Origin of the sequence: Nitratidesulfovibrio sp. (genome assembly GCF_040373385.1) — a bacterium.
Classification (GTDB): Bacteria; Desulfobacterota; Desulfovibrionia; order Desulfovibrionales; family Desulfovibrionaceae; genus Cupidesulfovibrio.
On the sequence record NZ_JBDXXH010000009.1, the window covers coordinates 115,343 to 173,013 of the forward strand.

General features: G+C 67.4%; 46 protein-coding genes and 1 tRNA gene (2 of these 47 running past the window's edge). 27 read left to right on the plus strand and 20 right to left on the minus strand.

Annotated features, from left to right (window positions below):
• From ABWO17_RS14405 to ABWO17_RS14420, 4 genes are all read left to right on the plus strand, one after another.
• Positions 1 to 1,987: the 3' portion of a PEP/pyruvate-binding domain-containing protein gene (locus tag ABWO17_RS14405; RefSeq protein ID WP_353119712.1), read on the plus strand. It extends 863 nt beyond the left edge of the window; 1,987 of the gene's 2,850 nt are visible here — the last part of the coding sequence; the start codon falls outside the window, past its left edge; the stop codon is at positions 1,985 to 1,987.
• 559 nt (positions 1,988 to 2,546) lie between these two features.
• The gene (locus ABWO17_RS14410) at positions 2,547 to 4,247 is read left to right on the plus strand and encodes a sensor histidine kinase (RefSeq protein WP_353119713.1); all 1,701 of its coding nucleotides are present in this window, start codon (positions 2,547 to 2,549) and stop codon (positions 4,245 to 4,247) included.
• A gap of 336 nt (positions 4,248 to 4,583) precedes the next feature.
• A complete protein-coding gene (locus tag ABWO17_RS14415; RefSeq protein ID WP_353119715.1) occupies positions 4,584 to 4,943 on the plus strand; it encodes a response regulator in 360 nt (119 codons plus the stop codon).
• A gap of 109 nt (positions 4,944 to 5,052) precedes the next feature.
• Complete coding sequence (locus tag ABWO17_RS14420) at positions 5,053 to 7,845, plus strand: PEP/pyruvate-binding domain-containing protein (RefSeq protein WP_353119717.1); 2,793 nt, start codon at positions 5,053 to 5,055, stop codon at positions 7,843 to 7,845.
• 315 nt (positions 7,846 to 8,160) lie between these two features.
• Here ABWO17_RS14420 and ABWO17_RS14425 read toward each other — a convergent pair whose 3' ends face one another.
• From ABWO17_RS14425 to ABWO17_RS14435, 3 genes are all read right to left on the minus strand, one after another.
• On the minus strand, positions 8,161 to 8,877 hold the full coding sequence (locus ABWO17_RS14425) for a superoxide dismutase (protein WP_353119718.1): 717 nt from the start codon (positions 8,875 to 8,877) through the stop codon (positions 8,161 to 8,163).
• 366 nt (positions 8,878 to 9,243) lie between these two features.
• Positions 9,244 to 9,963: a hypothetical protein gene (locus ABWO17_RS14430; RefSeq protein WP_353119720.1), complete on the minus strand. Its 720-nt coding sequence runs from the start codon at positions 9,961 to 9,963 to the stop codon at positions 9,244 to 9,246.
• A 1-nt stretch (position 9,964) separates the two neighbouring features.
• On the minus strand, positions 9,965 to 11,212 hold the full coding sequence (locus ABWO17_RS14435; protein WP_353119722.1) for a sulfite exporter TauE/SafE family protein: 1,248 nt from the start codon (positions 11,210 to 11,212) through the stop codon (positions 9,965 to 9,967).
• Positions 11,213 to 11,853: 641 nt separating this feature from the next.
• Here ABWO17_RS14435 and ABWO17_RS14440 point away from each other — a divergent pair.
• Entirely contained in the window at positions 11,854 to 12,561 is a 708-nt protein-coding gene (locus ABWO17_RS14440) for an HAD family hydrolase (RefSeq protein WP_353119724.1), read from the plus strand.
• A gap of 64 nt (positions 12,562 to 12,625) precedes the next feature.
• Here the strand turns inward: ABWO17_RS14440 and ABWO17_RS14445 are convergent, their stop codons facing one another.
• On the minus strand, positions 12,626 to 15,652 hold the full coding sequence (locus ABWO17_RS14445) for a PAS domain-containing hybrid sensor histidine kinase/response regulator (protein WP_353119726.1): 3,027 nt from the start codon (positions 15,650 to 15,652) through the stop codon (positions 12,626 to 12,628).
• Between the two features lie 414 nt (positions 15,653 to 16,066).
• On the opposite strand from ABWO17_RS14445, the gene ABWO17_RS14450 reads away from it, so the two are divergent.
• On the plus strand, positions 16,067 to 16,657 hold the full coding sequence (locus tag ABWO17_RS14450; protein ID WP_353119728.1) for a ferritin-like domain-containing protein: 591 nt from the start codon (positions 16,067 to 16,069) through the stop codon (positions 16,655 to 16,657).
• Between the two features lie 336 nt (positions 16,658 to 16,993).
• On the opposite strand, the gene ABWO17_RS14455 is transcribed toward ABWO17_RS14450, so the two are convergent.
• A complete protein-coding gene (locus ABWO17_RS14455; RefSeq protein ID WP_353119730.1) occupies positions 16,994 to 18,016 on the minus strand; it encodes a DMT family transporter in 1,023 nt (340 codons plus the stop codon).
• 140 nt (positions 18,017 to 18,156) lie between these two features.
• On the opposite strand from ABWO17_RS14455, the gene ABWO17_RS14460 reads away from it, so the two are divergent.
• Entirely contained in the window at positions 18,157 to 19,587 is a 1,431-nt protein-coding gene (locus ABWO17_RS14460; protein ID WP_353119732.1) for an ATP-binding protein, read from the plus strand.
• A 108-nt stretch (positions 19,588 to 19,695) separates the two neighbouring features.
• Here ABWO17_RS14460 and ABWO17_RS14465 read toward each other — a convergent pair whose 3' ends face one another.
• From ABWO17_RS14465 to ABWO17_RS14510, 10 genes are all read right to left on the minus strand, one after another.
• Positions 19,696 to 20,013 (minus strand): hypothetical protein, encoded by a 318-nt coding sequence (locus tag ABWO17_RS14465; protein ID WP_353119734.1) that lies wholly within the window; start codon positions 20,011 to 20,013, stop codon positions 19,696 to 19,698.
• Between the two features lie 273 nt (positions 20,014 to 20,286).
• Positions 20,287 to 20,541 carry a hypothetical protein gene (locus ABWO17_RS14470; RefSeq protein ID WP_353119736.1) on the minus strand — a complete coding sequence of 85 codons (255 nt, stop codon included), beginning with the start codon at positions 20,539 to 20,541 and terminating at the stop codon, positions 20,287 to 20,289.
• A 330-nt stretch (positions 20,542 to 20,871) separates the two neighbouring features.
• Positions 20,872 to 21,738: an energy transducer TonB gene (locus ABWO17_RS14475; RefSeq protein WP_353119738.1), complete on the minus strand. Its 867-nt coding sequence runs from the start codon at positions 21,736 to 21,738 to the stop codon at positions 20,872 to 20,874.
• Positions 21,735 to 22,160 (minus strand): ExbD/TolR family protein, encoded by a 426-nt coding sequence (locus ABWO17_RS14480; RefSeq protein WP_353119739.1) that lies wholly within the window; start codon positions 22,158 to 22,160, stop codon positions 21,735 to 21,737. Before ABWO17_RS14480 ends, ABWO17_RS14475 begins: the two co-directional genes overlap by 4 nt.
• A complete protein-coding gene (locus tag ABWO17_RS14485; protein WP_353119741.1) occupies positions 22,144 to 22,857 on the minus strand; it encodes a MotA/TolQ/ExbB proton channel family protein in 714 nt (237 codons plus the stop codon). The genes ABWO17_RS14480 and ABWO17_RS14485 overlap by 17 nt, the downstream gene beginning before the upstream one ends.
• A gap of 52 nt (positions 22,858 to 22,909) precedes the next feature.
• Positions 22,910 to 24,103, minus strand: coding sequence for an MFS transporter (locus ABWO17_RS14490; protein WP_353119742.1), 1,194 nt, complete (start codon positions 24,101 to 24,103; stop codon positions 22,910 to 22,912).
• A 12-nt stretch (positions 24,104 to 24,115) separates the two neighbouring features.
• Complete coding sequence (gene fhuB, locus ABWO17_RS14495; protein WP_353119744.1) at positions 24,116 to 26,125, minus strand: Fe(3+)-hydroxamate ABC transporter permease FhuB; 2,010 nt, start codon at positions 26,123 to 26,125, stop codon at positions 24,116 to 24,118.
• Positions 26,122 to 27,210, minus strand: coding sequence for an iron-siderophore ABC transporter substrate-binding protein (locus ABWO17_RS14500; RefSeq protein WP_353119746.1), 1,089 nt, complete (start codon positions 27,208 to 27,210; stop codon positions 26,122 to 26,124). The genes fhuB and ABWO17_RS14500 overlap by 4 nt, the downstream gene beginning before the upstream one ends.
• Positions 27,210 to 27,995 (minus strand): ABC transporter ATP-binding protein, encoded by a 786-nt coding sequence (locus tag ABWO17_RS14505; RefSeq protein WP_353119748.1) that lies wholly within the window; start codon positions 27,993 to 27,995, stop codon positions 27,210 to 27,212. The genes ABWO17_RS14500 and ABWO17_RS14505 overlap by 1 nt, the downstream gene beginning before the upstream one ends.
• 106 nt (positions 27,996 to 28,101) lie before the next feature.
• A complete protein-coding gene (locus tag ABWO17_RS14510) occupies positions 28,102 to 30,189 on the minus strand; it encodes a TonB-dependent siderophore receptor (RefSeq protein WP_353119750.1) in 2,088 nt (695 codons plus the stop codon).
• Between the two features lie 290 nt (positions 30,190 to 30,479).
• Here ABWO17_RS14510 and ABWO17_RS14515 point away from each other — a divergent pair, with 290 nt between their 5' ends.
• Positions 30,480 to 31,250, plus strand: a complete 771-nt coding sequence (locus ABWO17_RS14515; RefSeq protein WP_353119752.1) for an AraC family transcriptional regulator — start codon at positions 30,480 to 30,482, stop codon at positions 31,248 to 31,250.
• 251 nt (positions 31,251 to 31,501) lie between these two features.
• Here ABWO17_RS14515 and ABWO17_RS14520 read toward each other — a convergent pair whose 3' ends face one another.
• The 3 genes from ABWO17_RS14520 to ABWO17_RS14530 all read right to left on the minus strand — a co-directional run bounded on the left by ABWO17_RS14520 (position 31,502) and on the right by ABWO17_RS14530 (position 33,495).
• Positions 31,502 to 32,635 (minus strand): Fic family protein, encoded by a 1,134-nt coding sequence (locus tag ABWO17_RS14520; RefSeq protein ID WP_353119754.1) that lies wholly within the window; start codon positions 32,633 to 32,635, stop codon positions 31,502 to 31,504.
• 65 nt (positions 32,636 to 32,700) lie between these two features.
• A tRNA-Leu gene (locus ABWO17_RS14525) sits at positions 32,701 to 32,787 on the minus strand.
• Between the two features lie 213 nt (positions 32,788 to 33,000).
• Positions 33,001 to 33,495 (minus strand): hypothetical protein, encoded by a 495-nt coding sequence (locus ABWO17_RS14530; RefSeq protein WP_353119756.1) that lies wholly within the window; start codon positions 33,493 to 33,495, stop codon positions 33,001 to 33,003.
• A gap of 300 nt (positions 33,496 to 33,795) precedes the next feature.
• On the opposite strand from ABWO17_RS14530, the gene ABWO17_RS14535 reads away from it, so the two are divergent.
• From ABWO17_RS14535 to ABWO17_RS14615, 17 genes are all read left to right on the plus strand, one after another.
• Positions 33,796 to 33,999 carry a 2-hydroxymuconate tautomerase family protein gene (locus tag ABWO17_RS14535; RefSeq protein WP_333505047.1) on the plus strand — a complete coding sequence of 68 codons (204 nt, stop codon included), beginning with the start codon at positions 33,796 to 33,798 and terminating at the stop codon, positions 33,997 to 33,999.
• 285 nt (positions 34,000 to 34,284) lie between these two features.
• The gene (locus tag ABWO17_RS14540; RefSeq protein WP_353119758.1) at positions 34,285 to 35,997 is read left to right on the plus strand and encodes an alkaline phosphatase family protein; all 1,713 of its coding nucleotides are present in this window, start codon (positions 34,285 to 34,287) and stop codon (positions 35,995 to 35,997) included.
• A 56-nt stretch (positions 35,998 to 36,053) separates the two neighbouring features.
• The gene (locus ABWO17_RS14545; protein ID WP_353119760.1) at positions 36,054 to 38,438 is read left to right on the plus strand and encodes an ATP-dependent helicase; all 2,385 of its coding nucleotides are present in this window, start codon (positions 36,054 to 36,056) and stop codon (positions 38,436 to 38,438) included.
• 146 nt (positions 38,439 to 38,584) lie between these two features.
• Positions 38,585 to 39,694, plus strand: coding sequence for a thiamine-phosphate kinase (locus tag ABWO17_RS14550; protein ID WP_353119762.1), 1,110 nt, complete (start codon positions 38,585 to 38,587; stop codon positions 39,692 to 39,694).
• 244 nt (positions 39,695 to 39,938) lie between these two features.
• Complete coding sequence (tsaA, locus tag ABWO17_RS14555; protein WP_353119764.1) at positions 39,939 to 41,081, plus strand: tRNA (N6-threonylcarbamoyladenosine(37)-N6)-methyltransferase TrmO; 1,143 nt, start codon at positions 39,939 to 39,941, stop codon at positions 41,079 to 41,081.
• Between the two features lie 212 nt (positions 41,082 to 41,293).
• The gene (hisI, locus tag ABWO17_RS14560; protein WP_353119765.1) at positions 41,294 to 41,695 is read left to right on the plus strand and encodes a phosphoribosyl-AMP cyclohydrolase; all 402 of its coding nucleotides are present in this window, start codon (positions 41,294 to 41,296) and stop codon (positions 41,693 to 41,695) included.
• Positions 41,695 to 42,576 (plus strand): ATP phosphoribosyltransferase, encoded by an 882-nt coding sequence (gene hisG / locus ABWO17_RS14565; RefSeq protein WP_353119767.1) that lies wholly within the window; start codon positions 41,695 to 41,697, stop codon positions 42,574 to 42,576. The genes hisI and hisG overlap by 1 nt, the downstream gene beginning before the upstream one ends.
• A 286-nt stretch (positions 42,577 to 42,862) precedes the next feature.
• Positions 42,863 to 43,795, plus strand: coding sequence for a shikimate dehydrogenase (aroE, locus tag ABWO17_RS14570; RefSeq protein WP_353119769.1), 933 nt, complete (start codon positions 42,863 to 42,865; stop codon positions 43,793 to 43,795).
• 168 nt (positions 43,796 to 43,963) lie between these two features.
• Positions 43,964 to 44,845, plus strand: coding sequence for a polysaccharide deacetylase family protein (locus tag ABWO17_RS14575; RefSeq protein WP_353119824.1), 882 nt, complete (start codon positions 43,964 to 43,966; stop codon positions 44,843 to 44,845).
• A 799-nt stretch (positions 44,846 to 45,644) separates the two neighbouring features.
• Complete coding sequence (gene potA, locus ABWO17_RS14580) at positions 45,645 to 46,844, plus strand: spermidine/putrescine ABC transporter ATP-binding protein PotA (RefSeq protein ID WP_353119771.1); 1,200 nt, start codon at positions 45,645 to 45,647, stop codon at positions 46,842 to 46,844.
• Entirely contained in the window at positions 46,831 to 47,790 is a 960-nt protein-coding gene (gene potB, locus ABWO17_RS14585; protein ID WP_353119773.1) for a spermidine/putrescine ABC transporter permease PotB, read from the plus strand. The genes potA and potB overlap by 14 nt, the downstream gene beginning before the upstream one ends.
• Before the next feature lies 1 nt (position 47,791).
• A complete protein-coding gene (gene potC / locus ABWO17_RS14590) occupies positions 47,792 to 48,565 on the plus strand; it encodes a spermidine/putrescine ABC transporter permease PotC (protein WP_353119775.1) in 774 nt (257 codons plus the stop codon).
• A gap of 38 nt (positions 48,566 to 48,603) precedes the next feature.
• Positions 48,604 to 49,641, plus strand: a complete 1,038-nt coding sequence (locus ABWO17_RS14595) for an extracellular solute-binding protein (protein WP_353119826.1) — start codon at positions 48,604 to 48,606, stop codon at positions 49,639 to 49,641.
• A gap of 616 nt (positions 49,642 to 50,257) precedes the next feature.
• A complete protein-coding gene (locus ABWO17_RS14600) occupies positions 50,258 to 51,985 on the plus strand; it encodes an aldehyde ferredoxin oxidoreductase C-terminal domain-containing protein (protein ID WP_353119777.1) in 1,728 nt (575 codons plus the stop codon).
• A gap of 68 nt (positions 51,986 to 52,053) precedes the next feature.
• Positions 52,054 to 52,281 carry a MoaD/ThiS family protein gene (locus tag ABWO17_RS14605; RefSeq protein WP_353119779.1) on the plus strand — a complete coding sequence of 76 codons (228 nt, stop codon included), beginning with the start codon at positions 52,054 to 52,056 and terminating at the stop codon, positions 52,279 to 52,281.
• Between the two features lie 18 nt (positions 52,282 to 52,299).
• Positions 52,300 to 52,665, plus strand: a complete 366-nt coding sequence (locus tag ABWO17_RS14610) for a MoaD/ThiS family protein (protein ID WP_353119781.1) — start codon at positions 52,300 to 52,302, stop codon at positions 52,663 to 52,665.
• 223 nt (positions 52,666 to 52,888) lie between these two features.
• On the plus strand, positions 52,889 to 53,764 hold the full coding sequence (locus ABWO17_RS14615) for a ThiF family adenylyltransferase (RefSeq protein ID WP_353119783.1): 876 nt from the start codon (positions 52,889 to 52,891) through the stop codon (positions 53,762 to 53,764).
• 91 nt (positions 53,765 to 53,855) lie between these two features.
• Here the strand turns inward: ABWO17_RS14615 and ABWO17_RS14620 are convergent, their stop codons facing one another.
• Positions 53,856 to 55,487: a glycosyltransferase gene (locus ABWO17_RS14620; RefSeq protein ID WP_353119785.1), complete on the minus strand. Its 1,632-nt coding sequence runs from the start codon at positions 55,485 to 55,487 to the stop codon at positions 53,856 to 53,858.
• Positions 55,488 to 55,661: 174 nt separating this feature from the next.
• Positions 55,662 to 55,901, minus strand: coding sequence for a hypothetical protein (locus ABWO17_RS14625; protein ID WP_353119787.1), 240 nt, complete (start codon positions 55,899 to 55,901; stop codon positions 55,662 to 55,664).
• 449 nt (positions 55,902 to 56,350) lie between these two features.
• On the opposite strand from ABWO17_RS14625, the gene ABWO17_RS14630 reads away from it, so the two are divergent.
• Together ABWO17_RS14630 and ABWO17_RS14635 are read left to right on the plus strand one after the other, a co-directional pair.
• Complete coding sequence (locus ABWO17_RS14630) at positions 56,351 to 57,271, plus strand: methylated-DNA--[protein]-cysteine S-methyltransferase (protein WP_353119789.1); 921 nt, start codon at positions 56,351 to 56,353, stop codon at positions 57,269 to 57,271.
• Positions 57,272 to 57,607: 336 nt separating this feature from the next.
• A protein-coding gene (locus ABWO17_RS14635; RefSeq protein ID WP_353119791.1) for a DMT family transporter crosses the window boundary here: on the plus strand, positions 57,608 to 57,671 show its 5' portion. It continues 836 nt past the right edge of the window; only the first 64 of its 900 coding nucleotides appear in the window; the start codon lies at positions 57,608 to 57,610; its stop codon lies off the right edge, out of view.

Here is a 57,671-nt window from a genome sequence, read left to right on the forward strand (position 1 = left end):
GGGGCCGTCCATTCCCCTGTTCGCAGAAGGTTCCGGCCCCGGTGCGCAGTCCGGCGCGCAGCCCGGTACGAAAGACGCCCCCGACGCCACTCCTGACGCCGCTCCTGACGCTACCCCTGACGCCGCCCACGATGCTGCCCCTGACGCCGCCGACCGGCAGCGGGTGCTGGCCGCCCTGCGCGCCACCCTGGCCCTGAAGTATTCGCCCCAGGCCATCGCCTACCGCCGCAACCGGGGCCTGCGCGACGCGGGCACCTGCGTGTGCGTGGGCTGCTTTGCCGTGGAGGCCCCCGTGGCTGGGGGCATCGCCTACACCGGCAACCCCCTGCATGCCCGCGACACCTCGGTGCACGTCTACGCCGCGCGCGGCCTGTCCGAGGCCGTGGAGGACGGCGCGCACGACGTGGATGCCTACCACGTCTGTCGCGCGGGCGGTTCGGTGCGGCTGCGCAGCATTGCGCACGGCGCTTCCGCCCCGGTACTGGATGACGCGGCGGCCCGCGCCGTGGCCGAACTGGCCCTGGCCGTGGAGGAACGCTGCGGCCTGCCCCAGGAAATAGACTGGCTGTTGGAGCCGGACGGTTCCGTCTCGCTGCTGCATGCCCGACCGCTGCCCGCGCCCCGCGCGCACCTGCCGGAAAGCTACGCCGAGTCGGAAGCCGAGGACGCCGCCCAGACCGAATGCCCGCCCCCGGCCCTGCTGGATGGCGGGGTGACCGCCGGGCCGGGTGTGGTGGCCGGGCCGGTGCACATCGTGCGCGAGCGCGACGACGTGCGCACCTTTCCCGACGACGCGGTGCTGGTGGTGGAGCGAGACCTGGCCGACTGGGGCATGCTGCTGGACCGTGCCGCCGCCGTGGTGGCCGAGCGGGGGCGCATTTCCAGCCAGTTGGCCGCCGTGGCGCGCGAATTCGGCAAGCCCGCCGTGTTCGGCCCGTTCCGGCAGGGCAGCCCGCTGGACCTTCTGACGCAGGGGGCCATGGTCACCGTGCACGGCGACGTGGGGGTGGTCTATCCGGGCCGCATCGAGGGCTTCATCGAAACGGCCCCGAGGGAATGCAACTTCATGCCCGGCAGCCCGGTGTTGCAGGCGCTGGACGCCGCCGCCCACCACATGCTGCCCCTGACTCTGGACCCGGATTCGCCCGATTTCAAGTCGGCCAACTGTCGTACCTTCCACGACCTGGGCCGGTTCTGCCACGAAAAGGCCGTGGCCGAAATGTTCCGCTTCGGCTCGCAGCAGCGCCACGCGCCGCAGCGGGTCAAGCAGTTGCAGTGCGACGTGCCCAAGCAGTTCTGGGTGGTCAACCTGGACGATGGCTTCGACGGCGAGGTCAGCGGCCCGCTGGTGCCCGTGGCGCGCATCTCCTCGGTGCCCATGCGCACCCTGTGGCGCGGCATGAATGCCGTGCCGTGGCAGGGGCCGCCGCCGGTGGATGCCAAGGGCTTCCTGTCGGTGATGTTCGAGGCCACGGCCAATCCGCACCTGGACCCGGCGGCGCAGTCCGCGTTCTTCACCGAGCGCAACTACTTCATGGTCTCGCGCAATTATTGCAGCCTGCATTCGCGCTTCGGGTTCCACTTCGTGGCCGTGGAATCGCTGGTGGGTGACCGCACGCCCGAAAACTACGTGGTCTTCCAGTTGCGCGGCGGGGCCGCCAACATCGAGCGCCGGGTGCGACGGGTGGAGTTCGTGGCCGGGCTGCTGGAGGAATTCGGCTTCACCTGCACGGTGCGGCGCGACGCGCTGTCGGCCCGCATAGAGAACCTGCCCCAGGCAGAGGCCCTGCGCATGCTGCTGGTGGCCGGGTACATGACCATTCATACCCGCCAGTTGGACATGATCATGAACGACGGCCCGCAATTGGCCGAACGGCGTACGACCATGCTGGCCGACTGCCGCCGTCTGCTGGAAGAGGCCGATCAGGCCGAGGCTGTCGATGGTGCCCGCCCGCGCCGGGCCGTGGACCCCGCAGCCCCGGTCTAATCCCTTGCGCGGGCGCGGTGTTGATGGCGGGGGGAAACCGGCGCGCCGCGAAACGGATGTTTCCCCGTTTCGCCTGTTCCGCCCGTTTCGTCGGTCAGGGGGCTTCCGGAGATTGTAAAATACTGGATGATCGGGTAATTGTAACACATGGGGTGGTCCTGCTCCGCCCGTGTTTCATGGGTGCGTCGCAAAGGGGAACAGGGTTGCCGCTCCGGCGTTCCGGTGTGCCTTTGCTGAAACGGGCGTGCCGCTGTTGCGACGGTTTTCTGCCGTGGCCGACAGGTCGCCCGTGTCCGTGGTCCGGTGCTGGATGGCACGCCCACCGCCGCGCCCGCGCCCCGATCGTGCCTGCGGTCTTGTCCGCGATGTTGCCTGCGATCCGGCCCGCGATCCGGCCCGCGATCCAGCCCGCGATCCAGCCCGCGATCCAGTTAGACACGCGCACGGCCCGTACGCGAAGACCCCTCAAGCCCCTTTCCGGATGATCTTTCTCCGGTGGTCCTTTCCGGGTGGTCTTTTCAGGGTGCCCCCCGCGGGGGTGCCCGCCCACGGAGGCTGGATGGACATTGGCGGATATACCAGGCTGCGGCGCAGGCTCACCCTCGTCATGCTCGCCTTTTCGCTCGTGCCGCTCTTTGCGCTGGGCTTCTTCATCCATTTGCAGTTTTCCAAGACCTACCACGAGCGCATGGTTTCGGGCATCGAGGCGGTGACCGAAAGCAAGCGCCGCGCGCTGGACACCTTTCTGGCCGAGCGCGTCTCGCAGATCAAGAGCCTGGCCTGGACCCACTCGTTCCGCGAACTGTCCGACTCCGCCCAGTTGGGCACCATCTTCGGGGTCATCCAGTCCAACGCCCGTTCCTACGTGGACCTTGGCGTCATCGACGACCAGGGCCAGCACGTGGCCTACGTGGGTCCGTATTCGCTGGAGGCGGCCAACTACCGCGACGAGCCGTGGTTCCACGAGGTGATGCTGAAGGGCCAGTACGTCAGCGACGTGTTCACCGGGTTCCGCCGCTTTCCGCACTTCATCATCGCGGTGATGCGCCGCGAGAACGGCCGGGCCTGGATACTGCGGGCCACCATCGATTCCGCCGCCGTCAGCGCCATGCTGCACCGCGCCTATTCCGGCACCAACAGCGATGCCTTCCTGCTGGGCACCGACGGGTCCCTGCAATCCGATTCACGCAACAACGGCGCCATCATGACCAAGCCCGCCCTGCACATGACCATGCCCGACAGGGCCAAGCGCGGGGTGGTGGTGGACACCATCGCCAACACCGATGGCCGCCCCATGGTCACCGGCATGACCTGGCTCGAGAACATGCCCTGGCTGCTGGTGGTCATGGACGACCCGCGCGAGCCGCTGTCTCCCCTGGTGCACACCCAGCTTATCGTGGTGCTGTTCCTGCTGGGCGGGGCCGTGGTCATCTGCCTGGGCACCTTTTTCACCACCCGCGTCATCGTGGGCAAGGTCATCGAGGCCGACCGCAGGCAGGCCATGCTCGATGCCTCGCTCATGCAGTCCAGCAAGATGGCCGCCCTCGGCAAGCTGGCCGCCGGGGTGGCGCACGAGGTGAACAACCCGCTCATGCTCATCCGCGAGAATGCCGGGTGGATCCGCGACCTGCTGTCCGAAGAGGACGCCGTGCGCATGGCCCACCACGCCGAGATCGAGGAAGCCGCCGCCAAGATCGAACAGCATGTGGACCGGGCCAAGGGCATCACCCACCGCATGCTGGGCTTTGGCCGTCGCATGGAACCCATGCAGGAAGACGTGCCCCTCAACGTGCTGACCGAGCAGACCGTGAAGTTTCTGGAAAGCGAGGCCCTGCACCGCTCCATCACCATCCGCAAGGATTTCGACGCCGAACTGCCCGCCATCACCACCGACACCGCCCAGGTGCAGCAGGTGATCCTGAACGTGCTGGACAACGCCATCGACGCCGTGGGCCAGGGCGGCACCATCACCGTGCGCACCGGCGCCACCGAAGGCGGGCAGGAAGTGTTCGTGGCTGTCACCGATACCGGCAGCGGCATCACCCCCGACGTGCTCGAACACATCTTCGATCCGTTCTACACCACCAAGAAGGCAGGCGAAGGCACCGGCCTCGGCCTCGCCATCTGCTACTCGATCATGGAAAAACTCGGCGGCCGCATCGTGGCGGAAAGCACCCCCGGCAACGGGGCCACCTTTACCGTGTATCTGCCCACCGCGCCGCCCGCCTTCACGCAGGATACCCTGCTCAACTTGCGGTAGCGGTTGCTGCTTTTTGTACGCCTCCGGCGGTGCAAGATTTTTCAGGCAACTGACCGGGGAGGGGACCTTTTGAAAAAGGTCTCCCTCCCCGGACCCCTCCCCCCAAAACTTTTTGTTTGGCGCTTCGTGACGCGATGGGGAGATGTTTAAGCCAAACCCCATTATGAAAAGTTTGGGGGGATGGGGGTTCGGGGGAAGGAGACCCTTTCAACGCCTTGCGGTCGCCATCCGTAACACTCGCGCCGTGCGCTCGTGTAACGGCTGCCGCAAAGGGTCCCTTCCCCCGAGGCTCATGCTCATAAGTTTTCAAGCATTCTCTAGCGAAAGGGCCACGACATGAAGATTCTCATCGTGGATGACGAGACGGAATTCCTGGACCTCATGCACAAGCGGCTGGAACGGCGCGGCATGGAGGTGGACACGGTGGACAACGGCACGGACGCGGTGGCGCGCGTGGAGCAGGGCGCCTACGACGCGGTGGTGCTGGACGTGAAGATGCCGGGCATGGACGGGCTGGAGACGCTGCGGCGCATCAAGGCCCTGCGGCCGGAGGTGCCGGTGGTGCTGCTGACCGGGCATGCCAGCCTGGGCGCGGCCCTGACCGGCATGGAACTGGGCGCGTTCGACTACATGCTCAAACCCGTGGCCATCAACGAACTGATCTTCAAGCTGGGCGAGGCCGTGCGCCACGCCTGAGCGGCGGCGCGCGGGCAGGTGGCGACAGGGTAGAGGCGCGACCGGTGACATCATCGGCGGCATGACCGGCTGACGGGGACTTCACGGCGCAGACCACGGCGGACGCGATATGAGCGGTTTTTTCCACACATTGGGTACGTTGTTCCGGCGTCAGGATGCACCTGCGCAGGGCGACGGCGTGCCCGACGCCGAAACCGAACGGCTGCGCGCGCTGTACCGCGAACGCTGCTCGCGGTTCCGGCTGCTGCTGTCCGCCAACAAGAGCGCCCTCGAGATCATGGCCGACATGGAAGAGGCCCTGCGCGGGGTGCGCCCCTTCGGCATGACCTACGTGCGCGGCGCCTGCACCCGCGCGTGCGCCAGCGTGTTCCAGATCGTGCGCCACCTCAACGCGCTGTCCGACGACCGCTGGCCCGACCTGGAAACGAAATTCGACGAAATCCGCGCGGGCATAGAGGCCGTGGTGGCCCCCCATGTGCGGGCGGGTGGCGGGCCGCTGGTGTTGCCCATTGCCGAAACCGGTGTGGACCTGGCCGACCAGACCGGCGGCAAGATGGCCAACCTGGGCGAAATCCGCCGCCGTCTCGGCATTGCCGTGCCCGACGGCTTCGTGGTCACGGCCACCGGCTACCAGCGTTTCATGGAGGCGGGCGGGCTACAGGAAGAGATCGACCGGCGGGTACAGGCGGCGGACGCCACCCGCCTGGACGAGGTGTTTGCCCTGTCCGCGTCCATCCAGCAGCTCATTCTGGCCGCGCCCGTGCCCGACGACCTGTCCGCCGCCATCACCGCGCAGGTGGAGCGTCTGGCCGGGCCGCTGCATTTCCCGCATCCGGGTACCGGAGCCTGCACGGGCGCCGAGGTCCGTTTTGCCGTGCGTTCCAGCGCGGTGGGCGAGGATTCGCTGGATGCCTCCTTTGCCGGGCAGTACCGCTCGGAACTCAACGTGCCGCCCGAAGACGTGCTGGATACCTTCAAGGACATCGTGGCCAGCAAGTACGGCGTCACCGCCATGACCTACCGCCTGGCGCGCGGCATTCCCGACGAGGACGTGCCCATGTGCGTGGGCTGCCTGGTCATGGTGGACGCGGTGGCGGGCGGCGTGGCCTACAGCCGCAACCCGCTGGACCTGCGCGACAACACCGTGGTCATCAACGCCGTGCCGGGCCTGCCCAAGGCCGTGGTGGACGGCAGCTTCAGCCCTGACGTGTTCGTGGTCTCGCGCGAGGTGCCCATGGCGGTGGCGCAGCGCCAGATAGCGGCCAAGCCCCAGCGCTTCGTGCGCGACCCCATCGAGGGCGTGCGGCTGGAGGACATGCCGCCGGACCTTGTGGACGCCCCGTGCATCGACGATGCGCGCGCGCTGGAAATCGCCGCGCTGGCCGCCGGGTTCGAGGTGTTCTACGGAGAGCCGCAGGACATCGAGTGGGCCGTGTGCCCCGAAGGCGTGCTGACCATCCTGCAAAGCCGCCCCCTGCGCGAGGCGCGCCACGACGACCTGCCCGAGGGCGAATGCGCGCCCGTGGCCGGAGGTGACGGAACGGACGTAGCTGGGACGAATGCCGCTTTCGCTGCTGACGGCACGGACGTGGCAGGGGCGGATACCTCCGCCATCAATCCCACCGAACCCGGTCCCCTGCCGGGCGGCTACAATTGCGGCGAATCCGGGCCGCCCGTGCTCCTGCTGGGGGGCACCCCGGTCAGCCCCGGCGCGGGCGCGGGCCTGGCCCACGTGGTGCGCAAGGACATGGACCTGCTGTCCTTCCCCGACGGCGGCGTGCTGGTCATCGAACGGGCCCTGCCGCGTTGGGCACCGCTGTTGTCCCGCGCTGCCGCCGTGGTGGCCGAGGCGGGCGGTGCCGCCGGGCATCTGGCCAGCGTGGCCCGCGAGTACGGCGTGCCCGCCCTGTTCGGGCTGCCCCGTGCGGCAGAGCTTCTGGAGCATGCGGGCATCGTCACCGTGGACGCGGACAACCGCCGCGTGCATCCCGGCCGCATCGACGACCTTCTGGGCCACGCCCGGCGCCGCAACCTGATGGAGGGTAGCCCCGTGCACACCGCGCTGGCCGAGGCCGCGCGGCTGGTGCTGCCCCTGAACCTGCTGGACCCGGAATCACCCCGGTTCGCCCCCGCCCACTGCCGCACCCTGCACGACATCACCCGCTTCTGCCACGAGAAGTCCGTGGAGGTACTGTTCGGCGCGTCCGATACCACGGTTCCCGGTGCCCAGCGTCTGGGCAAGCAACTGCGGGTCAACGGCACCAAGCTGCAATACTGGCTGCTGGACATCGACGGTGGCTTCCGCAAGCCCGTGCCCGGTCCCGTGGTGGATCTTGCCGACATCGCCTCCGCGCCCATGCTGGCCCTGTGGGACGGCATGACCGCCGTGCCCTGGGCCGGGCCGCCCGCCACCGACGCGCGCGGGTTCCTGTCCGTCATGCTGGAGTCCACCGTGAACCCGGACCTGGAACCCACCGCCGCCACCACTCTGGCCAACCGAAACTTTCTCATGATCTCGCGCGACTACTGCAATCTTCAGGCGCGCTTCGGCTACCATTTCTGCACCGTGGAAGCCATGGCCGCCGACAACCCGCACGAGAACTACGTGACCTTCCAGTTCAAGGGCGGGGCCGCCAGCGCCGACCGCCGCGCCCTGCGCGCCCGCTTCGTGGGCGAGGTGCTGGAAGCACGCGGCTTCCGCGCCGACGTCAAGGATGACGCCCTGTTCGCCTCGCTCGAAGGACTGCCCAAAGACCGCATCCTTACCCTGGTGCGCGGCGTGGGCTACCTGCTCATCCATACCCGCCAGATCGACATGGTGGCCCACAACGAACGCGTGTTCGGCCCCATCCGCGACCGCATCGCCGCCGACCTCGCCAGGATCGCCCCTGTAGCCGGGTAGTCCCACCTGCTCAAGAATTTGAAGAACTAACCGGAGGAAGAAACCTTTTGCGGCAGCCGTTAGGTAAGCGCGAAGCGCGAACCTTACGGATGGCGTCCGCAACGTGTGAAAAGGTTTCTTCCTCCGGACCTCCATCTTCCAAAACTTTTCGATTGGGTTTCTGTGAAGGAATGAAAGCGCACCATGGATTGGCATGGCTGTGTTGCCGACGCGTGGTAAAAAAATCCCCCCAATAAAAAGTTTGGGGGGGTGGGGTTCGGGGAGGGAGACCCTTTTCAAAGGGTCCCCTCCCCGATTCTCTTTAAAACTCTTTTCCTACAACCGCTTGGCCACTTCGTCCCAGTTCACCAGCTTGTCGAAGAAGGCCTGGACATAGTCGGGGCGCTTGTTCTGGTAGTCCAGGTAGTAGGCGTGTTCCCACACGTCGATGGTGAGGATGGGGGTGAAGCCTTGGGTCATGGGGTTGTCGGCGTTGCCGGTCTTCAGCACCTTCAGCACGTCCTTGCCGTTTTCGCGGCCCTTGACCAGCCAGGCCCAACCGCTGGCGAACTGGGTTTTGGCGGCGTCGGAAAGCTGGGTGATGCAGGCGTCCACGGAGCCGAAGGCGGCGGACAGGGCGTCGGCCACCTTGGCGGGGGGCGTACCGCCGCCGCCGGGCTTCATGCCTGCCCAGTAGAAGGTGTGGTTCCAGGACTGGGCGGCATTGTTGAACAGCCCGGCCTTGGCCGGGTCGCCCGCCACGGATTTGACCAGGTCCTCAAGTTTCATGGTGGCCATGGGGGTGCCTGCCACGGCCTTGTTCATGTTGCCGTAGTAGGCTGCCGTGTGCTTGCCGTAGTGGAACGAGATGGTGCGCGCGCTGATGGCGGGTTCCAGCCCGTTTTCGGGGTAGGGCAGCGGCGGCATGGGAAAGGCGTCGGGGGCGTCGGCGGCGTGGGCCACTGTGGGGCCCAGCAGGCGGGTGCCAGCGGCCACGACGGCTGCCGAGGCGCACAGGGACATGAAACAGCGGCGGGTGAAACTGGACGGCATGGCGTTCTCCTTGCGGATGAAGGTGGGCCGCGTCGCAATCTCCGCAAGGAATGACTGCCGGAGATGGGCGGCGCAGCGGAACGGGGCGCATGAAGGCCCCGTGGATACCGGATGCCGAAGCCCGCAAGGGTGCGAAGGGAGAGCGGAGAGCCCGGCCAGGACCGGGGATGCGGGCGATTACCGTCACCATAGCACAACTCGTCCAACTCGCAACAGGTGGATGTGGCCCGCTGCAACTGGCTGTGGATGCGCGCAGCAAGTCCGGCCCGGAAAAGGGAACGGCCCCCCGCACAAGAGTGCGGGGGGCCGTGGTCGTCATGAGAACAGGTCACCAGGCCGGGGCATGCGCCGCCGAAGCTGCGCGCGCTAGGCTTCCTGCTTGATCTTGGACTTCTTCATGGTCAGGCCGATGCCGTCGAACAGTTCGAAGATGGCGAAGCCGTACCACATGGTATACAGCACGTAGAAGACCAGCAGGCCGATCATTACGCCCATCTTGTCCATAACCTTGGCGGCCGGGATGCCGTAGAAGTTGTAGCCGGTTTCCACGGCGCGCTTGAGCACCGCGTCAACGACGTTGGCTTCTTCCACCATCTTGTTCTTTTGCAGGGCCTTGATCATGGGGCTCAGCCCTTCCCACCAGGCTTCCATGACCGCCATGTGGTCCGTGCCCGCGTAACGGGCGGACACGGCCTTGCCGTCGTTCTTGTACATGGCGTCGGCATCGGCCACGGCGGCGGCAAGCAGCGTGCCCAGGTCGCCTTGCACCTTCAGGGTGTTGCCTTCAGCGGTGGCGGTCACGCCCGCAGCGGCGAAGACCTTGGCGGCCTCGGCAGCCTTCTTGGAGGCGTAGGCCACTTCAACCATCTTGCCCTGCAGCGGTTCAACGCGCTTCTGGGTTTCGGGGATGAAGTAGGACGAACCCTTGGACAGCTTGTTGAACAGGTCGTCCGAGTATTCCAGGCCGTTCATGGCCTTGCCGCCGTCACCGGGAAAGAGCGGCATGAAGATCAGAAAGAAGACCGCGCAGAAGGAGCCCATGAGCAGCAGGCCCTTCATGAAACTGCTCTTGCTGTGGATAAGCATGTTACGCCTCCGCTCTCAGCTTGCCGATGTTGGCGAAGAACTTGCCGAACACCCAGGCGCCAAAGATGGCAACCACCACCCAGAATACGATGTTGCCCACGAATTCGATGTTGTTCACCAGTTCCTTGGGCATGGATACCATTTCCAGTTCCACCATCTTCTTGGGCAGGGTGGCCACGCGGTTGATGAAGCCCGCGATGATCGACATGGCGTAGAAGCCGCGAATGTGGATGCCCTTGACCACCTTGGTGGTCAGCGCGCCCACCTGGATGCCCAGGAGCGAACCGATCAGCATGCCCATGGCCAGGGTGTAGAACACATAGCCGTAGATGGCGTACTGGGCGATGGCGCCAAGGCCCGCAGTGAAGATGATTTGCAGGATGTCGGTACCCACGGTGGTCATGGACGACACGCCGAAGATGTACACGAACATGGGGAAGGTAACGAAGCCGCCGCCCACGCCCATGATGGCCGCCAGAATGCCCACCACCACGCCGCCCGCGGCAACGATCCAGCCGGAGATGCGGCGGCCGCCGGGCACGAGGTCTTCGTCGAAGGTGATCATGGGGGGCACGTTCATGGCCTGCAACTTGACGGACAGGCCCGTTGTGCCGCCGCTGCCGCCATGGGCGTCACCGCCGCCGCCAGCCCGGCTGGACTTGATGAAGTCGAACAGGGCGTAGAAGCCCAGAAAGCCCAGCAGCACCGCGTAGATGGAGCTGATGAACATTTCCGACAGCAGCGGGTCCTTGTTGTACAGACCCTTGTTGATGGCCCCGCCGATGAAGGTGCCTGCGCCCGACCCCACCAGGAAGGCGATGGCCAGCTTCACCGACACGTTGCCCAGCTTCTTGTGCACCGTGGTGCCCATGATGGCCTTCGCGAAGATGTGGAACAGGTCGGTGCCAACGGCCAGGATGCCCTTGACCCCGGCGGCCATGAGCGCAGGCGTGATGATGAAGCCGCCGCCCGCGCCGATGCAGCCGGTGATCAGGCCGGCGGCCAGACCCACCGCAATGGACACCAGGAAGATCTTGGTGGAGTAGAACGCGGGCGCGTAGGCAGTCTTGCTGCCCAGCATGGAACCCGCCTCGGCGAAGCTGAACATCAGGATCGGCAGCAGCAGGATGCCGAGGATGATCAGCTTCTTCCGGTTCTTGATGATGGACGTGGAGACCTCGATATCCCACTGCGCGTGGGCGATGGAACTCGCCTTCAGGAATTCGAAGACTTGTCTTGGAAAGCTCATGGTTCCTCCGTGAAACACGATGCGTGATGCATACCCTCTACCCAGCCTCCGCCCCTCCGTGCACCCCTTGCGGCACAGTGGGACACCCCGGGACTAGCAACGGTTGTGCCAAAAGGAACACGGGCGCCGGAAATAGTATAAAGCCATGAAAATACATGCATATATCGGGGCTGCGCCCTGCGCGGCTGGCCCGGTTGCGGTGCTCGGCCAACCTGGGGCTGCCGCTGTCCGGAATCTTTGCACCGCCCCGCAAAGCGGCCACTGGCGTCGTCCGGTACCGTGGAGGCGCCTGCCGCCCGCATGGGCCGACACCGCAATGCGCAAGCCTCCTTTCGCGAACATGCTCCAGTTTTTGAAATAAAATCATGCAATTCCAGTTGAATATGAAAATTGTGGGTGCGCTGGACAGGTTGCGGTTCGTCCCCGCCGCCCAGAGACTGGGTAGGGTGTCAGCTTTTTTTACACGGCAGCAAGGAATCCGCCGTTCAGGCGGTTTCGGGCGGGGCGGCTGCGCATCGGCGCAGGCCCCTGGCTCCGCCCCCTTGCCCGTCTGGCCCGTCTGGCCCGTCTGGCCAGCCTGGCTCGTCCCCTTCGACCCGTCCGCCCTGTACAGTCCGGGCCGGACGCGCTAGGTGAGCCCCATGCCCATACACGCCATCATCTTTGATCTGGACGGCACCCTGCTGGACACGCTGGAAGACCTGGCCGACGCGGCCAATACCTGCCTGCTGGCCCAGGGATTTTCCGCACACCCCGTGGACGCCTACCGCCAGTTCGTGGGCGACGGGGTGGAAATCCTGTTCCGTCGGGCGCTGCCGCCCGGCACGCCGCCCGGCGCCGCCACCGAACGGGCCGTGGCCGCCCTGGTGGCCCGCATGCGCGACGAATACGGCGCGCGCTGGTCGGCCAAAAGCGCACCCTATCCCGGCATCCGCGAACTGCTGGCCGCGCTGGCTCCCGCCGGGCTCCCGCTGGGGGTGCTGTCCAACAAGCCGCACGCCTTCACCCGGCTGATGGTGGGCAGTTTCTTTGACGGCGCGGCGGCTGCACCGGGCGGTGCACCAGACGGCGACGGTCCGCTGGGCCCGTTCGCCGTGGTGGCCGGGGCGCGCCCCGGCGTGCCGCGCAAGCCCGACCCCGCTGCGGCCATCGCCACGGCCCGCGCGCTGGGGGTGGACCCGGCGCACGCGGCCTTCGTGGGCGACAGCAACGTGGACATGCGCACCGCGCACGGCGCGGGCATGCTGGCCGTGGGCTGTCTGTGGGGCTTCCGGGGCGAGGCGGAACTGCGCGAAAGCGGGGCATCCATACTGCTGGCGCACCCGCTGGAGTTGCTGGACCATCTCTAGCCGGGCGGGGTCTGACAGCCGCCGCAGGCCAGGCGCCACGCGCGGTCTCCCGCTGCGCCGGTATCTACTGCAAGCCCTCGGGCTCGCGTTCCCGCAGGCCCTGTTCGCGGAGGACCCGCACGATGGCGCTGGCCAGCGTGGCGGCTTCCACGGGCTTGGTCAGGTAGCCGTCCATGCCCGCCGCCAGAAATTGTTCGCGGTCGCCGCGCATGGCGTGGGCGGTCAGGGCGATGATGGGCGTTGCCGAGCGCGCCCGCAGGATGCGCGCATCGATGCGGGGGGCATGCGGGGCGTCGGGCTCTGCATCGTTTTCAGCATCATGGATGGCGTCGGGCGTGGCGTCGGGTGCCGCGTCGGATTCGGCAGCCTGCGCATGCGGGGCGTCGTGTCCTGACGGGGTGTCACCCGCCCTGTCGGTGCCCGGTGCCCGCACCGCTTCGTGCCCCCCCTCTCCCGTTCCCTCCTTCGCAAGGGCCCGCAAGCGGCGGGTGGCCTCCACCCCGTCCATGACCGGCATCTGGATGTCCATGAGCACGCAGTCGAAGTCGCTGGTCAGCAGGGCCTGCACGGCCCGTTCGCCATTGTCGGCCGTGGTTACCCGCGCCCCCATGTTCTCCAGCAGGCGCGTTACCGCCAGGCGGTTCACCGCGTCGTCCTCGGCCAGCAGGATGACCTTTCCGCGCAGGGACAAGGCGTCGGCGGCGGGCGGATCGACCACGGCCTCCTCCACCTTGTTCACGAAGCGGAAGGGCAGGCTGACGTTGAACGTGGTGCCTGCGTCCGGGGCGCTGTCCACGGTGACGGTGCCGCGCATCAGCCGCACCAGTCGCCGCACGATGGGCAGCCCCAGCCCCGCGCCCTGATAGCGCCGGGTGCTGGCCGCCTCTGCCTGCACGAACGGCTCGAAGATGTCCTTCAGCCGCTCTTCGGCAATGCCGATGCCGGTGTCGCGCACGGTGAACAGCACCCTGCACCCGCGCGAACGCGATGCCTGCACCCGCCATGCCTCCACCACCACCTCGCCGTGATCGGTGAACTTCACCGCGTTGCCCACCAGATTGAACAGCACCTGGCGCAGGCGCATGGCGTCGCCGCGCAGGTGGCGGGGAATGCGTTCGTCCACGTTTACCCGCAGGGCCAGCCCCCGTTCGGCGGCGGGGCCTTCGAACAGGCCGCGCACCTCGTCCAGCACGGCCCGCGCCTCGAAGGGTTCGTCGTGCAGTTCCAGCTTGCCCGCCTCGATGCGCGAAAGGTCCAGGATGTCGCCCAGCAGCAGCCCCAGGCGGCGGCAGGACTGGGTGGCCGCGCCCACGTACACCTTGCGCATGGCCTTGGCCGGGTCTGCCTGCAACAGTTGCAGCATGCCCATGATGCCGTTGAGCGGCGTGCGGATTTCGTGGCTCATGTTGGCCAGGAATTCGCTTTTGGTGCGGCTGGCCGTCTCGGCGACTTCCTTGGCGCAGCGCAGTTCGGTTTCCGCCTGCGTGCGTGCGGAACTGTCGCGCACGATGGCCAGCAGCAGCGGTTCGCCGTCCGCCTCCTCCATCAGGGCCATGCGCACTTCCACCGGCAGCGGCGTGCCGCCGCGCGTGCGGTGCGTGGTTTCGAAGGTGGCCTTGCGGGTGGATTCCAGTTCCGCGCGCAGCCGGGCAAAGGCGCGCTGGTCGAGTTGCTTGTCAATGTCGAACAGGGTCATGCGCAGCAGTTGTTCGCGGGTATGGCCGGTCTGATGTTCCGCCTCGGGGTTGGCGTCAAGGACATGGCCGGTGCCGTCCACGAGGTAGATGGCGTCGCCCGCGCTTTCCACAAGCATGCGCAGCCGCAGTTCGCTAAGGCGCAGGGCTTCCTCTGCCCGGTGCTGCTCGGTGACGTCGGTGATGATGGAATACAGCAGCGGTTCGCCGTGCAGCACCAGCGATCCGGTGTTCGATTCCACGTCGCGGGTGGTGCCGTTGGCCAGGCGGTGGCGGAAGCGGAAGCGCTGCTTCTCGCCCCGTGCCGCCGCCGATAGTTCGCCGCGCAGCGCCCCGGAGGGCAGGGTGTTGATGTCAGAGATGTGCATGGCGCGCAGCACCTCGCGCGGCCAGCCGTAGAATTCGGCGGCGGCGGGGCTGGCGTCGCGGATGGCCTTGGTGGTGGGGTCGATGAGCAGGGCCACCACGTGGTTGTTTTCGAACAGGCCCCTGTAGCGGGCCTCGCTTTCGCGCAGGGCACGCCCGGCACGCAGCCGTTCCAGTTCCGCCGTGGCGCGCCCGGCCAGAATGCGCATCAGCGCCATGCCTTCGCCCGTGGGCGGGGCCATGGGCAGGTCGTGGAATACGGCCAGCACGCCAAGGGGGGTGCCTTGGGCATCGCGCAGCGCAAGGCCCATGTACGAGCGGATGCCCAGCGAGGCGTGCAGTTCGGCCTCGGGAAAGAGTTCCTGCACGCCATCGGAGTAGACGCACAGGTCCGGCGAATTGAGGGTCCGCGCGCAGGGGGTGCCATGCAACGCATAGTCAAAGGGTTCGCCGGGCGCATCGCCCAGCCAGGCGGCCAGCACGCGCAGGTAGTCGTCGCCCCTGCCGCCCCGTCCATCCTGTCCACCCTGTTCATTCTGTCCGTTCAGTCCGCCCAGCTCGCCCACCAGGGCGTAGCGCGCGCCAAGGCCATGGGCCAGTTGCTGCACCAGCATCCGGAAGAATTCCTGACCCACCAGCGGCGAGGTGACCTGCACGATGCTGCGCAGGGTGTTTTCCGCCCGGCCCAGGGCGCGACGGGTGCGGCGCAGGCGCAGGGTCAGCCATAGCAGCAGCGCGGCTGCCGGCAGGATGAGCGCGGCATCGTCGATAAGGCGCACCCACCATGGGGCCGGGGGCTGCACGCCAGTGGGGGCGGCCTGGGAGGCGAAGCCCGACAGGGCACCGGATGTCGCGGAGACCGGGGGCAGGGTGGGCAGGGGCGCGGCAAGCACCGTGCCCGGCGCACCGGGAATGGGGCCGGACGATACCGCCGTGCGCGGCGTGGCTGCCGTGCACACCGCGAACGCCAGAACGAGGGCGACAAGCCGGATTGCACGGAATGCGAACCCGGAGTGATGCACGCTGGACATGGCGGTTCCCCATGGTCGGATGGTGCGCCGCATGCGGCGCGGAAGGGCCTGTGGAGCTACTATACGCCGAATTGCAAATTGCGCGACAGGAGAATGAGGCATCGTGGGATTTGTTCTGTCGGCGCGGAGGCCCGGTGCATTGACCGATGCGGGCTGGCACGGGTGACCGGATAACGTGACCGGACAAAGTGATCGGGCGAAGTGATCGGCTAAGTGATCGGACAAGGGCGACCGAACAAGGGCGACCGGGCGAAGGTCGCCGGGCGGACAAGGGGGGGGTGTGGAATGCCGTCCGAATGGCGCCGGGCAGACCCGCACCTGCACGAAAATGATGCACTTTCGCCGTGCGTGTGGTATGCAAAAGCCTGGGTGGTTACTCCACCCTCCCCAAATTCAGGCAAAAGGAGCGGACGCATGAACAAAGCGACGAAACCGGCAAAGGCCAAGCCCGCAGCGGCGGCCCCCTCTCCGCGAGAGTCCCGCAAGGCCAAGGTCATCGAAGTGCTGAACCGGGCGCGCGCCATGGAGCTGAACGCCATTACCCAGTACATGAACCAGCACTACGGGCTGGACAACATGGACTACGGTACGCTGGCGGCGGACATGAAGCTGATTGCCATCGACGAGATGCGCCACGCCGAGATGTTCGCCGAGCGCATCAAGGAATTGGGCGGCGAACCGACCACCGAGCGCGAGGGCGACCTGGTCAAGGGGCAGGACGTGCGGACCGTCTTCCCGTACGACGCCGGGCTCGAGGATGACACCATCGACGCCTACAACCAGTTCCTGCAAGTGTGCCGCGACTGTGGCGACAGCATCAGCATGAAGCTGTTCGAGACCATCATCGAGGAGGAGCAGGTGCACTTCAACCACTTCGACAACGTGGGCGAGCACCTGAAGACCCTGGGCGACACCTACCTGTCGAAGATCGCGGGCACCTCGGCCTCCACCGGCCCCTCCACCAAGGGGTTCCTGATCAGCAAGGGCGGGGCGGCGGCGGGGTAACCCCGCGCACCCGCATCATGGAGCGGGCGTGACGTCCCATGCCCGCAAGGGCAGGGCGGTACACCCCGATTTGGCGCCATACGGCGGCACGGCAACGTGCCGCCGTTTTCGTTGGCGGTCGGTGGTGGGGGCTGGCGGTGTGATTGCGGAAGGCTGGCGGGCCTGCCGGTGGGGGAGATGTTGCCGGATGCGGCCAGAGGCCACGCCGGGAGAGAATGGCCGGGAAGGAGCACGGCGCGCGCGGTGCAAGCCCGCCGCAACGGAAGCTTGGCGCCGGTCTGTCGGGCCGTCGGTATCGGAGGGAGAGCGTGGGGATGCGGGCGGGATGCGCGGCGCTCACCCGCGCCGGAAGGCGCGCAGCCCCAGCAGCAGTCCGGCCACCAGCAGGACCACCCCGCCCAGGCTGCCGACATCCGGGGCCTGTCCGCGCCAGCAATAGGCGTAGGCCAGGGCGGCCAGCGTCTCGCAAACCATCAGCTGGCCCGCAAGTCCGGCGGGCAGCAGGCGGCTGGCGCGGTTCCACAGGGTGGTGCCCAGCCACGAGGCCAGCAGCCCCAGGGTGAACATCAGCCCCACGAAGGTCCACGGGCGGGGGCCCAGCGGTGGGGCAAAACCGCCCGCGCCGCCATCCGCAACGGCATACCAGGCACAGGCGCCAGCCATGCCCAGCAGGGCAAGCGGCAGCGTAGCCAGCCCCTGTGCCGTGGCCCACAGGCCGGACCCCAGGTGCGGGCGCAGCGCCAGCCACTGGCTGTTACGCAGGGGGTACCACGTCCAGCAGGCCACGGCTCCCCACGCCAGCGCCACACCGGTCAGGTAGTCGGCCATGGGCCTGTCGAAGCCCAGCCGGCCTATTTCGTGGCGGTTCACCAGCAGCACCCCGGCGGCGATGGCCGCCAGCGGCGGCACCAGCCGTGCCCAGCGCAGCCGCCGGTCGCGCAGGTTGGAGATGATGGCGATGATGATGGGCAGGGTGCCGATGATCACCGTGGGCAGGGGGGCGTCCGCGCGCTGGATGGCTGCGGAAAGGCACAGGTAGTAAAGGATGTTGCCTGTCAGGGCCAGTTCCAGGGCGCGCAGCCAGTCGGCCCGGTCCAGCAGGCGCAGCCGGGCCGTGTCGCGCAGGCCCAGCACCACGGCAATGGCTCCGAAGGCCGTGTACCGCCCGAACGACAGCACGGCGGGTGGGTAGTCGCCCAGCAGCAGCGGCACGATGAACACCAACCCCCACGCCAGTCCGGCACCCAGTGCGCACAGGGCGCCTTCGGCCAGGGTGCGCGGGGGCAGGGCCGCAGGGGGCAGGCCGGTAAGTGGGGCGGCGGCAACGGCGGATGCGGCTGGTGGGGCAGAACGGGGCATGGCCCCAGCTACTACGGGCTGCGCCGGGGGGCAAGGGCATCTGGTGTCCGCAGGGTGTTTTTGAAGGCTAAAGCGACAACCAACAGCGTTTTTAGTAAAACATACTTTACTTATTTGGTGGAGGAAGGTAATTTTGAATCATGAAAATACCCAAGGATGACCTGATCGGGGTGCTTGCCCAGTTCAACCCGTGGTGGCGGGGCGAACCCGTGGCGGATCTGCCCGCGTGGCGCCGGGCGGCATTTCGTGAACTGCACGCCTGGGTTGTCGCGCCGCCTGCCCACCGGGCCGTTCTGGTGTCGGGTGCCCGGCAGGTGGGAAAAACCACGCTGATGCTGCAAAGCATTGCCGATCTGATTGCCGGGGGCGTTCCCCCGGCCAACATCCTGTATGCCACGTTCGACCATCCCTTGCTCAAGCTGGCGGGGATCGATGCCGTCCTGGAGGCCTGGCGTGCCCGCGAACCCGCCGTGCCGGGGCCGGAATTCCTGTTCCTGGACGAGGGGCAGTTCATCCGGGACTGGGGTACCTGGGTCAAGCACCAGGTGGATTTCTTTCGCCACCGGCACATCGCGTTCACGGGGTCGGCACTGCCGCTGCTGGAGTCCGATCAGGAGTCGGGCGTGGGCCGCTGGCACACCATCAAGCTGACCACACTGTCCTTTTACGAGTACTTGCAATTGAAGCGGATTCCCCATTCGGAGATTCCGCCGCTACGCAGCCTGCGCGAAACGTTCGCCTGGTCAGAGGCGGCGTTCTACCGGGTCGCCGAGATGGCCGCGCCACTGGTCGGGCATTTCCACGACTATCTGGTACGCGGGGGTTTTCCGCAGATCGCGCAGGTTGAAAGCGTGACGCAGGCGCAACGCCTGCTGCGCGAGGACGTGATCGACAAGGTGCTCAAGCGGGACATGACGGTGCTGTTCGGAGTCCGCCGCGTGCTGGAACTGGAGCACACCTTCCTCTACCTGTGCATGCATGACGGGGGGCTGCTGGATGTTCCCAACCTGTGCAAAAACCTTGAGGTCAAGCGCCCCACGGCGCTGAAATACATAGACCTTCTCGAGTCCACGCACCTTGTCTACAAGCTGCCGCCGCACGGCTACGGTAAGGATATCCTGCGGGCCAGGTACAAGGTGTACCTTGCGGATGCCGCGCTGGCCCCGGCGGCCCTGTTGAAGGGCAAGGGACTGATCGACGACCCCATGGCGCTGGGCGTTGCCACGGAAACCGCCGTGTTCAAACATCTTTTTGCCAGATACTATGCACGGGACGTACGGTTCACCTACTGGCGCGACAAGAAAAATCGCGAAGTCGACCTGGTGGCGGACATGGGGGGCAAGCTCGTGCCCTTCGAGGTCAAGTACCGCGCTCAACACGCCGGGGCCGCCGAGTTGCAGGGGCTGCTGGAGTTCATGCGCGAACGCAAGGCCGAGCGCGGCTACGCGGTGACCAAGTCGCTGACGGATTTCGGTCCGCTGGCGGGGCACGGCGACGTCATGCGCATTCCCGCGCCATTGCTGTGCTACTGGATGGGACAGGGCGAACTGGACGAACCCGTTGAAGCGTGATGGACGCACGCGCCGCAAGGGCACGACGGCAGGAACGGCGCACTCCGCGAGGGGTGCGCCGTTTCCGTCAGCAGGGCAGGGGGGGGGTAGGGGGTATCCGCGTCGCCGTTACTGGCAGACGGGCTTGGCGCCCGGCTGTTGGGTGGCCAGCCAGTCCACCACGGCGGGCTTTTCGGCCTCGCTGACCTGCGCGCCCTTGCCCATCATGCGGGTGACGGTGGTGTTCCAGGCGGCCTTGTCCTTGGCGCCCAGGTTGGCACAGATGCGCTGGGTGTTGTGGCATTTGGTGCAGGCGGACATGACGGTGCCCGCCGGGTCCTGCGCGGTGGCGGGAACGGCGGACGAGAAGGCGGCAAATGCGGTGAGGGCGGCGGACATGGCCAGGGTGGCCAGCATCCGGCCACGGCAGTTGGGCGTACGGCGCATGGGCAACTCCTTGGTTAAGGGGGATTGCCGTCACTATACACGCGGGCGCGTGCCGGACGCAACGGGATGATGCGGGAAAGGCTTTCACGGAGGAAGGAGGTTGGCCAGGAATTCCACCCAACTGGCGCCCAGCCGTGTGAAGTCCGCTGCCGGGGGGTTCAGTTCCGGCGCAGGGGTGCCTGCGGATGCGGCGCGGAGGGCGTAGTGGGGTGTGTTTTTCGTGCGGCATCCGAAGACTTTTCGAAAAGCATTCGGAAAGTGCCGAATGTGCGCTTACGGGCACAAGGGCTTGTCGCCCGGCTTGCGCGTGGAAAGCCACTCGATGACGACGGTACGCTCCTCGGGGGTGACGCTGGCCCCGCCCGCGATCATCCGGTCCACGGTTTTTTCCCAGCCCGCCCGGTCCAGCTTGCCGATGTCCGCGCAAATGCGGTCCGCGCCGTGGCAGATGCGGCAGGCCCGCATGGTCACCACCTCGCCGGGGGGCGTCTTGTCGCCGCAGCCGGTCAGCAGGGTGCCCAGCGTCACGGCCAGTCCGGCGGCGAGAACCAGCGGGCCGAGCAGGACGCCGAGCCATCTGGCCGGGGCGTTATGGGGTCGGAGGCAGCCGGGGGCGGCACGAGATGCCGCGCCGTACCTGCGAGTGTGTGCGACAGTGTTTCCGGCGGTGCGGGACGCGTGCGGGGGGCGGGACTTTCCGGAGTCATGATGGGCGTCATCTCGTGCTCCGTGGGGTGTGCGGCGGGCATCCGGCATGAGGGTCTCCTAGGCTGGTTTCGCCCACCATACCGGAAAACGCGGGGCAAGCAACGGGGGGCGGCAACCCTTCGCTCCAACGTGCGAGCTTTTGCCCGCCCTTTAACGAACCAGTTTGAACACCACCGGCACCTCCACCTCGCAGGCCACGTCGCGTCCGTCGCGCCCGCAGGGGCGAAAGCGCCAGCGCTCCACGGTGGACAGGGCCGCGTCCGCGAACAGATCCACCGCTTCACCGCCCACCACACTGCGGGAGGCCACCCGACCCTGCGGGTCGATGTGCAGCCGCACCACCACCACGCCTTCCGCCCGCTTGCGGCGGGCCTCTGCCGGGTAGGGGGGCTGCGGCGCGTAGAGAGGCCGCGCCTTGCGGTCGTAGTCGCCGTCCCGCGCCGTGTCGGCGTGCAGCCCCACGCCGCCCGGCCCTGCCGTGCCCGTGCTTCCGCCGCCGGTTCCGCCGCCGGAGCCGAAGGCCATGCCCTTGTCCGTGCCCCCGCTGCCGGGGGGTGCCCCTTCCGGCACGCTGGTGTCCAGCCCGCCGGATGGTGCCGCGTCAGCCGTCATGGCGCGCGCAGGCGCTACGGACGGTTCCGTCGGTGATGTGGGGGCGGCGGGCCGTTCGGGTTGGCGTTCAGCCGGGGTGGGCCGGGGGGCGGCATCCCGCTTGCGCGTGCTCACGGCCTTGGCGTCGGGCTTCACGTCCCGCGCCTGCGGTACGGGTAACGGGGCGGGCGTGGGTGTGCGCGGCGTTGCGGCTGCCGGGCGTTTTCCGCCCGGCCCGCCCAGGGTCAGTTCCACCATCTGGCTGCCGCCGCCCCTGCCGCCCTGATCCAGCCCGCTGACCGTCTTCGGTTGCGGCGCGGCCAGCAGCATCCCGGCCAGCAGCAGGTGCAGGCACAGGGCTCCCACCGTCCAGCGGTCCAGCAGCCGGGCGTCCGTCCGTCCTGCCCGTTCCGCTCGTGCGGTCATGGCCGGGCCTCCGGCGTGTCTTCCTCTTCGGCCATGACGTGCATCTTGTGCACCCCGGCGGCGCGCACCATGCCCATCACCCGCACCACGCGGCCATAGGGCACGTTGGCGTCGGCCCGCAGGAACAGCAGCCGGTCGGGCGTCACCACGCGTTCGCGCATGAAGGCGGCTATGTCACCGTCGCCCAACGTGTCCTCGTCCAGCAGCAGCGTGCCATCGGCCCGGATGGTCAGCACCACGTGGTCGCTGTCCTCGGGCAGCACGTCCACGGTTTCGGTCTGCGGCAGGGATACGTCCAGCCCCGATTGCATCATGGGCGTGGTGATCATGAAGATCACCAGCAGCACCAGCATCACGTCGACAAAAGGCGTGACGTTGATCTCGGAAACCACGCCGCCGTCCTCGTCAGATGCCGCCTGCATCGTCCGCCTCCGTGGTGTGCAGGGCCGTGCCGCCAAGCACCGCGCCCACGTCGTGCATGACGTGGTTCAGGATCACCCCGGCAAGGTTGACCAGCCGCGCCTTGACCTTGTTCAGGGCGGTGGTTTGCAGGTTGTAGCCGATGGCTGCGGGTATGGCCACGCCAAGGCCCACGGCGGTGGCGATGAGCGCCTCGGAGATGCCCGGCGCCACGGCGGCAATGGAGGCGGACTTGGCCCCGGCAAGGTCGTGGAAGGCATCCATGATGCCCCACACGGTGCCGAACAGCCCGATGAACGGCGCGATGTTGGCGGTGGTGGCCAACAGCGGCAGCTGCGCGCCAAGCCTGCCCCCCTCGTCCGACACCGCATGGCGCAACGTGCGCCGCACGTTGTCGGCCAGCAGGGCGGCGGGGGCGTTGCACCGGGTCATGCGGCGGTATTCGTCGTAGCCCGCGCGCAGCAGGTTCCAGGCCATCCTGTCGCCGGAATCCTTGAAGCGCGACATGGCCTGCTCCAGGCTTTCCATGCGGCCAAGCCGCTCCATGCAGGCGTCGATGCGGCCTGCCGCGCCGCGCAGCAGCAGGGCTTTGCGGAAGATGATGCCCCAACTGGCGACGGACATGCAGACAAGGGCGAGCATTACCGCCTTGGCCACGGGGGTGGCGTGGGCGTACAGGCCCAGAATGCCGGTATCCATGAAGAACTCCTTGAATCGTGGGTATTGTGATGTGGGCTGGCGTGTGGCGGCATCAGCCCGCCGCAGCGTCCGTGCCGCCAACTGCGGTGGGAGCGGTGGTCGCGGCGGTGGCGGTCAACTGCGGCCGGATGAACTGCGCGATGACCAGCGAACACAGGCTCATCAGCGCCCCGGCAAAAAAGGTCACCCGGTAGTCGATCATCCACAGGTAGCCGCCGGTCACGGGCAGGACCACGGCGGCGATGTGGTTGATGGTGAACCCTGCCGCCGCGCTGGGTGCCAGGTCCTCGTGGTCCGCGATCTTCTGGAAGTACGTGGTGATGGCCATGCTGAAGTTGAACAGCACGTGGTCCAGCACGTACAGGCAGATGGCCACGGCCCTGGATTCCACCAGGCCGTACGAGACGAAGACGGCGGCCAGCAGCAGGTATTCGGTGGACAGCACCGTCCGCTCGCCCAGCCGGGGAATCAGCCGGGCCACCAGCGGCGCGGAAAAGTAGCACACGATATTGTTGACGATGAACAGCAGCGAGATTTCCCGCACCGAAAACTGGAACTTCTGCACCAGCAGGAACGCGGCAAAGGCGATGAATATCTGCCGCCGCGCCCCGCCCATGAAGGTCAGCGCGTAGAACACCCAGTACCTGCGCCGCAGCACGATGCGCTTTTGCTGCGGTCGCAGGGCACCGCCCGTGGGGTTCCACGCCACCAGACACAGGGCCGCCACCACGATGGCCCCGCCGAACAGCATGTACAGCTGTTCCGTGCTCAGCCATTCCGCGCCGAAGTACACCAGCACCCCCACCACGACGCTGGTGGCCGCACCGGCGCTGACCTGGCGGGCCAGCACGGTGGGGGTTTCGGCAAGGCCGAAGCTTTGCAGCGTCAGCGACTGCCGGGCCGTTTCAAAGTAGTGGTAGCCAAGGCTGGAGACCAGCGTGGTCACCACCAGCCCGGTGAAGCTGGGCCACAGCCCGGTGATGAACACCCCCACGCCCAGACAGACCACCGACAGCACGGCCAGCCTGCATTCGTGCATCACCAGCAGGGCGAACACGGCCAGCAGCGAGAGAAAGCCCGGCACCTCGCGCACCGATTGCAGGATGCCCGCGTGGTAGGCCGTCAGCCCCACGGAATTGACGAGGAAGTTGTCGAACAGGATGACCCACACCTGGAGCCCGGCGGCGCCACAGACGGTAAGGATCATCAGGAACAGGTACATGGAGTTGTTCTTGGTCGCGTGCATGCGGTGGAGACTCTATGGTTGTCCGTGCGGTGAACGCAGCCGCCCGCCGATCATCAGCGCGAGGAAATAACACCCCCCCACGATGGATACGACGATGCCGGCGGCGATTTGGGTCGGGTACAGGGCCGTCTGGCCTATCCAGTCGGCCCACAGCATCAGGGCGGCACCCACGAGGGTGCCGGTGGCAAGCTGCGCCCGCGCCGTGCGCGCCCCCAGCAGCGAGGCGGCGTGCGGGGCCACCAGCCCCACGAAGGTCACCGGCCCCATGGACGAGGTGACCAGCGCGCACAGCAGGGCCACCACGGCCAGCAGCACAAGGCTGGCCCGGCGGGTGTCCAGGCCACGGGCGCGGGCCACGTCGCGCCCGGCGGACAGCAGTGTCAGCCAGCGGAAAAGGCCAAGCCCGGCACCGGACAGCGCGGCGGTGCCCGCCGCCAGCAGCAGGGCCTGGGCCGGGGCCGTGCGGTAGGTGGAGCCGCTCAGCCACAGCAGCACCGCGTAGCTGTCGCCCGTGCCGCGCGCCAGGCAGAACTGCACCAGTGCATCCAGCAGGGCGGTCAGGGCCACGCCCGCGATGATCAGGCTGGACGGCGCGTAGCCGTGCGCCTTACCCAGGCGCAGCAGCACCGCCAGCACGGCCGCGCTGCCCAGCAGGGCAACGGGCCATTGCGCGGCAGACACCGCCTGCCCGAACAGCAGCCCGGCCAGCACCAGGGCAAAGGTGGCCCCGGAGGACACCCCCAGAATGTCCGGGCTGGCCAGCGGGTTGCCCACCAGCCGTTGCAGGATGGTGCCCGCCACGGCCAGCGCCGCGCCCGCGCACAGCGCCGTCGTGAGCCGGGGCCAGCGTACCGACCACTGGTAGGCGGACGGCGCGGCCCAGTGCCATGCGCCGCCGTCGGGTTGGATCAGGATGTGCGCCAGCAGCCCCAGCACGGTGGCGCCCGCCAGCAGGGCCACCATGGCGGGGTGCACCGCAGGGCGGACCCGCGCGCCACCCCGGAAGAAAAAGCCCACCGTGTCCTGCGCCCGCAGCCTGCGGCGCGAAAGCCACAGCAGCGCCGGGGCGCCCATGGCCGCGGCGGCCACGCCGCAGGGCACCACGTCCTGGGTCCACGTTCCGGCCAGCATGGCCAGTGCGTCCGTGGCCAGCAGCAGGGCCGCGCCCAGCAGCAGGCTGGTCCACAGTTCCGCGCCGGGGGTTCTGGCGCCCAGCGAGCGGGCCATGTTGGGGGCCAGCAGGCCGATGAAGCCGATCACCCCCACCGTGGCGATGGATGCCGAGGCCAGCCAGATGGACGCGGCCATCAGCAGCAGGAAGGCCGGGATCACCGGCAGGCCGCGCGCGGAGGCGCCCTGGTGCCCCAGGCGCAGCAGGGTCAGCAGGCGCGGCGCCGCCAGCAGCAGGACCGGGGCCCCAGCCAGACGGGGCAGCAGCCACAGCACCGCCTGCCAGCCGTTCTGGGCCAGGTCTCCGGCGCCCCACAGGAACACGCTGCGCGCGAATTCCTCGTGCAGCAGGACAAGGGCGGTGGTGACGGCCCCCAGCAGGATGTTGACCACCATGCCGGACACCACCAGCGGCAGGCCGTCCATGTTGCGCACCCCGGTGATGAAGACGATCAGCCCGAAGGCCAGAAGGCCGCCCAGCAGGGCCGCCGGGGCACCGCAGGCCGCCACGTGCTGCGGCAGCCAGATGTGCAGCGCCACCAGGGCCAGCCATGCCCCCGACGACGTACCCAGCGTGAGCGGAGAGGCCAGCATGTTGCGGGTCAGCTGCTGCATCAGGCTGCCGGTAAGTCCCAGCGCCCCGCCCACCAGCAGGGCCATGCACGCGCGCGGCAACTGCGCGTGGCAGAAATGCAGTTCCGCGAAGGTTTCCGGCGCACGCCAGCCAAGGACCAGCCGCAGCTGTTCCGTCAGGGTCAGGCCGCCGTCGGCCAGCAGTCCGTCCATGTGCAGGTGGAGCACGGCCAGACCGGCCACGGCGCACGCAAGCCCCGCAAGGCCGCGCAGCGTCACTGCGCCGCCTCCACCCGCAGCAGGCTTTCGGCAAAGGCATCGGCCAGATAGCGCATGGACATGGCCCCGCCGTAGTTCCACACCGGACGCACCGACCGGATGCGCCCCTGCCGCACGAAGGGCATGGACTGCCAGAGCACGGAGGCGCGCATCTTCGCTTCTTCGGGGAAGGGCAGCACGTACAGCACCCAGGCGTCGGCCAGCGCGTGCAGGTCCTTGAAGGGCATCCGGGTGATGCCCCACGCGCGCGGTTGCTGCGGCAGGGCGTCGGTCAGGCCCAGTTGGTCCAGCACGTACCGGGCGGTGGAGTTTTCGCAGTAGGCGAAGACCGACGTGGTGTTGGCGAAGCGCAGGGGCAGCACGCGGGCCGAGGGGCCGAGGGCCGCCGCCAGTTGCGCCTTCAGTTCCGCGAAGCGGCGGTGCATGTCTTCCAGCTTCTGCCGGGCCAACTCCTGCCTGCCGAACAGGGCGGCCAGGGTGGTGAAGTGGGCGATGGCCACTTCGCCCGAGCGGTCCGTTGCCGCGAAATTGGGCAGATGGACCACGGGGGCGATGCGGGCCAGCGCATCCAGCAGGTCCTTCTGCGGTGAAGCGGTCAGGATCACGTCGGGATGCAGCCCGGCGATGCGCTCCAGGTTGGGTTCCGCGCGGGTGCCCACGTCGGTCACGGTGTCGGCGTTGTCCTTGTCGCTCGTGCCCCCTGCATTGTCCTTCATGGCCGGCAGCGGCGGCTGGACCACCCATTCCCGGTATCCGGCCAGTTCGGGCGCGCCCACCGGGGTGATGCCCAGTTCCAGCACCTGCTCCAGCAGGTCCCAGTCCAGCACCACCACCCGCCGGGGAACGGAGGCGAACGCGATGGTTCCCCGGTTGTCCCGGATGCGGATGGGGGCGGGACGGTCGGCCCGCCCTGCGCCTTGCGTGGCATCCAGCCCACCATGCTGTTTGACGCCCTGCGCGGCGTCGGCGGCCCGTGCCGTGCCCGGTGTTGCAAACAGGGCCAGCGCGCAGGCCATGGCCGCCAGCAGGGCGGGGTACCGCCGCAGGCCTGTCCGGACCATCACGTCGCGGTGAGCGTGCGGCATCAGGCGCATACCACGGCCACCTTGCAGGTACGGGTGCCCCGTGGTGGGGCGGGATGGTCGATGAGCCGGATGGACGAACGGTACAGCGCGGACAGGGCGCGTTCTTCCAGCAGCAGGTCCGCCGGCCCCTGAAAGGCCACCTCGCCCTGGCGCAGGGCAATGACGTGGCTGGCGTAGCGCAGGGCCAGGTTGATGTCGTGCAGGATGACCACCACCCCCAGGCCGTGGTCCCGGTTCAGTGCGGCCAGCAGGTCCATGACCTGGTACTGGTGGTGCACGTCCAGGGCCGATGTGGGCTCGTCCAGGATGGCCACGGGCGACTGCTGGGCCAGCAGCATGGAAATCCACGCCCGCTGCCGCTCGCCGCCGGACAGGCTGTCGGCAAGGGTGTCGGCGAAGCGGGTCACGCCGGTGCGCTCCATGGCCTCGTCGATGATGCGTGCGTCCCCGGCGGTCCAGCGGCCAAAGGTGCCCCGCCATGGAAAGCGCCCCAGCCGCACGATTTCACGCACGGTCAGCCCCACCGAAGGCGGCAGCCTTTGCGGCAGGAAGGCCACGGCCCGGGCCAGTTCGCGCGCGCCGAGTCGGTTCAGGCCCCGGCCATGCAGGGTGATGCGGCCTGCGTCCGGTGTCTGCTGTCCGGCCAGCAGGCCGACCAGGGTGGACTTGCCCGAGCCGTTGTGGCCCAGAACGACGCACAACTGGTCCGTGGGCACGGCCAGTTGCGGCAGGGAAAGTATGCGGCGGCCATCGCGGGCCATGCCGACATCGGTAAGCTGGAACATGCGGTCTGCCTGGTGCGGTGAAAGGAACGGAAAACGGAAAGGCCCCCCTCTCCGCTCCGGGCGCGCCGGGTGTACCGGTCGCCAGTGGCGGAAAGGGGGGGCGGGTCTACCAGTGATAGCTGACGCTGAGCAGCGCGGAGCGCGACTGGCCGTAGTAGCAGTAGTAGTCGCAGGCCGAGATGTACTCTTCGTCCAGGATGTTGTTGACGTTCAACTGGACGCTCCAGTTTTCGTCGATCTGGTACGAGGCCATGGCGTCCCACAGGGTGACGTCGGGCACGGTCAGGTCGCTGCTGGCGGGATTGTCCCGGGATTCGCCGATGTAGCGCACGCCGGAGCCGAAGGTCAGCCCCTTCACGAAGAAGCGCGAGGTGTCCAGCTTCAGCCAGGCGTTGGCCTGGTCGCGCGGGATGAGCCCGGCCTGCTTGGTGCCCCGGCCGCCGGTGTCGTCGGTGCGGGCGTCGGTGTAGGTGTAGCTGGCGGTCAGTTGCAGGTCTTCGGTCAGGTGGGCCAGGCCTTCCAGTTCCACGCCCCGGGCGGTGACCTCGCCGGTCTGGGTGGCCACGTAGGTCAGCGGGTTGGTGACCAGTGCATTCTTCTGGGTGATGTCGAAGAGGGCCACGTTGATGTAGCCGTCGAAGAAGCCGGGGGTGTACTTCACGCCCACTTCGTACTGCTCGCCTTCCAGCGGCTTGTAGAGCTGGCCCGTGGCCGGGTCGATGGTGCTCAGCACCTCGAACGACTGCGAGTAGCTGACGTAGGGCGACAGGCCGTAGTCGGACAGGTACATCAGGCCCGTGTTGAACGAGAACTGGCCGTCGTTGCGCGATTCGTCCTGGTCCAGGCTGTCGCTGGTGTTCTCGGTCTGCACCCGGTCGTAGCGGCCACCCAGCACGCCCACCCAATGGCCGTCGTACTTGACCTGGTATTGCAGGTAGGCGCCGGTCTGGAGCTTGGAGATGTCGCGATCATTGTTGTTGGCCGGGTCGAGCGGGGTATAGGACCCGTACACCGGGTGGTACGGGTTGATGGTGCCGAAGGAATAGTTGTCCTGCTCGTCGCCATGGGTCTTGTGGTGCTGCACGTCCACGCCCATCAGCGCGGTGTGTTCCATGTCCGTGGAATCCCATTTGGCCACGGCGCGGTTGTCCACGGTGATGCTGTCCTGCTCGCCGTCGCGGAACACGATGCCCCGGTACAGCGAGGTGGCCGAGGGATCGGAGTTGGGGAAGGCGTACGAACTGCGCAGGTACAGGTCGTTGTAGGCGTAGTTGACGTTCTGGGACAGGGTCCAGCGCTTGTCCACCTCGTGTTCCAGAAGGTAGCCGGCGGACATCTGGGTGCGCTTGTAGCGGTCGTAGTCCGGTTCGCCCAGGTTGGTGGACGGATCGATGGTGCCGTGCGGCGAATCGATCAGCGTGCCTGCGGCGGGAAAGAACGGGTTGGTGGGAACGCCGTCGTCCTTCAGCAGCGTGCCCATCAGGGTAAGGCGCGTCTTGTCGGTAAAGTCTATGGTCAGGCTGGGCGCGATGTAGTGGCGGGTGTTTTCCGTGCCGTCCAGTTCGCCCTCGGCGTCCTTGGCCAAGCCCACGATGCGGAAGCGGATGTTGCCCGAATCGGTGGCCACGTCGGACACGTCGAAGGCCACGGTGCGGGTGTCGCTGGTGCCCACCTGCACCTGTATCTCGCCGCCGGGGGTATCCTTGGGCTTTTTCTGCACGGCGTTGACCACGCCGCCGGGGGGCGATTCGCCGAACAGGATGGACGACGAGCCCTTGACCACTTCCAGCCGTTCGAGGCCGTAGGGTTCCAGCAGCCAGGTGTAGTAGCCGTCGCGGAACAGGCGGTTGCCGTCCAGGTAGGTGGCCGCGTCAAAGCCGCGCACCTTGATCCAGTCGGTGTCGTTGTCGGCCCCGTAGGGCTGCGAGGTAACCCCGGACGTGTAACGCAGGGCCTCGTCCAGCTTTTGCGGGGCGTGCTGTTCCAGGTCTTCCGATTCGACGATGGAGACGGACTTGGGGGTTTCCTGGATGGCGGCGTCCACCTTCAGTGCCGAGGCGCTGACCACCACGGGGTCCAGCGTCACGGTGCTGTTGGTGTTGGCCAGTACCGGCCTGGCGGATGCCACGACCAGGCAGGCCGCCCCCAGGCAAAGGGCATGACCCAGAAGGCGCAACGGGTCTGATGGTTTCATGTATATCTCCTGTGCGGAATGGTGCGAGGCGATTTCCGGTTGATGCAGCCATGCGGCAATGCACGCCGTTTGGCGCGCAATACGGTGCACGCCGCGTCGCGCCACGTCGCAATGGGGGAAGAACAGCCCAGTTCCCCGCCCGCGAGTGGTTTCGCGCGGCTGCGGCATGCAAACACTGCCGAGTGTGTGTGAGGGGGCCCCGTCAGGCAGGATTGACACTAATACTGAAAATCATTATCAGCCAACTTCGTTGAGACAAATCATGCCTCAAATGAGACAAGGAACGCCGCATGGACCCCCAGCCCATGAACATCATGGACACGCCCCGCCCCGTGGTGGCCCTGGCCACGGAATATTCGCCGGGAGAAATACTGGAATTCCACAACCATCCGCGCGCCCAGCTGCTGTACGCCAGCCTGGGGGTGATGACGGTTGAAACGCACAAGGGCATCTGGGTGGTGCCGCCCCACCGGGGTGTGTGGATACCGCCCTACATGGTGCACAAGCTTACGGTTTCGCAGCACATTTCCATGCGCTCGCTGTATTTTCAGCCGGAGCTGTGCGGCAATACCCCGCAGGAGTGCTGTGTGGTTTCCGTGTCGCCCTTGCTCAAGGAGCTGATCCTCGAGGCATCGCAGATGCCCCGGCTGTACCCGCGCAACGGGCCGGAAGAACGGCTGCTGATGGTCGTCATGGACCGCATCCGCCAGATGGACCTGACCCCGCTGATGAACCTGCCCATTCCCAGGGACCACCGGCTGAAGGCCATCTACCAGCACCTGGACGAGAACCCCGGCGACAAGCGCACCCTGGAGGAATGGGGGGACACCATCGGGCTTACCCGGCGGACGCTGACCCGGCTTTTCCTGTCCGAAACCTCCATGACCTTCGGGCAGTGGAAGCAGCACATCCGCATTCTGAAATCCCTGCCTCTGCTGGCCGAAAACGAGCAGGTGACCACCGTGGCCATGGAAATGGGCTACGACAATCCCAGCGCGTTCATATCCGTGTTCAAGAAGGCACTGGGCAAGACGCCCAGCAAGTACTTTGCGGGGGAGTGAGCAGGGGGGGGGGGGGGGGGGGGGGGGGGGGAAGGTTGCGACGGCAGAGGAAGGAAAGGAGAGTCCTCACGGGGGGCGCGAGGGTGGAAGGTGCGGTATCAGGCTTCCGGTCAGCGCGGGGGGGCTGAAGTAAATTTCAACCGGAGTTTTGATTATTGTATCTGTTTTAATTAAAAACAGAGCAAGTTTTTTAATTAGTGAGAAGCGTAAGAAAAAATTCTCACCCTGAATTTAAGACGTATCTGGTGTCGTTAGTCGAGAAATAACCGGTAGTATTCGGTGAAAAGGTATTCCCGGTTGCGCTGCTGGCCGGTCATTTCTTCAAGGATACCGAGCCGGACCATCTCGGCGATGAGAGTGTTGGCCGTGGGTTGGGAAATGTCGAGGTTCTGGGCCACGCGTTTGCCGGTGGTGACAGGGCTCATATATAACGTTTCCAGCAATTTCTGGCCATTAGCGGACCGGGCACCCAGCGAGAGCACTTTTTGCGCGCACAGTTCCTTGAGGGCCATGATGTTCCGGAATGTGGCCACACCGTTGCGAGCCGTGTCGCGTACGGCCACGAGGAAGAATCGGACCCAATGGCCGATGTCATTGGACATGCGAACGCCGGTGAGTGCGTCGTAGTATTGCCCTTTGTGCTTTTCCATGTGCGCGGAAAGGTACAAGCACGGCTTGCTGAGTAAACCGGCGCTGATCAGGTACAGGGTGATAAGCAAGCGCCCGATTCTACCGTTGCCGTCCAGAAAGGGGTGGATGGTTTCAAATTGATAATGGCTTATGGCCACCCGAATGATGTGTGGAACGTGGATTTCCTCGTTGTGCCAGAATTTTTCAAGGTCGCTGAGCAGTTCGGGAAGTTCGTCGTGATGGGGGGGGATGAATACGGCGTCCTTCAGTGATGCGCCGCCGATCCAGTTTTGTGAGCGACGGAATTCACCAGGCGTCTTGCGTTCGCCGCGTACTCCGCGCATCAGTATGTCATGTGTTTTTCGGAGCAGGCGGTTCGACAGGGGAAGCTCTGCCAGTTCCCGGATGGCAACGTTCATCGCTTCGATGTAGTTGTGCACTTCCTGCCAGTCGTCGCGTTTTTCTTCGGCAACGTGCATCCTGTCGCGCAGGGCATCGTCCATTTCCGTGCGCGTGCCCTCGATGCGGCTGGAGGTGTTGGCTTCCTTGACGACGTGCATGTAGATGTACCGATCCACGTCCGGAACCATCTTCGAAAAGGCATCCAATTCGGCCAGACTGCGGGTGGTTTCTTCCAACAGGCTGTTGATGCGTGGGTCATCCCACGTCCACTCGCGGTTTACCGGGGTGGGCGTGAAGCTTTTGTATTCGTATTGCTGGACGAATGTTCCGGAAATGAAGGCTTCGAACTTCATCGGAATCCTCGCTTGCTGACGGAGAGTCCGGTGGGCGGCTGCCGGAGCCGAGGGAACGGAATTGATGGTGCCCGGAGCGGGGATTGAACCCGCACAGCCGTGAGGCCGAGGGATTTTAAGTCCCTTGCGTCTGCCAGTTCCGCCATCCGGGCACGGTGGGAATGGGCCGAAACCCTAGTATGCGGGCGGGTTGCCGTCAATGTCGGGGTGGGGCCGTGCGCAGGGAATGGCGCCGGGTGTCGAGCCCGGCGGCGCAAGGGGGCGTCGCGTTTGGGCGTCAGGGCTGCCGGGGGCTGCCGGGGGGCCGCCGCGAACTGGCCCGGCGCGCAGGTCGGCTGGAACGGGCTGGGCGCGTGGCCCTTCGCCTATTCCGTCGGCTTCGCGGCAGTCTTGCCGCTACCCCCGGCCTTGCCGCGTCTGGCGCGGGCCGCTGGCGGTTTGGGCCGGGTGGTGGGCACCACGGCCAGTGCCGGGTCCTTGTGCGCATGGGCAGCCATGCCCGCGCGTGCGTCGGGCAGGCGCAGGGCGGCCTCCTGCCAGACACCGTCGGCCAGCAGGTACAGGTGCAGCAGGTCCAGCCCCTTGTCCACGAACAGCATGCGCCCTTCCACATTGCCGCGCAGCAGGGGGGCCACGGCGGCGCAGGCGGCGTGGAACGCCGTTTCCTCGTGGTGGGCGAACACGCATTGCACCCGCAGGGCATCGCCCGTGGGGGTGAAGTCGATGTGCTCGCCGCCGCTGGCGTCCAGTGCGCCGTGGATGGCGTCCACCAGTTCCGCCTCGCGGGCCAGCAGGTCGTTGTAGCTCAGTTCCGGCCCGTAGAAGAAGTGGCCGAAGAGTTCGCAGTCGAATTTGGCCATGGTCGGTCCTTGCGTATGGTCGGGGCAGTTTGGCCGAGTCGGTGTGGCCGCGCGGTGTGCCCGGCGATGTGTGCCCGGACCGGCGCGGTGTCGTCCGGCGGTCGCGGGTCGCACGGTTTCTCCCAGCCGCGCGGCGGGCCGCAGCGAGGTGCTCCGTCTTCCCGTATCACGGGGCGCATGTTTTCCCTATGATAGAGCGCGGATGTGCCGGACGTCAAAATGGCAGAGATCGGCGGGGCTGGACGCGCCCTCCCCGGCGGTGGATACTGGCGCGCCTAACCCCCGCACAAGGAGTTTCCCATGCCCTACGTCAACATCCGCATCACCCGCGAAGGCGCCACCAGCGAGCAGAAGGCGGCGCTCATCCAGGGCGTCACGCAGTTGCTGGTGGATATCCTCGGCAAGAATCCCGCCACCACCGTGGTGACCATCGACGAGGTGGACACCGACAACTGGGGCGTGGGCGGCGAGACCATCACCGCGCGGCGCAAGCGCGGGGCCTAGCGCAAGGGGCGCAGGGGCGCAGGGGGAGACGCGGCCACTGCCCACCGATGTCGCCGCAATGCGCGGCGGGGCGGTGCGCCAGCGCCAACGGTTCGCGCCCCCCACGCATCGCTCCCCCCATCCCCACTCACCACCTCCTCGCAGACACAACGCTCCCGGTGGTGTGGCGCACAGGCATCGTCGGGATGGCCCCGGCACCCCGCCGCCCGTCGCCCGCCATCCCGCCGCGTCCATCATGCTGTGGGCGCGCTGGCGCATCGCCCCCCCATCTGCTACAGGCTCGGTATGCACACGGACACGCGCCCCCGTCTGGTGGTGCTCGGGCTGGACGGCCTGCCGTTCTCGCTGGCCCGCCACCTTTGCGCGCAGGGCCGCACCCCCAATCTTGCCCGCATCGCCGTATCCCCCAATGCGTCGGCCCTGGCTGCCGAGCTTCCCGACCTGTCGCCGGTGAACTGGACATCGTTCTACACCGCCGCCGGTCCGGAAACGCACGGGGTGTACGGCTTCACGCGATTCAACGTGACCACGCGCCAGTTGTCGCTGGCCGATTTTTCGCAGGTGGCCGCGCCCACCATCTTCGACCGCCTGGGCGAGCGCGGACTGACCAGCCGGGTCATCAACCTGCCCAACACCTACCCGGCGCGCCCCATTCCGGGCATGCTGGTTTCCGGGTTCGTGGCGCATGACCTTGTGCGGGCGGTGCATCCGCCGTTCCTGCTGGGACCGCTGACCGGGGCGGGCTACCGGCTGGAGGCCGACACCGCGCGCGGCGGCTCGGACCCGGCCCATCTGTTGGCGGAACTGCGCGTTACCCTGGCCTCGCGCCGCGCGGCGCTGCGCCTGCTGTGGCCCGATCTTGCGTGGAACCTGTTCGTGCTGGTGCTGACGGAAACCGACCGGCTGTTCCACTTCCTGTGGGACGCGGTGACCGACGAAGGCCACCCGCAGCACCCGGCCTGCATGGACTTTCTGGCGGAATGGGACGCGCTGGTGGGCGAGGTGCTGGACCTCGCCAAGGCCCTTTCCGCGCGCGACGGCCGCCCGGTGCGCCTGCTGGCGCTGGCCGACCACGGCTTCGGCCCGGTGCGGGCAGAGGTGGACCTGAACGCCTGGCTGCGCGGGCAGGGCCTGTTGCGTCAGGTCACCCCCGGCGGCGTGGAGCAGTGCCACGAACTGGACGCCACCACCCTGCACCCGGACAGCGCGGCCTTTGCGCTGGATCCGGGCCGCATCTACCTGCGCACCCGCCGCCGCTTTCCGGACGGCACTCTGGACGACGCGGCGGGGCAGCACCTGGCCGAGCGGCTGCGGCGCGAACTTATGGAACTGACCTTCGAAGGCGCGTCGGTATTCCGCGCCGTGCTCACGGCGGATGAGGCCTACGGGCCGGAGGTGCCGGGGCAGGGTGCGTTGGGGCAGGATACGGCGGGTTCCGGCGCGCCGGGGCAGGCAGGTTTCGGACAGGGAGCGACCGGCCAACGAGTCGGCACGGGCCAGCCTGTCGCCTCTCCCGCCCCTGATGCTTTCGCCTGCGGAGACGGCCCCCCTCTGCGCTGGGCCGCGCCGGATCTGGTCTGCGTGCCTGCCTACGGCTTCGACCTGAAGGCCAAGTGGAACCGCAGCCAGGTCTTCGGCTTGCCGGAACAGTACGGGCGCACCGGCACCCACACCCCGGACGACGCCTTCTGGTACGATTCGCAGGCCGGGCAGCCCGGCATTGACGCGCCGGTTTCGGTGCGCGACGCGGGCGTGCTTGTGCTGCGCCACTTCGGTTTGGATGCGCCGCAGCGCGTCGTGGCGTATCCGGCGGTGCTCACCGGGCAGGCGGATTGGCGCGGTGCACAGGTGCCCGCGCTGGGGCAGGGCGGCAACGCTTCCGGTGCTGCGCCCGTCGCGTCCGGTGCTGCGTCCAGCGCGTCCTCCGCGTCCGGCCCGGCGCATGCCGACGTATCGCCTGCATCACTTGCCGATAGCCCGCATATCCGCGCGCGCTGAACTGCGCCACTACAGGCTTTTTACCGTAAACGCACCGACAAGCATCCGGCAAACACATGATAGATTATCGAAACGAACTGAATCCCGCCCAGTATCAGGCCGCCACCACCCTGGAAGGCCCCGTGCTGGTCATTGCCGGTGCGGGCAGCGGCAAGACGCGCACCATCGTCTACCGGCTGGCCAATCTGGTGGAGCAGGGCGTGCCCGCCTCGGCCATCCTGCTGCTTACCTTCACCCGCAAATCCGCCCGCGAAATGCTGCACCGGGCCGGGCGGCTGCTGGAACACAGCGCCACCGCTGCCGTGCATGGCGGGGTGCACGGGGTCACCGGGGTGCAGGGCGGCACCTTTCACGCCTTTGCCTATTCGGTGCTGCGCCAGTTTCGCCCCTCGGGCTACGAGGCGGGCGACCTTACCGTCATGGACGGGGCGGACATCGTGGATGCGGTGCGCCACTGCAAGGACAATCTGGGCATCGGCAAGGGCGACCGGTCCTTCCCGCGCACCCAGAACATCGTGGGGCTCATCAGCAAGTCCCGCAACAAGGAACTGGACATCGACGAGGTGATCCGGCGCGAGGCGTTCCACCTGCTGGTGCACGTCGAAGGCATAGGCCGCATTGCCGCCGCCTACCACGCCTACCGCCGCGAGCACGGGCTGCTGGACTACGACGACCTGCTCTTCGAACTGGAGCGTCTGCTGCGCGAACGGGCCGACGTGCTGGACTGGTGCCGCGCCAAGTTCCGCTACATCATGGTGGACGAATACCAGGACACCAACCTGGTGCAGGCCCGGCTGGTGCACCTGCTGGCGGGCGAGGGCGGCAACATCATGGCCGTGGGCGACGACGCCCAGTCCATCTACGCCTTTCGCGGGGCGGACGTGCGCAACATCCTGGATTTCCCCAAGCTGTTCCCCGCCGCGCAGATCATCAAGCTGGAAGAAAACTACCGCTCGGTGCAGCCGGTGCTGGACCTGACCAACGCCATCCTGGCGGAGGCCCCGCAGGCCTACCGCAAGAAGCTGTTCGCCGCGCGCGAAGGGGGCGACAGGCCGCAGGTGGTGCGCCCGCTCAGCGACCTGACCCAGGCTTCGCTGGTGGTCTCGCGCATCGTGGAATTTCTGCGCAGCTACCCGCCGCACGACATTGCCGTGCTGTTCCGGGCGGGGTACCAATCGTACCACGTGGAAGTGCAGCTGAACAAACTGGGCGTGAAGTTCCGCAAGTACGGCGGGCTGCGCTACTCAGAGGCGGCCCACGTCAAGGACGTACTGTCCTACGCGCGCCTCGTGCTGAACCCGCTGGACCTGCCCGCATTCCAGCGCATTGCCGCCATGTCCAAGGGCGTGGGGCCAAAGACCACCCTGAAGCTGTACGACGTGGCCCGGCTGGGCAACCCGGAGGCCACCAGCCGCGCCTGCCTGCGCTACCCCGAGCTGCGCGCGGACCTCGACCTGCTGGACGGCCTGCGCAAGCGCCCGCACACGCCCACCTCGCTGCTCGAAGAAGTGATGGAGCACTACAAGCCGCGCATGGAGGCCGCCTTCCCCGACGACTGGCCGCGCAGGCAGCAGGGGCTGGAGCAACTGCTCCAGATTGCCGCCTCGTACCGCGATCTGGACCTGTTCATCTCCGACCTGTCGCTGGAAGACCCCGGCGAGGAAGAGGAAAACCGCGACAGCGTGGTGCTGTCCACCATCCATTCGGCCAAGGGGCTGGAGTGGGGTGCGGTGCTGCTGATCGACCTTGTGGAAGAGCGTTTTCCCTCGCGCCACGCCATTGCCCGCGCCGAAGACTTCGAGGAAGAGCGGCGGCTGATGTACGTGGCCTGTACCCGCGCCCGCGACCACCTGTGTCTGTTCGTGCCCGCCAGCCTGTACAGCCGGGGCGACGGCGGCAACCAGCCTGCCGTGCCCAGCCCCTTTGTGCGCGAACTGCCCGCCCATCTGTTTGACGAGATGCACGAAAGCTATTCCGGTGGATTGATGCGCCGCGATGTGCAGAACGGACAAGTTGCTCAAAGGGGGGCGGGCTTTGGCGGCGGCAGGAGCGGAGTGGGTGGCGGCGGTTTTGCACAGGGGGGGCGTTTTGATGGCGCGCCCGGCATTCCCCGTCCGCCCATGTTCGCGGAAGGGACCACGCCGGGCAGGGCCGGGGGGGGCGCAGGCCGCCCGCTGCCGCCGACGGCGTACCCCGGCGGTACGCAAGGTGGCGGGCAATCCGGCGGCCAGCCCGGCCCGCAATCCGGGCCTGGCGCTGCCGCGCCCTCGCCGCTGTCGGGCGGCAGCGCCCCGGCGGGCCAGTGCGGCTACTGCACCCACCGCATCTTCGGGCGTGGCAAGATCGTGCAGCACGTGCCGCCCGACAAGTACCGCGTGAACTTTCCCGGTTTCGGCCTCAAGGTGATCATGGCCGAATACCTGACGCTGGAATCCGACTGACGCGGGCAGCGCAGCCGCGCGCCGTCCTGGCTGACAGCATGGCCGGCGGCGTGACGGATGCCGCCCGTCCTGAAGGCGCAGGCGAGGCGGCAAGTTGCCGCCAGCACCGCAGGGGCGTTCAAAAGTACATCCGCAGGAGCCTTCGCATGACCCGGCTTGCCTCAGAGGACGATTTCCTCGCCGCCATCGACCGCCACTTCACCAATGCCCACTCCCACCTGTGTGTGGGGCGCGGCGACGACTGTGCCGTCATCGCCTGCCCGCCGCGCATGGCCGTGAGCACCGACCTGTTCAACGAGCACAGCCACTTCCGCACCAGCTACTTCCGTCCCGGCGACATCGGCCACAAGGCCCTGGCCGTGAACATCAGCGACCTTGCCGCCTGCGGCGCGCGCCCGTTGGGTTTCAGTCTGGCGCTCGCCGCGCCCGCCGACCTTTCGCGCGAGTTCTGCGACGAAATGCTGGCCGCCATGGCCGCGCTGGCCCGTGAGCACGACATGGCCCTGTCCGGCGGCGACCTGACTCGGGGCGATGCCCTGTCCCTGTGCCTCACCGTGTGGGGCGGCCCCGCGCCGCGTTCGGCCCATGCGGGCATCATGGCGGGCGGCGGGCCGGAGGGTGGGGAGAGCGGGGCGACTGTTGCCGCTGGCGGCAGCGAGTCCACCGGAGGTCAGTCGCACCCCGCCACCGGGGGATCGTCGCCCTTTCTGCGCCGGGGCGGTTGCCAGCCGGGCGATCACCTGTTTCTTGTGGGGCGCGTGGGGCTGGCCCGCGTGGGGCTGCTGGCGCTGGAAAGCATGGGGCCCGAGGCCGCGCGCCTGTACCCCGAGGCCTGCCGCGCCCATTTGCGCCCGCGTCCGCAGGTGGCGGCGGGGCTGGCACTGGCGGCCATCTGCGGTACCGGCGATGCGCGCATCGCGCTCATGGACGTGTCCGACGGCCTCGCGCGCGACCTGCCCCGGCTCATCGGCGCGGACCGGGGCAGCGGCCTTGGCGCGGAACTGGCCATGGACCCGGAAACCCTGCCCGATGAGGTGCGCGCCTACGCTCTGGCCAACGACCTGGACCCCGTGGACATGGCCTTCACCGGCGGCGAGGACTACGCCCTGCTGGGCTGCTGCCGCCCGGCCATGTTCGACGCGGTGCGCGCCGCCGTGCCCGGATTGATCCCGCTGGGGCAGGTCAGCGCCGATGGCGTGGTGCTGGTCAACGGCGATTTGCCCGCGTCCGTCGGGTTCGACCATTTTTCGGGGTAAGAGCCGGGGCGAGTTTTTTGGGACGCCTCCGGCGGCCAAGGACGGCAGCCGTTATGCGAGGTTTCGAGCATTGCCCTAGCCGTTGGTGAGCGAAGCGAACCTTACGGATAGGGACCGCAGCGCGCGGATGGCGATCGTAAAGCGGCTGTGCCCCTTGGAACCCCATTGGGGTTGTGTTGCTGGAGTGTTTATACATTTTATGGTGTTACTGTCGCAACAGGCGGGCAATCAAGGAGCGGAACGTATGGACACCACCCTGCGGCCCATCGGCGTCATCGTGTCGTCGCTTACCGATCTTTCGCAGTGCCCCAAGCAGGGCGACGAAGGCGCGCCCGAGGCGTGGGTGAAGATTGCCGCACCCTACGTGCCCGGTCTGGACACCCTGAAGCCGGGCCTGTCCCTGACCCTGCTCACCTGGCTGCACCGCGCCGATCGCGACGTGTTGTCCGTGCACCCGCGCGGTGACACGCGCCGCCCCAAACGGGGCGTGTTCAACACCCGTTCGCCCGCCCGGCCCAACCCGGTGGGCCTGCACGAGGTGCGTCTGCTGGAGTTGATGCCCGGCGGGGACGGTTCCATGCGCCTGCGCGTGGCCCCGCTGGAGGCGCTGGACGGCACGCCGGTCATCGACATCAAGACCTCGTACCGGCAGCGACAGCCGGATGCGGCGCCCGAAAGTGCGGGCGGAGAGATCGGTAATACGGATCGTGCGACGAATCGTACTATGAATGGTAGTGCAAACAGCAGTGTTTCCGTACACGCAGTCTCCGGTTCCGCCCCTTCACCGTGGGGAGAGGGCATCCCCGACGGCCACGCCGACGAATTGCGGCGCATCTGCCTGCGTGGCTGGCAGCGCGGCCTGTATTCCGGGTTCAACGGCAACGCCAGCCTGCGCATCGGCTCGGCCTGCCTGCTGACCTGCTCCGGCGCAGCCAAAGGCGACCTTGGCCCCGGCGACCTCGCGCTGGTGGACATCGCCACCGGGGCGGTGCTGGCCGGGGGCAAGCCCTCGTCCGAAGGGGCCATGCATCTGGCCATCTACCGCGCCCGGCCCGACGCCATGGCCGTGGTGCATACCCACCCGCCGCAGTTGCTGGCGCTTGGTACGCTGGTTCCGCCTGACGACATGCTGCATCTGCCCATCTACGAATCGGAGCTGCTGCGCGGGCAACTGGGCTTCGCGCCTGCCCACGCCCCCGGCACGCAGGAACTGGCCGATGCCGTGGCGTCGGCAGCCGCCAGCCGCGACGCGGTGTGGATGGAACGCCACGGCCTGTGCTGCATCGGGGCGTCCGCCGCCCGCGCCCTGGCCCTGGCCGAGGAACTGGAGCATCTGGCCGGGGTGCAGTTGGCGGTGCTGTCGGCCCACGCCAAGGTACGGGGCTGAGAGAGGCCTGCGACACCCCTTGCGGGGCCTTCACCCGCTTCGCCGCCTTGCATCCGTCACACGGAACGGCTAGATTCGCCACCTTGCGGCCATGCATGGGGCAAACGCGGTGTCCGCCGTCGTCTGCCACCGCGCAGGCCGCGCCTTTGCAACCTTTTTGGGGCCTTACCCCGCAACCCCCCTGGGGATTCCCCCGCGCGAGGACATCGCACATGGCTCAGGCTTCCGACGCCGCACAAGGCTTCCGCCCCGATTTCGCGAAGATGAATGGTCTCGTGCCCGCCATCGCCCAGTGCGCCGCCACCGGCGAAGTGCTGATGATGGCCTGGATGAACGAAGAAGCATGGGACGCCACCCTCGCCACCGGCGAGGCGCATTACTTCAGCCGCAGCCGTGGCCGGTTGTGGCACAAGGGCGGTACGTCGGGCCATACCCAGCATATCAAGGCCGTGCGCCTGGACTGCGACAGCGACACCGTGTTGCTGCTCGTGGAACAGAAGGGCGGCGCGGCCTGCCATGAAGGGTACCGTAGCTGTTTCTACCGAGAGCTTACGGCCGGAGAACCCGTCATCTGCTCGCCCCGCGTGTTCGACCCCAAGGAGGTCTACAAATAATGTCCGGCGCCAACATGCTGAAGATCGGCATTCCCAAGGGCTCGCTCGAAGAAGCCACCGTGAACCTGTTCGCCCGCTCCGGGTGGAAGATTCGCAAGCATCACCGCAACTACTTTCCGGAAATCAACGACCCGGAACTGACCGCGCGCCTTTGCCGGGTGCAGGAAATTCCCCGCTACCTCGAAGACGGCGTGCTCGACGTGGGGCTGACCGGCAAGGACTGGCTGCTGGAAACCGGGGCCGACGTGGTCACCGTGTCTGACCTCATCTACTCCAAGGTCAGCAACCGCCCGGCCCGCTGGGTGCTGGCCGTGGCCGGTGATTCGCCCTACGTGCGGCCGGAAGACCTCGCCGGGTGCACCATCGCCACCGAACTGCTGGGCGTTACCCGCCGCTACTTCGAGGACGCGGGCATCCCCGTCAAGGTGCAGTATTCCTGGGGCGCCACAGAGGCCAAGGTGGTCGAAGGCCTGGCCGACGCCATCGTCGAGGTCACCGAAACCGGCACCACCATCAAGGCCCACGGCCTGCGCATCATCGCCGAAGTGCTGCTGACCAACACCGTGCTCATCGCGGGCAAGGCCGCCTGGGCCGACCCGTGGAAGCGCGCCAAGATCGAGCAGATCGACCTGTTGCTGCAAGGCGCGCTGCGCGCCGATTCGCTGGTGGGCCTGAAGATGAACGTGCCCGCCCACAACCTGGATGCCGTGCTCGACCAACTGCCCAGCCTCAATTCGCCCACCGTGGCCGGGCTGCGCGACAGCACCTGGTACGCGGTGGAAATCGTGGTGGAAAACGACCTTGTGCGCGACCTCATCCCGCGCCTGCGCTCCGCCGGTGCCGAAGGCATCATCGAGTATTCGCTGAACAAGGTTATTTAACCCAACAGAAAAGAGAAATATCGGGGAGGGGACCTTTTGCGGCAGCCGTTAGACGAGCGCATCGCGCGAGTCTTACGGATGGCGACCGCAGAGCGAAAAGGGTCTCCCTCCCCGGACCCCGCTTTGCTGTCCTCATCCGTAATGCTCGAAGACTCGCATAACGGCTGAGGCTCCCCCCTAAAAACTGCCACTGCGGCGGTCAGTCTGGATATAAAAGGCAGGGGCCTCGCAGTGGTTCTGGACATTTGCCCCTGTGTGAAAGGGGCCGTCCGCCGGAGGCCGTCCCATGCCCGCACATCCGTTCCTGCCCCGCGAACTCTACGGCATCATCGGCCATCCCCTCGGCCATACCATGAGCCCCCTGCTGCACAACTGGGGCTTCGGCCTGCTGGACATCCCCGCCGTGTACATGGCCTGGCCGCTGGAGCCGGGCCGCGTGGGCGACTTCATCACCGCCGTGCGCACCCTGCCCATACGCGGGGCCAGCGTCACCATTCCCCACAAGCAAACCGTGCTGCCCCTGCTGGACGGCATCAGCGAACGCGCCCGCGCCGTGGGCGCGGTGAACACCCTGTACTGGCACGACGGCCAGTTGCTGGGCGGAAACACCGACGTTACCGGTTTTCTGGCCCCCCTGCGCCAGCGCGCGGCAACAGGGTGGCGGTGCGAAAAGGCACTGGTGCTGGGCAACGGCGGCGCGGCCCGCGCCGTGCTGGCCGGTCTGCGCGAGCTTGGCCCCGCTGGTGAAGGCGTGGTGGGCACGGTGGCCGTTACCGGGCGCAACGCGGAAAAGGCTGCCCCGCTGGCCGCCGAATTCGGCGTGGAAGTGGTGGACTGGGATGCCCGCGCCGCCTGGGGCGCGGATCTGGTGATCAATACTACCCCCATGGGCATGTCCGGCGAGCGGCAGGGCGACACCGCCTTCCCCGCGCAGGGTTTTGCGGCTGTCGGGGCGGGACGGCGCGGTCTGGCCTACGACCTTGTCTACAATCCATTGCGCACCCGCTTTCTGTCCGAGGCCGCCGAAGCGGGCTGGGATATGCAGGACGGCCTGGCCATGTTCGTGGAGCAGGGCCGCGAACAGTTCCGCCTGTGGACCGGGCTGGAACTGCCCGCCGAAGGCGCGCGCACCCTGGTTGCCGTGGCGCTGGGACTGGGCGACGTGGCCGTGGGCCGCGTCTGTGGTCAGTGCGCATTGCCCGGTGTGGGCAAAGGGTAGCCCGTGACCGCCGCTGGCGTGCCGGGGCGCATCGCGCCGTGGACCGTGGCGGGCCGAATGCCCCTGCCCGCGCGCATCGCTTCTTGGTGTCCTTTGCCGTTCTGTGCAGCGTTGCCCGGCCATGGCCGAGCAGACTGCCGCGCGCGGTGCCTGCCCGTTCTGTTGATCGTGCTGCTGTTCCTGCTGTGCGCGCCAAGCGCAGATGCTGCGGGAATCGGCAGCGCGGCGGAACCGGCGCTTGCCGCGCTGTCCCTGCCGGAACTGACGGCGCGCCTTGCGGCCCGGTACGGCGGTCAGCAGCCCTCCCGGTGGGGGCCTGCCCTGCCTGGCACGCTCACCCGCCTGCCCGTGTCTGGCACCTCCGGCACATCCGGCACATCCGGCACATCCGGCACATCTGGCACCTCCGGCGCTCCCAAAACCGGGCCGGTCACCGTGGCCCTGACATTCGACGCCTGCGGCGGCGGGTATGATGGGTCCATCATTGCCCTGCTGCGCGAACTGCGCGTGCCCGCAACCCTGTTTCTGGCCGGGCCGTGGCTTGCCGCCCACCCCGCCGAAGCCGCAGATCTTGCCGCCGACCCGCTGTTCGAGATCGCCAATCATGGCGCGCGGCACCGCCCCGCCTCGGTGGCCGGGTGCATCGCCTACGGTATCCGGGGCACCCGGTCCGTGGCTGAATTCGTGGACGAGGTGGAATCCAACGCCCGGCGCCTGGCCGTTCTTACGGGGGGGCGCCCGCGTTTCTACCGGGCCGCCACCCTGTTCTGCGACGAGGTGGCCGTGCGCATTGCGGCGGACCTTGGCCAGACCGTTGCCGGATGCTCCGTGGCGGCGGACGCCGGGGCCACGCTGCCCGCGCCTGCCGTTGCCCGCAACCTGCTGGCCGCCCGCAACGGCGACATCCTGCTGCTGCACATGAACAAGCCGAAAGCGGGTAGCGGCGCGGGGCTGCGCGCGGCCCTGCCGGAACTGCTGCGGCGCGGGGTGCGCTTCGTGCGCCTGTCGGATGCGGTGCCCGATGCAGCGGGGTCTGCGGGGGGGCAGTGACGGGGATGGTGGGTGGCCGATTTCGCAACTGCGCGTTCTCTTGTGGGGCAGGGTGCGCGCAGGGGTGTTTTTTTGCTTGTCACCCCGCCCCACGCATGGCACACAAGGCCCGAACGACAGCCTTCCAGCCCGCGCCCGCCTAGGGCGCGCGGCCAGTCCCCGACCCGGCGCATGGCGTCACTTGCCGACGCCATTTCATGACGCCACTTCATGCCCCCCCCATGAGGGAAGACGAACGCATGATACGCTGCTCGCAGGTCATCCTTTCATCCCGGCCAGTGCACCGGGTGCGCAATCTGGGGCTTCGCCGCTCCGGAAACGCCCGAACGCCCGTGGCCGGCGATGCCGGCCCCTCGGCCCCTGCGCATCGGTAGCCGGCGCGCCCTGCATCCCGTGGCGTAGCGATTCGTCCCCATCCATTCCCCGAAGCCTTGCCGTGCCGGTTTCCGGTGCGATGCGCCCCGGCGCACCCGCACTGCCCGCGCCGCGTCCCCGTGCACACCCTGTGGTGGCATGTGGCGGGGGCGGTGGCTGCATGCGGCACCCGGCCCGCAGCGCCGGAAGGCATGGGGACGCATTTTCCGGAATCACGCATCACAGACTGTGCGGCATGGGCCGCGACATGGCCCGGCAGTCCGGACTAACAGCCGGACTGGCATCCGGACCCAAATGCGGCCCTGCATGTGGACGGTGCCAGTCGCTGCCGCCATGCAGCGCACCCGGTCTCCCGATCTCCCTGTTTCATGGTTCGCAGGATTCCGGGGGCAGCCCCCGACAGAGAGCATACCAAGAGGCGACGATGGCAGAACAGGATCACATCATCGAGTTGCGCGGCGTCACCAAGACGTTCGAAGACACCGTGGCGCTCGATTCCATAGACCTCACCATCCGCAACGGCGAGTTCCTGACCCTGCTGGGGCCGTCGGGCTGCGGCAAGACCACCATCCTGCGCCTGCTCTCGGGCTTCGAGCAGCCCACGGCGGGCGAGGTGCGCATCAACGGCCAGGTGGTCAACCGCGTGCCCCCGGAACAGCGCCAGGTGAACACCGTATTCCAGAACTACGCGCTGTTTCCGCACATGACCGTGCGCGACAACGTGGCCTTCGGGCTGAAGATGCAGGGCGTGGCGGCGGACGAAACGGCCCGCCGCGTGCTGGATGCCCTGCGCATGGTGCATCTGGAAAACTTCGCCGACCGCAAGCCGCGCCAGCTTTCCGGCGGGCAGCAGCAGCGCGTGGCCATTGCCCGCGCGGTCATCAACAACCCGCTGGTGCTCCTGCTGGACGAGCCGTTCAGCGCGCTGGACTTCAAGCTGCGCAAACAGATGCAACTGGAAATCAAGCACTTGCAGCGGCAGCTCGGCATCACCTTCGTGTTCGTCACCCACGATCAGGAAGAGGCCTTCGCCATGTCCGACCGGGTGGTGGTGATGAATGAGGGCCGCATAGAGCAGATCGGCGCGCCCAAGGAAATCTACGAGGAACCCGCCAACATGTACGTGGCGCGCTTCGTGGGCGACATCAACGCGCTGCCGGGCCGCATCGACGCCGTGCGGCTGGACTGGTCCGCCGCGCCGGGCACCCCGCTGGCCCCGCCCGCGCCGGGCACGCCGGAGCACGGCGCCCTGCCGCCGGACCTGAAGCCCGGCGAACACCTGTACGACGCCACCGTGGGCGGCACGGTGTTTCCGGTGCGCTCGCCCCGCAGGCTGGCCCCCGGCGATGCGGTGCAGGTGCTGTTGCGGCCGGAGGACTTGCGCATCGACCGCATTGCGGTTGAGGAAACCCCCGACTGGCCGCACCTGTGGGGCCGCATCGAGGAATCGGTGTACAAGGGTGCCACGGTGGACCTTGTCATCACCCTGGACGACGGGCAGCGCCTGATGGCGGCGGAGTTCTTCAACGAGGACGACGAGGACATCAACTACAACCCCGGCGAGCGCGTTGCCGTAAGCTGGGTGGACGGATGGGAGGTACTGCTGCCCGATGACGCAGCGTAGACCCTTCCGCACTGCCAGCATCGCCGTTGTCTGGTTGTGGCTGGGGCTGTTCGCCCTGTTGCCCAACCTCGGCCTGTTGCTGGTCACCTTTCTGGAGCGGGGCGAATCGGACTTCGTGAGCCTGGTGTTCACGTGGGACAACTACGCCCGCCTTGCCGACCCGGTGTTCATCAGGATACTGGGCGAATCGCTGTGGCTGGCCGCCGCCAGCACCCTGGTGTGCCTGCTGATCGGCTATCCGTTCGCCTACGCCGTGGCCACGGCCCGGCGCGGGCTGCGGCCATGGCTGCTGCTGCTGGTGGTCATTCCGTTCTGGACCAATTCGCTCATCCGCACCTATGCGCTGATCATCATCCTGAAGTCGCAGGGCCTCGCCTCCGACGTGCTGCTGGCGCTGGGGCTGGTCAACGAGCCGGTGTCGTTCATGTACGGCGATTTCGCCGTGTTCACGGGGCTTACCTACACGTTGCTGCCGTTCATGATCCTGCCGCTGTACGCATCCATCGAAAAGCTGGACAAGCGGCTGCTGGACGCGGCCAAGGACCTGGGGGCCAGCAGCCTGCGCGCCTTCTGGCACGTTACCCTGCCGCTGACCCTGCCGGGCATCGTGGCCGGGTGCATGCTGGTGTTCCTGCCCTCGCTGGGGTGTTTCTACATTCCGGAAATCCTGGGCGGGGCCAAGAGCATGCTCATCGGCAACTTCATCAAGAACCAGTTCCTGGTGGCGCGCGACTGGCCGCTGGGCGCCGCCGCCAGCACCATCATGACCGCGCTGCTGGTGCTGATGATCATCGGCTACTGGCTCAGCAACCGCCGGGTCGCCCTGCGCGAGCGCAAGGGCGCGGACACCGGGGCTGCCACTGCGGGCCGTACGCCCGACGGTATGCACGGAGAGGGCGAAGCCGGTGGCGACGGCATGGCGCACGGTGCGCGGGGGAGGGCGTAGGATGAAGCTGCGCACCCTGCGTACCTGCCTGGTCTGGCTGGTCTATGCCTTCCTGTACGTGCCCATCCTGGTGGTCATCGTCTATTCCTTCAACGATGCGCGCTACACCACGGAATGGAAGGGCTTCACCCTGAAGTGGTATTCCGCCCTGGCCGCCAACGGCCCGCTGGTGGACGCCGCGCTCAACTCGCTGTCCGTGGCCACCCTGGCCGCCACCATCGCCACGGTGCTGGGCACGCTGGCGGCCATCTGCATCCGGCGCTACCGTTTTCCGGGGCGCAAGGTGCTGCATGGCTGCATCTACGTGCTGACCGTGTCGCCGGACATCGTCATGGGCATCTCGCTGCTCATCTTCTTCATCGCCATGGGGGTGCAGCTGGGCTTCTGGACGCTGCTGGTCGCCCATGTCACCCTGGCGCTGCCCTTCGTCACCGTGACGGTGCTGGCGCGCCTGGCCGAGTTCGACGAACAGCTCATCGAGGCCGCGCGCGACCTTGGCGCGTCGGAGTGGCGGGCCTTCCGCCATGTGCTGCTGCCCTTGGCCGCGCCCGCCGTGGCGGCGGGGTGGCTGCTGTCGTTCACCCTGTCCATGGACGACGTGCTGGTGAGCTTTTTCGTCACCGGCCCCACCTTCGAGGTGCTGCCCCTGCGCGTCTATTCCATGGTACGCCTTGGCGTGAAGCCGGACATCAACGCCCTGTCGGCGGTAATGTTCACGGTAACCATAGTGCTGGTGCTGCTGGCACAAACCCTTACCAGGACGAGGAGGAAATGATGCGCACGAAGCTGCACGCGGCCCGCGCCGCGCTGGTGATGGTGGGCCTTGCCCTGGCGGTGCTGGCGGCGACGCTGTTCGCGGGCCCCGCCGTGGCGGCGGAAGAAAAGGTGCTGCACGTCTACAACTGGTCGGAATACGTGCCCCAGTCGGTGCTTGACCGGTTCACCAAGGAGACGGGCATCAAGGTGGTGTACACCACCTACGAATCCAACGAGGCCATGTACGCCAAGATCAAGCTGCTGAAGGGCGTGGGCTACGACGTGATCGTGCCGTCCACCTACTTCATCTCCATGATGCGCGACGATGGTCTGCTGGCCAAGATCGACAAGACCAGGCTGAAGAATTTCAAGAACCTTTCGCCCAAGGTGCTGGACCAGCCGTTCGACCCGGGCAACGAATATTCCGTGCCCTACATGTGGGGCTCGTCGGGGCTGATGGTGAACAAGAAGGTGGTGGACCCGGCCTCCATCACCAGTTGGAACGACCTGAACCGTCCCGAATTCGCGGGCAAGGTCATCCTGTCCGACGACCAGCGCGATTCTCTGGGCGTGGCCCTGAAGGCGCTGGGCTACTCGGTGAACTCCACCAAGGAAGCCGAAATCAAGGCCGCCTACGACTGGCTGAAGAAGCTGCTGCCCGCCGTGCGCGTGTTCGACGTGACCGCCAGCAAGCAGGCCTTCATCAGTGAGGAAGTGGCCGCCGGGCTGATCTGGAACGGCGATGCCTACATCGCCGCCAGCGAGAACAAGAACCTGGTGTACGTCTACCCCAAGGAAGGCGTGCCCCTTTGGGTGGACAGCCTGGCCATTCCCGTGGGCGCCAAGCACAAGGACAACGCCCACAAGTTCATCGACTTTCTGCTGCGGCCCGAAGTGGCCAAGGAATGCGTGGAGGAATACAACTATTCCACCCCCAACGTGGCCACGCAGAAGATCCTTGCGCCCGAACTGGCCAAGAGCCGCATCACCTCGCCGAGTGACGCGGACCTGAAGAACGCCGAGTTCACCAACAGCGTGGGCAACGCGCTGGAGATCTACGAAAAGTATTGGGAGATGCTGAAGACGGGCAGCTAGCCCGGTTTTCTGCATCCGGTCGTTTCCCGCCCCTCGCCGCCTGTTCGGCGAGGGGCGGGATTTTTTTTGTGCCGGGTGCGCGGGGGCGGGGACGATCACCGGTCATGCCTCCAGACAGTGGCAGGAACGCCTGGGCCTTGCTGCTGGCGGGTTGCGGGCTTTTCTTACCGATACGGAGCCATACGAACCACGGCGAACGACAGGGTGCGGCGTTGCGGTGCCAGCGGAGTCGGGTGAGGCAGAAATATTGCCAGATGCTGTGTGTAGTCGTCATGTACGCGGCGTGTTGAGCATGCAGGAAGTGTTGTTGTGTCTTTCATGGCATAATCATGCATTCCGGAATGCGACGGAAATGCATTCTATGTCATGAAAGGCATAAATTGACACGCATGGATGCTGTAAATAGTCAGAGTGAAGGCAGGTGTTGCGTCACGCCTGTACGCAACGGGGCGCCGCGCGGGCGACAGCCTTTCGTCCGCGCGTCCCGTTCTGGTGTTGCAGATGTGGTGTTGTCGGCCATGCGGCCGTGTGCGTTCGCGCGCAGGCAAGGCGCATGGCGTGGTGGCGTTGCCGGTTTGCGGCGCGCGCCTGTCCTTACACAGCAACGGAGGCTGACATGGCGAAATTCATACGCATTGACATGGGTTCGAAGACGGCGGAGATCGGGGCGTGTCCCGAAAAGTATGCCGGGCTTGCGGGGCGCGGCCTGACATCCATGTTCATCGCGGACGAGGTGAAGCCCACCTGCCATCCCCTTGGCAAGTACAACAAGCTGGTCTTCGCCCCCGGTTTTCTCACCGGCACCAGCGCGGTCAACTCCGGTCGCATTTCCTGCGGGGCCAAAAGCCCCCTCACCGGCGGCATCAAGGAAAGCAACAGCGGCGGCAGCTTTTCGCAGAAGATGGCCCGTCTGGACATCAAGGCCCTGGTGTTCGAAGGCCTGCCCACGGACGGCAAATACGTCGTGGTCAAGGTGGACAAGGACGGCGTGACCTTTGACGAGGCCCCCGCCGAAATCATGGGCGCGGGCAACTATGACGCCATCAAGGTGTTGCAGGACAAGTACGGCCCCAAGGTGGGCGTTGCGCTCATCGGCCCGGCGGGCGAGATGCGCCTGACCGCCGCCAACATTTCTTTCGCCGATCCGGAAGGCAACATCCGCAGCGCCGGGCGCGGCGGGCTGGGGGCCGTCATGGGGTCCAAAGGGATCAAGGCGGTGGTCATCGACGATGCGGGCGCAACCGCCGTCCCCATCGCCAGGCCCGAGGAATTCAAGAGCGCGGCCAAACGCTTCGCCAATGCCCTGACCACCCACCCCGTCACCGGTCAGGGCTTGCCCAAGTACGGCACCAACGTGCTGGTGAACATCCTGAACGAAGCGGGCGGCCTGCCCACGGAAAACTTCCGCCGGGGCCGCAACGAGTGGGCCAACAACATCGGCGGCGAAACCATGGCCGCCACCATCGAGGAACGCGGAGGCAAGACCACCCACGGCTGCCATGCCGGGTGCGTCATCCGCTGTTCGCAGCACTACGTGGACAAGCAGGGCAAGTACATCACCAGCGGTTTCGAGTATGAAACCATCTGGGCGCTGGGGGCGGACGCCGCCATTGACGATCTGGACACCATCGCCTACGCTGACCGCGAGTACGACGAGGTGGGCATCGACTCCATCGAAACCTCGGTGGCCGTGGCCGTGGCCATGGACGCGGGGGTCATCCCGTGGGGCGATGCCAAGGCCGCGCTGGATTTGATCAAGGAAATTCGCCAGGGCACCCCGCTTGGCCGCATTCTGGGGAGCGGCGCCGCAGCCGTGGGCCAGATGTACGGGCTTACCCGGGTGCCGGTGGTGAAGAACCAGGCCATCCCCGCCTACGATCCGCGCGCGGTGAAGGGCGTGGGCCTGACGTACGCCACCACGCCCATGGGCGCGGACCACACCGCCGGGTACGCCGTGGCCACCAACATCCTGCGCGTGGGCGGCTTTGTCGACCCGCTGGGCAAGGACGGGCAGGTGGAGCTTTCGCGCAACCTGCAAATCGCCACCGCCGCCGTGGACTCCACCGGCATGTGCCTGTTCATCGCCTTCGCCATCCTGGACATTCCCGACGGGTTCAACGCGCTGGTCGACATGATCAATGCGCGCTACGATCTGTCCCTGACCGGCGACGACGTGACCGCCCTCGGCACGGCCATCCTGAAGGCCGAACTGGACTTCAACCGCCGCGCCGGGTTCACCAGCGCGCACGACCGGCTGCCCGAGTTCTTCGAAGAGCCGTGCCCCCCGCACAACACCGTGTGGGACTTCACGGACGAGGAAATCGACAGCGTGCTGGCCTTCTAGCGACACGCAGCCGCGTGGTCGCCCCTTGGGGGGGCGGCCACGCGGCATGACGGGAAAGCGGACCAACCATGCATATCACCGTGAAATGCTACGCCACGCTGCAACGCTTCCAGCCAACGGGCGGGGAGGATTTTTCCCTGCGCGAGGGCGGAACCGTGCTCGACGTGGTGCTGGCCCTGGGCATCGCGCCGGAAGACGTGGCGGTGATCTTCGTCAACGGCCTGCATGCCCCCATGGACAAGGTCCTTGCCGAAGACGACCGGCTGGGACTGTTCCCGGCCGTGGGAGGCGGGTAGGCACAGGGCGGAGGAACCATGCCGGACAATGCGAACGGTCGCGAGGCGATCGGACGAAACCACGCGGGAGACGGGACGGACGGGGAGAACGGGGAAGACGCCGCGCAGGACACCATAGAACTGCGGGCCTTCATGGGGCTTGCGGAGCTGTTCCGCCAGCGCGGCTGGTCCGTACCTTTGCCGGTGCGCGTCCATCCGGGCACCACGGGGCCGGAACTGTTGCGTCAGCTCGACATCGCCTCGGAGCAGGTGGAGGTGGTCTTCGTCAACGGCAAGGCGGTCAGCCCGGATCTTGCCGTGATGTCCGGCGGAGACAGAGTGGCGCTGGCGCCGCCCGGCGTTCCTGGGCCGTACCGGGTGCTGCTGGGTTTTCGCAAGATGTAGGATGTCCGGAGGGGCATCCGGCCCGTGGCGGCATCCGCCGCGCAGCGGCTCTGGGGGTTGCCGTCGGCAGAAGCCGGGCCGCACCAACCGTCCATCAGCCCCGCACCTTACGGTGGCGGGGCTTTTTGTTTACATGTCCCTGAAGGCATGGCCGGAATCCCAGCACATGCCGGACGCGGCGCATGCCCGTCCCAAGGCCACCTTATTTCTTAAGGATATCTCCATGGGTTCTTCCGACATGCTGCGCCAAGCGCTGGAGCGGGCCGCCGTGCCCGGCGCCCTGTCCGACGGCACGCCGGTGCGGATGCTTGCGCATGGCGCGGCGGCGGCCATCGCCCGGCAGTCAGGCGCAGGCCTGCGCCATGTCGAAATCGCGGCGCTGGAGCAGGGGCTGGTTCCGGAACGCTACTTGCGCAACTTCACCACGCTGGATTGCGCGGGACAGGCCCGGCTGCTGGGCACCCGCGTGGCCCTGGTGGGGCTGGGCGGCCTTGGCGGGCACATTCTGGATGGGTTGGCCCGGATGGGCGTCGGGCATATTCGGGTGGCGGACAACGATGTGTTCGAGCCCACCAACCTGAACCGCCAGTTGCTGGCCACGGAAGCGGAACTCGGCGTGTCCAAGGCGGACGCTGCCGCCCGCCGCGTGGCACAGGTGAACCCCGCCGTGGAACTGGACGTGCACCGGGGCAGGCTGGAAGGGGCGGACTTTGCGCGGTTCTATGCGGGCGCGGACGTGGCCATCGACGCGCTGGGGGGCGTGGCGTTTCGTCCTGCTGCCGAGGCCGGGGCCGCCGCAGCAGGTGTGCCGCTGATCGCCGCCAGCGTGGCCGGGTGGACGGCCATGGTGGCCACGGCCTTGCCCGGCGAACGCGGGCTGGCCGGAATGTTCTTTCCGCACGGGCAGTCGGCGGCAACCCCGGCGGAAGACGTGCTGGGCTGCCAGCCCCCGGCCTTGTTGGTGGCGGCAGGTCTGGTGCTGTCCGAGGCGGTGCGGCTGGCGCTGGGCCAGCCCCCGCGACTGGGCGGTCCCCATGGCCGGCTGGCCGTGGTGGACCTGTCGACGGTCAGCCTCGACCGGCTGTCGCTGCGGGGGTAGCCGGACGTGGAAATACACTGTCCGCATGCCTGGGCCCACGGGCAGTGGCGTTGTCTGGCCGGGCCGTGTCGGCAGGGGGCGGGCAAAACCGCTACGCCACCGGCGGGGTATCGGGCACCGTGTGGCGCGCGGTAAGCCCCCGCAGTTCGTCCAGCCGGTTGGCAAAGCGGTAGTAGAACTTCACGTCGTTGCCCAGCACGTTGCCCATGCGGCCGACATGCACGTTGCCGATGCCCACTCCCGACATCTGGTGGTGTACGCAGGAGACAAGGCCGCAGTACATCACCTCGAAGCCGTGCAGACACAGGTCCATATCGTGGGCAATGTCGTCCATCTGCGAGGGCGAGAAGCGGATGTCGAAGTCGCGCACTGCATCCAGCGCGGCGCGGGTGAACACGTGGCAGCAGCCCATGACATTGGCCGTGGACCGGACGTAGTCGTAGAACCCGCCGTCGTAATTGAAGTTGGGCGCGCCCAGGCTGATGCGCAAAAGCCCCGGCTGTGCCACGGACACGGTGCGGTACAGGTACTGCAACCGGCGCGGCGCGCCGGGAAAGATCGCCTTGGCACCGACCACCCCTGCTCGCGGGTTGGCGCGCAGTACGGAAACCAGGGTGGACAGCCAGTTGGCGGGCACCTCCACGTCGTCATCCAGAAAGGCCACGAAGGCCGCCTCGCGCCCGCGCGGGGTGTGCAGCAGCCAGTTGCGCGCCGCCGGAGCCCCCACGTTGACGGGCAACTCGATGATCTTCATGCGCCCGCCGAACAGGCTGGCGTTCAGCGCTGCCGCCATTTCCGCAGAGCCGTCGGTGCAGCCGTTCAGCAGCAGGGTGATGGATGCCCCGCCCGTGTCCGACGCCGCCAGTGAGCGCAGGGTCTGTTCCAGCAGGTCGCGCTTGTTCCAGGAGTACAGAAAGACGGCCACGGGGCCGACGGCTGAGCCCAGGGCGTCCGGCGGGGTGACGAACGGTTGCTCCAGTTCTCGCAGGCGCAAGGCTACGGGAATCTGCGTGGGGTCCAGCCGCAGGGACGTGCTGTAGAAATTCATGCCCGCCGCCCGGTCGCCGGTGCGTACGGCCAGTTCCGCCGCGCAGTTCAGCCAGCCGGGGTCGTCCGCGCCGACGGCATGCGTGTGGTTTCGCAGTTCCAGCGCCGTGGCGTCGTTGCCGTGCAGCATGCACGCCCGAAAGCGCTCCCGCTCCAGCAGGCCGCGCAGCAGGGGCGGGCAGCGCAGCCCCTCGTACCAGCCGTCACCGGGCATGAGCGCCAGTTGCAGGTCCAGATGCAGCAGCCGTTCGGCCATGTCCACGGAAAACGGCATTTCGCGGAACAGGCGCAACAGCATGTCGCGCGCTTCTTCCGGCGGTTGATTGGCGGTCTGCTCCACCCGATGGTGCAGGGCTTCGGGGGTGCGCACCTTGGCCAGGGCCCGATGCAGCGGGGTGTCTTCCGGCGTGCCGTTCACGCGGGCGGCCAGTGTCACGGCCTGCTCGTCAAAGGGCCGCAACCGGGCAAAGGTGCGCACCAGCCAGCGCAGCCAGTCCATCTGGCGGGACGTGCTCAGGCCGCCGGGTTCGGCTGCCAGCCGGTTCAGGTAGCTGACGCAAACCGGCGCATCGAGCAGAAAATTGCCCAGGTGATTGCGCAGGTGGTCGATGACGTCGTCAATGGTTAGGGCTTCCAGTTCCGTCTGAAGGCCGGGGGCGAGGTACTGGTAGTGCATGGCGGCTCGTGGCGTGGAGTTGCGGGTGTGCGAAACCATGCTGCGGCAGGTGCCATGCCGACGGAGTGCGGAGGAGCGTGTAGGGGCACCGTGAACGCGAACATGGGGAACAGCCGGGACAATCCCGGCGTGCCTCGTCGTGAACTCGGTGTGCCTCGTCGTAACGGTTTGCGGTCAGCGCCCTCCCTTGTGTTTGCGTTGGCGTACCACGCCCCACACCTTGGCCCATTCCTGCTCGTAGGTGGAGCGGGCGGCTTCTTCGGCCTGCTCGCAGGCGGTGCGGGCGGCGTGCTTCGCGCCGTGGCCTTCCGGGGCGGCACAGCCCGGTTCGTCGCGGCAGGTGTCGGCCAGACGCGCCATGGCCTCGTCCATCTGCCGTTCCAGCATTGCCAGGTATCCAGCCTCGTCTTCCATGGTACCTCCTGGGCCGCCGTGCGGCAGTCCCCATGGCGGCGTTCCGGTGGACCGGGCGAACGGGTGGGGCCCAGTCCGGAACGGTCATGCCGGGACGCAGGTTGCGCCCGCCAACGGCAATACCAACAGAGTCTCGCGGAAGGCGTCCTCCCCCCAGAAGCGATCTTCTGAAGCGCCCCCGGAGCGTTGCCGAACGCGCTCCCAGCAGCACGCACGGCAGTTCTCCATGTCCCTGCATACGCATATCAGACGGTTCCGTCCACGCGGCGGAGGGTTCATTCCGGGGGGCGCACGGTAGTGCGTGTGGTCATGCAGGAGCAGGCAAGGCGTGGCGCGGGCTGCGGGCAGGGCGCAGGGCGAGGCAAGGAGGTGCGAAAATTATCACGCCCGGTGGGGGACAGCGCAAGATTCGGATGGAAAAGCGCACGCGGCGGAACTATGTTGCCGTCATGGACACGACTACCTGCCATACCGCCGCTGATGCGGTGACCGCTGCGCCTGGCGCGTCAGCTGTGTCTGGCGAGGCCCGCCGGCCCGACGACCCGCGTCTGGCCTTGGTCCGGGCCGCTTGCGCCACCCTGCGCGAGCGTGCCGAGCCAGTCCCCCTGGCGGAGCTGGCTGCGGCGGCGGGCCTGAGCCCCAGCCATTTCCAGCGGGTGTTTACCCGGTTGGTGGGGGTATCGCCGCGCGCCTACCAGCAGGCCTGCCGCGAACAGCGCCTGCGTGGCGCGCTGGAGCGTGGCGTGCCCGTGGCCGAGGCCATCTACGAGGCCGGGTTCGGCTCGCCGAGCCGGGTCTACGAGGATGCCCACGGCATGCTGGGCATGACCCCGGCCCGCTACCGCAAGGGCGCACCCGGTCAGCAATTGGCCGTGGCCGCCGCGCACACGTCGCTGGGCTGGCTGGTCATGGCCGCCACGCCGGATGGCGTGTGCGCCATCGACATCGGCGATGATCGAGAGGCCCTGCTTTCCGGCCTGCAACGCCGTTTCCCCCGCGCCGAACTGCACACCCCCAGCGATGCGGTGCGGCAGTGGCTGGGCGCGGTGGTCGCCTTTGTCGAGCACGGCGGCGCGCATCCCGCGCTGCCGCTGGACGTGCGGGGTACCGCTTTTCAGCACGCGGTGTGGAGTGCCCTGCGCGAACTGCCCCCCGGCGACACCCTGGCCTACGCCCAGCTTGCCGCCCGCATCGGCAGGCCCAGTGCCGTACGCGCCGTGGCTGCCGCCTGCGCCCGCAACCCCGTGGCCGTGGTGGTGCCTTGCCACCGCGTGCTGGGCCGCGACGGCGCGCTCACCGGCTACCGCTGGGGGTTGGATCGAAAAGCCGAACTGCTGCGCCGCGAAGCCGCCCGAATGCCCATCGGGTGAGGGTGGTGCCCCGTCCTCCTGCCGTCCCTCGGCCTGGTGTGCCCCGTCTCCGTTGTTCGCTATCCATCGGTTGAACATGAGGCAGGCCACGAGGCGGACTGGGGCGGTACGGGATGGAAACGGCAGCGTCATCGGCCTGCCCGCCGCATGCGCAGGCAAGGCCCGGCGACGACGACGTGGAAGGCGCACGCCCGCCCCACTCAGCCCCCGGACATTGCCCAATATCGCCATTTCCGGCAGCTCCGGCAGGCGCAGTGCGCGCCGGAGTGCAGCCCCTCCGCCGCGTTCGTTCGCTCGATCGGGGATGGGGGCACATATCTTTCATCGGGAGGAACCATGCGTCCCGTCGATCTGCTTCGCCTGTTGCTGCTGGCCGCCATCTGGGGCTCATCGTTCCTGT

Bases quoted from the DNA above. Each gene is read 5' to 3' on its own strand.
- ABWO17_RS14410 (WP_353119713.1), top strand. From the start codon at position 2,547: ATGGACATTGGCGGATATACCAGGCTGCGGCGCAGGCTCACCCTCGTC.
- ABWO17_RS14415 (WP_353119715.1), top strand. From the start codon at position 4,584: ATGAAGATTCTCATCGTGGATGACGAGACGGAATTCCTGGACCTCATG.
- ABWO17_RS14420 (WP_353119717.1), top strand. From the start codon at position 5,053: ATGAGCGGTTTTTTCCACACATTGGGTACGTTGTTCCGGCGTCAGGAT.
- ABWO17_RS14425 (WP_353119718.1), bottom strand. From the start codon at position 8,877: ATGCCGTCCAGTTTCACCCGCCGCTGTTTCATGTCCCTGTGCGCCTCG.
- ABWO17_RS14430 (WP_353119720.1), bottom strand. From the start codon at position 9,963: ATGCTTATCCACAGCAAGAGCAGTTTCATGAAGGGCCTGCTGCTCATG.
- ABWO17_RS14435 (WP_353119722.1), bottom strand. From the start codon at position 11,212: ATGAGCTTTCCAAGACAAGTCTTCGAATTCCTGAAGGCGAGTTCCATC.
- ABWO17_RS14440 (WP_353119724.1), top strand. From the start codon at position 11,854: ATGCCCATACACGCCATCATCTTTGATCTGGACGGCACCCTGCTGGAC.
- ABWO17_RS14445 (WP_353119726.1), bottom strand. From the start codon at position 15,652: ATGTCCAGCGTGCATCACTCCGGGTTCGCATTCCGTGCAATCCGGCTT.
- ABWO17_RS14450 (WP_353119728.1), top strand. From the start codon at position 16,067: ATGAACAAAGCGACGAAACCGGCAAAGGCCAAGCCCGCAGCGGCGGCC.
- ABWO17_RS14455 (WP_353119730.1), bottom strand. From the start codon at position 18,016: ATGCCCCGTTCTGCCCCACCAGCCGCATCCGCCGTTGCCGCCGCCCCA.
- ABWO17_RS14460 (WP_353119732.1), top strand. From the start codon at position 18,157: ATGAAAATACCCAAGGATGACCTGATCGGGGTGCTTGCCCAGTTCAAC.
- ABWO17_RS14465 (WP_353119734.1), bottom strand. From the start codon at position 20,013: ATGCGCCGTACGCCCAACTGCCGTGGCCGGATGCTGGCCACCCTGGCC.
- ABWO17_RS14475 (WP_353119738.1), bottom strand. From the start codon at position 21,738: ATGACCGCACGAGCGGAACGGGCAGGACGGACGGACGCCCGGCTGCTG.
- ABWO17_RS14480 (WP_353119739.1), bottom strand. From the start codon at position 22,160: ATGCAGGCGGCATCTGACGAGGACGGCGGCGTGGTTTCCGAGATCAAC.
- ABWO17_RS14485 (WP_353119741.1), bottom strand. From the start codon at position 22,857: ATGGATACCGGCATTCTGGGCCTGTACGCCCACGCCACCCCCGTGGCC.
- ABWO17_RS14490 (WP_353119742.1), bottom strand. From the start codon at position 24,103: ATGCACGCGACCAAGAACAACTCCATGTACCTGTTCCTGATGATCCTT.
- ABWO17_RS14500 (WP_353119746.1), bottom strand. From the start codon at position 27,210: ATGCCGCACGCTCACCGCGACGTGATGGTCCGGACAGGCCTGCGGCGG.
- ABWO17_RS14505 (WP_353119748.1), bottom strand. From the start codon at position 27,995: ATGTTCCAGCTTACCGATGTCGGCATGGCCCGCGATGGCCGCCGCATA.
- ABWO17_RS14510 (WP_353119750.1), bottom strand. From the start codon at position 30,189: ATGAAACCATCAGACCCGTTGCGCCTTCTGGGTCATGCCCTTTGCCTG.
- ABWO17_RS14515 (WP_353119752.1), top strand. From the start codon at position 30,480: ATGGACCCCCAGCCCATGAACATCATGGACACGCCCCGCCCCGTGGTG.
- ABWO17_RS14520 (WP_353119754.1), bottom strand. From the start codon at position 32,635: ATGAAGTTCGAAGCCTTCATTTCCGGAACATTCGTCCAGCAATACGAA.
- ABWO17_RS14530 (WP_353119756.1), bottom strand. From the start codon at position 33,495: ATGGCCAAATTCGACTGCGAACTCTTCGGCCACTTCTTCTACGGGCCG.
- ABWO17_RS14535 (WP_333505047.1), top strand. From the start codon at position 33,796: ATGCCCTACGTCAACATCCGCATCACCCGCGAAGGCGCCACCAGCGAG.
- ABWO17_RS14540 (WP_353119758.1), top strand. From the start codon at position 34,285: ATGCACACGGACACGCGCCCCCGTCTGGTGGTGCTCGGGCTGGACGGC.
- ABWO17_RS14545 (WP_353119760.1), top strand. From the start codon at position 36,054: ATGATAGATTATCGAAACGAACTGAATCCCGCCCAGTATCAGGCCGCC.
- ABWO17_RS14550 (WP_353119762.1), top strand. From the start codon at position 38,585: ATGACCCGGCTTGCCTCAGAGGACGATTTCCTCGCCGCCATCGACCGC.
- tsaA (WP_353119764.1), top strand. From the start codon at position 39,939: ATGGACACCACCCTGCGGCCCATCGGCGTCATCGTGTCGTCGCTTACC.
- hisI (WP_353119765.1), top strand. From the start codon at position 41,294: ATGGCTCAGGCTTCCGACGCCGCACAAGGCTTCCGCCCCGATTTCGCG.
- hisG (WP_353119767.1), top strand. From the start codon at position 41,695: ATGTCCGGCGCCAACATGCTGAAGATCGGCATTCCCAAGGGCTCGCTC.
- aroE (WP_353119769.1), top strand. From the start codon at position 42,863: ATGCCCGCACATCCGTTCCTGCCCCGCGAACTCTACGGCATCATCGGC.
- potA (WP_353119771.1), top strand. From the start codon at position 45,645: ATGGCAGAACAGGATCACATCATCGAGTTGCGCGGCGTCACCAAGACG.
- potB (WP_353119773.1), top strand. From the start codon at position 46,831: ATGACGCAGCGTAGACCCTTCCGCACTGCCAGCATCGCCGTTGTCTGG.
- potC (WP_353119775.1), top strand. From the start codon at position 47,792: ATGAAGCTGCGCACCCTGCGTACCTGCCTGGTCTGGCTGGTCTATGCC.
- ABWO17_RS14595 (WP_353119826.1), top strand. From the start codon at position 48,604: ATGGTGGGCCTTGCCCTGGCGGTGCTGGCGGCGACGCTGTTCGCGGGC.
- ABWO17_RS14600 (WP_353119777.1), top strand. From the start codon at position 50,258: ATGGCGAAATTCATACGCATTGACATGGGTTCGAAGACGGCGGAGATC.
- ABWO17_RS14605 (WP_353119779.1), top strand. From the start codon at position 52,054: ATGCATATCACCGTGAAATGCTACGCCACGCTGCAACGCTTCCAGCCA.
- ABWO17_RS14610 (WP_353119781.1), top strand. From the start codon at position 52,300: ATGCCGGACAATGCGAACGGTCGCGAGGCGATCGGACGAAACCACGCG.
- ABWO17_RS14615 (WP_353119783.1), top strand. From the start codon at position 52,889: ATGGGTTCTTCCGACATGCTGCGCCAAGCGCTGGAGCGGGCCGCCGTG.
- ABWO17_RS14620 (WP_353119785.1), bottom strand. From the start codon at position 55,487: ATGCACTACCAGTACCTCGCCCCCGGCCTTCAGACGGAACTGGAAGCC.
- ABWO17_RS14625 (WP_353119787.1), bottom strand. From the start codon at position 55,901: ATGGAAGACGAGGCTGGATACCTGGCAATGCTGGAACGGCAGATGGAC.
- ABWO17_RS14630 (WP_353119789.1), top strand. From the start codon at position 56,351: ATGGACACGACTACCTGCCATACCGCCGCTGATGCGGTGACCGCTGCG.